The organism is Desulfosporosinus sp. (assembly GCF_014237355.1).
Lineage (GTDB): Bacteria > Bacillota > Desulfitobacteriia > Desulfitobacteriales > Desulfitobacteriaceae > Desulfosporosinus.
This window is the reverse complement of record NZ_JABZFS010000038.1, coordinates 54,834-112,504: the sequence shown is the minus strand read 5'-3', so window position 1 is coordinate 112,504 and position 57,671 is coordinate 54,834. Positions and strand designations below refer to the sequence as shown.

Here is a 57,671-nt window from a genome sequence, read left to right as displayed (position 1 = left end):
TTTAGGAGTGATCGGCATCGAAGTGATGCTTTGGTTTCGCTCCCTGCGGAAACTCACCAATGAAGCAAAGCAAACAGTGCAGGATATAAATACTCATTTACCCTATCTGTTGTCAGATGTCCGAGCGGTTACCGGCGTCGTGAGACAGACCAGTGAACAAGTAGGCGAAACGGTGAATGAAGTAGCGGTTAGTCTCGAGGAGATGAGGAAGAACCCCTTCCGCTTTATTGCTGTTTTCTTACAGAGCGTCAAACAACTCGTCGAGCTATGGCGTAACATTCGTGGACAAGAAACAGGACCAGAACCAGAACGAGGACAGGAACCAGGACGAGGACGAGAACCGGAACCAGGACAAGAACCAAAACAAGAACCAAAACCCAGACCCGGAACGGGATGAGAGCTGGGACGAGAACGCAGTGAAGAATCTCGTTATTGCAATTAGTGCAACTCAAGGCCGTGTCATCCAGAGGGTTAGCGAAGGATCTAGATCCTTCGCTAACCCTCTGGATGACAGGACAATCTTCTAAGTGCACAAAATATGGGCAACTCATCAAACTGGATGAGTTGCTCATATTTTTGTAAATTAATACTCCACATGTCTTGATTTTAGAGTGTATTCAATGTATAACTAAATGGTGACCGAACAGTCGGTTTTGGAGACATGGACTATACATAGGTAAAGTGGAGGAGATAGGCGTTGGAAAAGAAAACTGGGAAATTGAGAAAGATCCTGATCCTACTCATGGCGTTGATGGCGCTGGGATTACTGGCTGGATGCAGTGGGAGTCAGCCTACTGAAGCCGTAGAAGAAAAATACATACCGGTGGAAGTGGAAGTTGCTAGCAAGAAGACGCTCATCAATACTGCTATTTTAAGTGGCAAAATTTCATCAGAGACCGATGTTTCCGTCGTTCCTAAGATTCCCGGTAAGGTAGAATTCGTGAACGTGAAAGTCGGAGATGCCGTACATAAAGGCGAGGTGCTTTTTACCCTCGAAACCACAGATATGAATAATAACTATCAATTAGCTGAGGCTCGCTATCAAACCAGCAAAGATCAGTGGGAGGCTGCAAAAACTTCTCTGGAGCGAACTAAAGTACTCGCTGCAGAAAAAATTGCCAATGCTCAAAAGACCTTGGCTAATACAAAGGCCCTTTTTGATGCTGGTGCAGCATCGAAGGTTCAACTTGACCAAGCAGAGTTGGGCCTTAAGGAATTAGAATCTTCCTTTGCCGGTCAGATTGAACAATTGAGTGTTCAGGCGTCAGACAGCAGCCTGAAGCTTGCCGAGGTTCAACTTACTCAAGCCCGGGAGGCGTTAGATAATGCAACTGTGACCGCCCCAGTAGACGGAGTGGTCTCTCAAGTTAATGTTCAAGTCGGAAACATGGCTTCCAGTGCCCAAGCAGCCATTGGCCTGACGAATTCTAGTACTCTCTATAGCTCCCTCAGCGTAGCCGAAAACTTAGTGAACCGCCTGAAAAAAGATCAAGTTGTTAAAGTCACAGTCCCTTCGGCGTCTGAGAAAAGCTTTGTCGGAACAATCGATTATATCAGCCCTGCTTCTGATCCTCAAACTCGCCTCTATCCAGTTAAAATCACTTTGGATAATCCTGAAGGTTTGATCAAACCAGGCATGTTTGCCAAAGTTGAACTGGCCACGGATGAGAAGGCCGATGTTATGGCTGTTAAAAGCGAGGCCGTCGTTCTCAAAAACGAAAAGACCATTGTTTATGTTGTTCAAGACGACAAAGCCGTCTCTAAAGAGGTCACTACAGGCCTTGATACGGGGGTGGACATAGAAATAGTTAAAGGATTAGCCCAAGGGGATAAGGTAATCATTAAAGGACAAACCTTAGTTGATGAGGGCCATAAGGTGAAGGTTGTGGGAGGGGAAGAGTCTTGAAACTAGTCGAAGTTTCGGTTAAACGCCCAGTAACAGCCATCATGACCATGCTTATTATCATTCTTTTGGGCTTTATATCTCTGACCCGCCTTCCCATCGATCTCATGCCGAACATTGAAATTCCTGTTTCCATCGTGGTAACCCAGTATTCTGGGGTAGGTCCTCAGGAAATCGAGAAACTTATCACCAGTCCTTTAGAAGGAGCCGTTTCTACGGTAGGAAATATTAAAACGGTGACATCGACAACCTCCGAGGGGAGTTCCATTGTCATAGCGGAGTTTAAGTCAGGCACAGACATGGACTTCGCCACTCTTCAAATGAGGGAGAAGGTTGATCAGATCAAGAGTCGTTTACCCTCTGAGGCTGGGGATCCGATGGTCATGAAGCTTGACATAGGGGCAATGCCTGTTGTCATATTGACTCTGAATGGACATGACGCAGATCTTGCCAAGTTGCAAGCTATCGCGGAGGATGAGCTTAAACCTCAGCTCGAGCGGGTGTCCGGGGCTGCTTCTGTTTCAGTTATCGGTGGGTATGAAGACCAAGTGGAAATTAAAACCCATCTAGAGAAAATGAACGGTTATGGCTTGACTATCAATTCCTTAGCGCAACTCATTGGTGCAGAGAATCGCAATTCCCCGGGAGGACAGGTTCAAAAGGGAACTCAGGAACTTACGATCCGGACAACCGGTGAGTTTGAATCCATCGATGAAATTAAAGAACTTATGATTCCCCTGCCTAGTGGAGGACAGATCCGCTTAAAAGATATTGCCGAGGTAGGCATAGGACATAAGGACGTTAACGCCATTACCAAAGCCGACGGCGAAAAAAGCGTAAGTATTGCTGTTCAAAAACAATCAGGGACAAATACGGTCAAAGTGGCCGATGGGGTTAAAGCAGCAATCGACGAATTTGCTAAAGAATACCCGGACTTAGAGATTAAAACAGTAATGGACCAGTCTCTTGATATTAATAAATCCATTCAAACTGTCAAAAACGAAGCTATTTTGGGTGGAATCTTAGCCATCGTTGTGGTCTTTCTCTTCTTCCATAATATCCGAACCACCTTTATCACCGCGACAGCGATCCCGATTGCTATGATGGCGACCTTTGCGGTCCTCTATTTTGCAGGGATCACGATTAATATGATGACCCTTGGCGGGCTGACTCTGGCCATGGGACGCTTGGTGGATGATAATATCGTAGCCCTGGAAAACATTCATCGACATCGCCAGGAAGGATACTCAAAATTTGAGGCGGCTATTAAAGGGGTGTCCGAGGTTGGGATGGCAGTTTTCGCTTCGACATTGACGACAGTCGCAGTTTTTCTCCCCATCGTCTTTGTTGAAGGAATTGTAGCTACCATTTTTAGAGAATTAGCCTTGACCTTTGCTGTATCCCTTCTGGCTTCCCTTCTCGTTTCCCTAACCCTAGTTCCGACGCTTTCAGCCAAATTGATGAAAACGGAAGCTGTTCCAGAGGGTCGGACTGGACTTAAAGGGCTAGTTGACCGCTTTAGCCGCGGATTTGACCGGATCTTTGGGCGAATTGAAGCCCTCTATAAAAGGTTTTTACACTATGCCTTGCACCATCGCAAGACTGTGATGATTATTGCGACAGTGGTCTTTGTCGTTTCAAGTGCCTCCGCTTTCAGCTTAGGCGCAGAGTTCATGCCCGCTTCGGATGTCGGCCAATTAACAATTAATACGACTCTGCCGGATGGGGCAAAGCTTAAGGATACGGAAGCCACGGTTAATCAAATTGAGAAGAAACTGGAGGGAATCCCGGAGATCAAAACCGTCTTTACCCAAATTGGGACCAATGGTGGATTTTCCCTCGGAGGGGATACCGCTAATACCAGTTCCCTCAGTGTCCAACTCGTGGATTTAAAGGCTCGACAACGGAGTGTTGAAGAGGTGGGCGATGAAATTCGTTCTTTGATAAAAGACATTCCTGGTGCTGAGATTAAGGTCACAATTACGGATAATATGCAAATGGGTGGTTCCCAAACGCCGATTGATATTGCTATCAAGGGGGAAGAACTCGACGAACTCAAGAGGATTGGATCCGAGATCCAAGGGATTATCGCCTCGGTTGACGGAACCCGTGAAGTCAAAACGGGCATGACAGACGGGGTTCCCGAGGTTGTCGTCAAAGTTAATCGTCAGAATGCTTCCCAATATGGTTTATCAGCGGCCCAGATTTCTCAGGCTGTCAAGGGGACCATTTCCGGGACTACTGCAACAACTTACCGATATGAAGGGTCGGAAATTGATGTCGTACTGAGTGGGGATGAAACCTTTAAAACGAGTCTCGAGAATCTAGGACAAACGCCGATTCCTACAATGTCTGGGATCACCGTTCCTCTAAGTCAAGTAGCTGAAATTGAGATGGGACGCGGTCCGGTAAAGATCGAGCGCACGGGACAGACCCGCGTCGTTCATGTTACCAGTCAAATTATTAACCGTGATTTACGTAGTATCACCCTGGATATTGAAACTAAATTAAAAGACTATCAGCTCCCCAATGGGTATACCTATGAAGTATTGGGTGAGAATAAAGAATTGATGGAATCCTTTGCGGATTTAGGGCTCGCCCTAATACTGGCGATTCTGCTCGTTTACATGATTCTGGCATCTCAGTTCGAATCCTTGTTACACCCTTTTACGATTATTTTATCCCTCCCTATGGGATTTTCCGGCGGAATGCTGGGCCTGTTCATTACTCGAACAACCTTAAGCGTACCCTCGTTTATCGGCTTGATTCTCTTAGTAGGTATAGCCGTCAGTAATGCTATCGTCTTGGTGGATTATATTATTAAACGCCGAGAACGGGGAGAAGAACGGGAGGAAGCCATTGAAAACGCAGGCCCCATTCGTTTACGGCCGATTATGATGACCACTTTAGCGACCATCCTGGGTCTTATCCCCATGGCCTTAGGAATTGGGGAAGGATCAGAAAGTATGGCACCCATGGCAATTGTCGTAATCTTTGGACTTGCACTCTCTACACTGTCAACCCTGTTGCTTGTACCAGTTATTTATACGATTTTTGAAGATATTCGAGATTCCAGGAAACGAAAAAGGGAACGTAAGATGAAGGCTGCTCAGATTACGCATTCAGTATAATGAGAGGCACGAGGCCCGAGGCTCGACCCCGAACGTAAGGACAGGGGAATTGCCCCGTGTGATTCCAGATAGGACGATTATCCTGCGAATTTTACAATTTTGTAACAACCTCTTTAAGACTGAGGCTCAAAGAGCCTCGAACATAACGCGTTTGTTTAAAAGGAGATGGTATCTACGGCGTCGCGAGAAGAAAAACAGATAGATATCCTGAAAGCTGCAATCCGAGTTTTTTCTGAACACGGCTTCGACGGCGCTAAGATGGAGTATATCGCCAAAGAGGCGGGCATTGGTAAAGGAACTGTTTACGAATATTTTGAAAGTAAAGATCGGCTATTTGAGGAAATCCTAAAGTTCAGTGTCGATCAGTTTAGCCTTGGGCTGAAAGAGAGCATTGACAAAGGGGAAACGATTGAGGAAAAAATCCTGAATTGCTCTCGCTTTACCGCTAAATTTCTAAGCAATCATATGGACGTTATGCACCTTGCCATGCAGGTTAAAATACTCTCCAAAGAAATCCGTGTCCATCATATGGCGGTCCAAGAGGTGATTTTTGGCTATTATAAAGAGATGGTTAAAGTCGCTAAAGAAAATGGAGAGTTTCGACCAGACCTCGATGAAGAATTAGCCATGTATTGTATCACAGGAGCCCTAGAGCAGTTCTGCAAACATAGGATCTTTATGGCTTCGGGACCTTTAGAGGAAAAGGATCATCAATTAATCGTGGATGTATTGTTGAGGGGACTTAAGTAATTCGTTCAGACTAAGTGAACTAGTTCAACATACAGACAGAGAGAACTGGTTCAACTAAAGATACTAGCGTAAGAAAAAGCTCCGCCGAAGAATTCGGCGGAGCTTTCTTTAATAGTATGCAAAAGTAATATAATATATAGTAAAATTTATGTATTTTTCTTATGCATGACGAATTTTATCCGCAGAATGAATAAGCTCGAAAACACCTTAGGGGCAATTCATGAATTGCCCCTACAACGTCTGCATGGATGTTAATGTTACGATGAAAGTCCGGAACCGAGGCTAGAGTCTGCCTTGTTTCGGGAATTTTCTGGCTTAGGCTCTAACATATATCTATATAAGGCGTGGTTTTGACAATTCCTCTCTAGAGACGATAATGCCTTAGCAGACGTCATAAAGTGAGGGGTTTCATCCTTTAAGCCAAGCATTAACCGATAGCGTTTATTAAGAATTCCATATTGAGTCTCTGCGAGCAGAATTTCGAGCACAGCGATTTCAACGTATTCCGGGTCAGCGTGATCCAGGCGGTTCCAGGCATAGTCTATTTTTTGTTTTGTTGCTTCTATCTCTGCAAGAAGGAGTTCTTCCTCGCTTGGAGGGTCTTCTTCTGGAGGAGAAAACGACAGCAATAGGTTTTTAAATAAAGCCTTCATACTCGTTAGCCTCACCTCACTTACCAAGTTGACAAGCAAAAAGACAAGACTAAATTATCTTTGCTTAGTCTGTATAATAATATGTATTACTTAGTAGGATATGACAGGAGAGGCTATAGTGCTTTACAATTATTTCCTATAAAGATTTAGGCGGTTATAAAACTCACCTCAATTGGGAAAGACTAGAAATAGTCTAAATTCAAGAGGTGATTTTTATTTTATTACCACACCGGCGATGTCGGAAGTCCATGGCGACATTCCTATGCGGGATATTATGCTTGTTTCTGTGGCAAGTCAATATTTATCCTGTTCTAGGACTAGGAAACGAAACATTTAACAATGCACATAATCAGGGGCTCAATTCAATAGCCACGACGAAAATCGTGGTCCAGCGTGGAGAATCTCTATGGCAGTTGGCCCAAAAGTATCAAACCACGGTTGATCAACTCGTCAAGCTTAACCAGGTAAAAAGGCCCAATCAAATTAGAGAAGGACAACCTTTATGGGTGCCAAACTTAGAAACAAAGGGAAAAGTTGAATTGCTTCGGCCAATGGATGTGAAGGATTATTCAAGGAATGTCCTGATGATACCGTGGCAAGTAAGCCAAGAAGAGAAGTCTGTTGCTGAGGAAGCGGCTGAACAAGTAACCTTTACACCGTGGTGGGCGAATATAATACGGAGCATTCCAACCTTTGCTGCGGTCTATAAGCAAGTCTACCAAACAGCTGATTCAGGAGAAGTTCCTTTATCAGAACCTAAGGAAACGATTCAAACCTATGAAATAATCGTAAACCCAGACACAGAGTTACCTGAGGAACCTTCTATCAGTACCTTGTCGGAAAGAAAAGCAGAACTTCTGAAACAAGCGCACCAAAGAACAGCTTCCGCATCCTCTTCTCAAATCCACTCACGTGGCCTAGGACGTTTGGTCTCTGAGGAAGAGGTTGAATTACTAAGCCGTGTCATCTATGGGGAAGCTCGGGGAGAAGATTTCTTAGGACAAGTGGCCGTCGGGGCTGTCGTCCTTAATCGTGTAAATGATCCTCGCTTTCCAAATACGATAAAAGGGGTCATTTATCAGTCTGGAGCTTTTACAGCAGTTGATGACCGGCAAATTCATTTAGACCCCAATGATCAGGCTCATAAAGCTGCCGAAGCAGCCCTTTCTGGTCTGGATCCGACAAATGGGGCAATATTCTACTACAATCCAAGAACTGCCACAGATAAATGGATCAAGAGCCGTACTGTTATTAAGGAAATTGGAAACCATACGTTTAGTATTTGACTTGTATGACCCATCGTTCTGTCATACGACGCAGAGCAAACTAACCGTTCCAGCTTCCGGCTTTGGGGAGCGGGGTTCCCACCAGATGAGCCGTCCTTGGCTCACTGGTGGCAGTGTACATCCCTGTACACTGCCCCGTCTCTGGGGTCAGAAGCCGGAACGGAAGTTTGCTTTTCTGCTTACGTATAGACGTCACGCTGTCTCATACTGCGTCCCGGGCTTGAAGAACGGAAGAACGAAGAACGAAGAACGTAGAACGGATGGGGAGACGGCACATTTCATGTGCGACCGTCCGATGATAGTAAGGCAGCAAGGGGACGGTTGTTTTGCTTCCTTATTACGAACAAGAGAGGTCCCGCAACTAATGGTTGTGGGACCTTTTGTTCGTCATTACGTTTCGGAATTCCTATGCGTTACCAGTATCACGATGAACAAGAAATTAGTTTGTCATCCTGAGCGTTAGCGAAGGATCTGGATCCTTCAGTCGTTCCTCCTTCAGGATGACATAGTGCTTGGGTTCTTTCAGTTACCTCGTCCGGTGCCTTGGTGGCTCGTTTCCTTTATGTAAGGTGAAGAAGGCGATTTCTGGGGGAACATTGAGGCGTAGAGGGATCATGCTTTCTCCGATTCCGGTGTTGATGTAGAGAGGGACATTGTTGATAATATGATACCCTTCGTAAAATCCTAGGTCCCCCAGATACGTGTTTGTAATTAGGGGCTTCATGCCAGGCAGTCGAATCTGACCACCATGGGTGTGGCCTGTGAGCAAGAGTTCGGCGCCGTGTTTTGCTACATCATCCAGGCAATCTGTGGAATGGGCTAAGGCTAGGCGAAAGGGCGGGTTTGTCGGACTTGGCTGAGCAGAAACCAGGTTTTGATAAGCCAGATCCACATCGTCATGAGCGGTAGCAGGGTCGTCAATCCCGATAACCCACAGATTGAGGTTCGGATGAAATAAGGCCTCGTTAATTAAGGGAGTCCAGCCTAAGCTTTCAAACTGGCGGAGATACCGTTTTAAAAGGGTGTTAGAAAGGTGGCTGTAGTCGTTATTTCCCAGGACAACATAGTTTCCGTAAGGGGCGGTTAGTCCACTTAAATAGGGCTCTAATTTATCTAGATCCGTACGGGTTGAAATAATGTCACCGGTGATTACCAGGAGGTCTGGTTTTTGATCCATCACACCTTGGCGTATGCGTTTGGGTGAAATTCGTAGGGATTCAAGATGCAAATCGCTGAGTTGGCAGATAGTTTTTCCTTCTAATGCCATTGGCAGGGTTGGGTAATACAAATCCCAATTATGGAGCTTCAGTTTTAGGGTATCATGTTGAGCCCAGCCGACCACGCCTGTACCGGCGACGGGTAGGGAAGCAAGCAGCCAATGATTCGCTATAAAACCGCCGACTCTCCGAAAAAAACCGCGGCGGGATATTGTTTGTGAAAGAGGTGGTGTTGATTTCTTGGGCAACTGTTTTTCCTCCTTTCAGAACCCTTCCTTGTGAACTATCATATCATGATATAAAGTCACATTGAAGCAAATAAAGGAGGGAGCAAAGTGAGGTTCGTTGGGGATAAGCCTAATAATCCTTATGAGCCCATCGGACAGCAGGGGTTCCCTAGTCAATTACCCAATGGTCAATTTGGCTCGGGATATTCTCCGGGTTCGATACGCAATACACTGGGTTCAGGACTTAAAGCCAGTGGGGTCTTCCAAAAGGATGGACAAATCCAAAACTTGAGGGGGGGTTTTATCGGAGCTAAGCAGCCTCCGCCTGTAGGAAATCGGTGGCAGGGTCCAGCACCTGTACAGGGTGGTCCTCATCAGGGCCAGGGCATGGGATACATTCCAGAGCAGGGATATAATCAGAATATGCCCTATCATCAAGGGCAAGCCCGTCAACTAGTTTTACAAGCTGCCCAAGATGGGATTAACGGTAATGGGGTAGCAACTATCTCGCCTGATAATAGTTTTCTTCTGATAGCCAATCTTCCACCCCCGCAAACCTATCTGGGGTATGGTCAACAAGCAGTGTATGCCGCTTATTTGGTCGATGACAAAGGAAAGACAGGGTTTTTGGTGGGACCTTTACGTCAAGTGGGTAATGGAGTTTATCGGGCACATTTTCAAAGTCCGGTTCCCCTTCATCACTATAGCCGTGTGGTAGTTTCTGCGGAAAGTCCTACTCAACTAGGGCAAGCGCCGAATGGTCCCCTTATTTTAAAAGTTAAAGACCCAATGGGTGTAATGACCTTTTTACGCCCGGTGAAAACCACCGCGACGTCTATTTGGGGAAAGATCACGGGCTTTATCAGTAGCAGGAAAAAGCCGCCCATAAGTCCGGAAGTAGTACCAATGCAGCCCGATGCAGCCCCAATTTATTCGGAAACAGCGCCCATAAGTCCAGAACTAATGCAATCTTTAAACCAGATGGGTGTTAATTCTGAAATGTCAGCACCACCGCTTCCGCCCAGTACTCCTCCAATTGAAGTGCCAACCAACTTAAGATAAGGTCGTCTTTTCTAAATCATGGTAGATTAACCCTAGAGGCTCAACTTTTAAGAATAGTCACGTTAAGGTCTGTAACAAACCTTTTTAGGGTTGTTACAGACCTTATTTTTAGAGGATGAAGGTTTAGATTACGAATATTAAACTCAAATGATCGATTCGATTTTCTACTTAGAGAGTAAGGATACCTTTGTCTATAACAAAAACAGAATGAAAATGATCAAGGATAATATGGCGAGAGTGCTTATAGTTACGACAATGCCTAAGGTCAAAGAAGTTATATTTGCTAAAATAGGATCAGAAAGAAAGGCAATAAAGAAGAAAAAGGTAAGGGCTAAAATTCCCGTTCCAACCGCCGGAGATTCCAAAAGCGGTACCAAGCGCTTAAAGCTAAAATCACATGGAGGCTTGGGATCCAAGGGTGTTGAACAAGGGTCTAACTTAGGTGGGCAGCCGGAAGAGGAGGGGGGGCATGCCTGAGGGAAGTAAGCTGGAAAGCCGGAATTACCCGGCATAAACGACATTGACATTGGAGATCCCCCCCTTACCGTTGTTCACTGTGCTCTGTCCCTTTGAAGAGTTGTTCCCATTGGGAGTCCCGACTCCAGCCCGCTCGATATAAAACTGAGCAATAAGAATGCATGCCGCAATAATTAGGTTACCAGGTGCACCTGGGATTTCAAATAACGGGACGTTGAAGGAGGTGTCTGGACTACCATCAAAGGGCGCAAAGGGAGCGGATAGAATCAAGGAGACGCTTAGGTTGTCTGGAAAAAGCGGTTGATCTGCTCCGACAGGACCAAAGCCTTGACCGGGAACCGGTGAAACTGGTGAAGGCAACGGCACATCCCCGTTAAGGGTTGCTTGTATGAGTTGAGTTAGTTGTGGCATAGTCAGCGTCACGGGATATTGTTCTGGAGCAGGGTTAGCCGGGTTAGGAGGATGGGCCAAAGAACGTTTAAAGAGAAAGGCCATTAATACATCTAACCCAGCAACAATCATAGAAGCAAACTGAATTCTTGTTTTAGCTAAAGGAAAAACAATCGAACTAACAGGGCAAAAGAGTAAATTACGGCGGATTGGGCTTGTCACTAAGATGGAAAAGGAAAAAGGAGTAGCCGGCAAAAAGGGTACACAGTCAGGTCGGTTCAATAACGGCATCCTCCTTTCTAGTTAACCATCAGAACCAGGTACATATAGTTACCCATCCCCCTAAAATGATGACGATCAGGAACGCAATTAAGGTTATAGGGTTCGTGATATCGCTAATAAAATGCGCTCCCTCATAACCGACAGGTCTCATTTTTTCCTACTCGCCTTCTAGGATTTGAAGTCAGGCGGCAGTTTAATCCCTTTCAGCATTTCGGGGGTAATTTGCATCTTCTCCATTGGATTTCCGCCGCCGATTTTGTCAAGGATTTGTTGGGCCATACCTTTAAACTCTTCCGGAATAGGAAGGTCATTGGCGGACGGCATTCCATGCATTGCAGTCGTTAGGGTTAGATTTACCATAGCCATTAATTTTTCATAGTTTTGCTGTTGAACAAAATAAGCTTTGATAAGAGGATGTTTATTCATTAAACGAACTTTAAGATCAAGAAGCGCCAGGCTCTCTTTTTCTGGAACGACTTTACTAATCATTTGAGTTGTAACAAGCCCGCGTTCTTTTTCTTGGTACTGAGCAAAGGCTTCTTTGCTCTTAGGATCAGCCATAATAGCAGCTTCAGCAGCTTTTAATCCTTGAACCTCGGTGGTTTGGGACAAGGCTTCCCCTAATTCGCGAGCCTTGATAATGTAATTCATAAGGCTACCTCCTTTTTTCCTTATTACAAACTATGCGTTAAAGTCTGCTCTGGTGTATGATGCCTTCTATAAAGATCAATAAGAATGGATGTAGAACGAAGAAGGAAAGTGCTTAAAGGTGTAGAATATTAAAAAGGAAGGAGGAATTTTCATGCGTACATATCGGACGGAGATCCGCTTAATTCAAGTCGCAGTTGGACTTGCCCTTATCGTCTTGATCTCAGGTTTTGCAGGATTTTGGGGTCAAGGTGGAAAAGTACCGGCGCCCACGAATCCAGATTCAACAGCAGCGAACCCAGCCTTCAGCAATCCAAAGATTGTCGCGTTAGGAGATTCTTTTACGCTAGGATACCCTTTGGACCCCGAATATTCTTGGACTACCCAGGTAGCTGAGGTTCTTCAGGTCCCCGTCGTTAACAAGGGAAAATCAAGGCAGACTGCCAAGGATTTACTGGATCGCTTTGACGCAGATGTGGTTGCTGAGAAACCTGGGCGGGTTATAATATTTGCTGGAATTGGGGACGCTCTTCAGGATGTTACCCTCACGGACTATCAAACTAATATTAAAGCACTGGTAGCAAAGGCCAAGTCGAATCACATCGTTCCTATTCTTGCTTTACCCTTTGGCTATCCTGGAGTTCGGGAGAGTATTGCAGAAATGCGAGAGTGGGAGTTAGGCTATGCCCAGCAGGAAGACATCTTGACCTTGGATTTTTCGACTGCATTATTTGACGCAGAAGGGCAATACTTAAGCGGATTAACTATTGATGAGAAGTATCCCAATGCCAAAGGGTACAAAGCCATGGGGGATTACGCCGCTAAAGTATTGAAGTAGACGAGAAGTTAGGAAGAAAAAATGGTTTTAAAAACGAGAGACGCAGCGAATTATGATTCGCTACATCTCTCGTTTTTGTTTATTTCCTTAACCTGTCAGACTTTCATCCCGCTGCGTGTCACTACTGATGAATGAAAAATCCAGCGTGCTTTGTCATTGAACGAAGTGAAGAATCTTAAGCCCTAGATCCTTCGCTATCGCTCAGGATGACAGGTTATTAATCAAGATTCAAGTTGTCAGGTTGATTTTTCTTTAAGAAACTTTCATATTAAAATTAATTTATAGGTTAATTAAGCCGGAAGCAGCAGACTAATTAAGGAAAATAAGATGAACCCAACTGTTCCTCCAAGCAATGCGTAGCGAGGGTGCCGTTCACGGGAGAGGGGCATTAACTCAGCGAAGACGAGAAAGGTCATTGCGCCTGCGGCAAAGGCAAGAAAGAAGGCGAGGGAGTTTTGAACACCTTCCAAGGCAAGGAGACCGAGTAAGGCACCAAGGGGTGTGAAAAAGGCAATTCCAATATTGAGAAGCAGGATCTTCCACCAACGGATCTGAGCCATCTTTAAGGGCGCAGTCGTGGCCATTCCTTCAGGAAGATTGTGTAAGGTAATACCAAAAGCAATCAAAAAACCCAGCCCGGGAGCAGCTTCTTGGCTGACAGCGATGGCCATTCCTTCAGGGATATCATGTAAGGCAATGCCGGTAGCAACGAGGAGGCCGGTTCTCTTAAGACGTTGACGTCGTGATAGAGGAAGCGTGTTATTAGACACATTGAGACGAGCGTCAGCCAGATACATGAAAAGCAGGCCTAGAACGAAGCCCAACCCCACTTGAAGCGGCGGTCCGACCTCCCAGGCCTCTGGGAGTAAATCGACACTTACCACCGCTAGCATCACTCCCCCGGCTCCAGCTAAAAGAGAGGCTAAGACACGTTCTTTTGGCTTACCAAACATGAGGACAAGAAGGCTGCCCAGGGTTGTAGCCAGCCCCGCTATCATACTTATCCAGACGATTTGAAAGATATCGTGCATAAGTGCTCCTTTCTAACACTAGACAGACCCCAATACCGCTTTGCGGCACCACTGACGCGTGTGAAATCCAGTGCGCTTTTGTCAGCTTTTGACATTAACCTAAACTTATTTTCAGGGAAGGCCTCCATGCCGCTACGCGAAAGTATTACTATTTAGCCAAGTTTTTAAATTCCTCACGATACCCATATTTATGGCGGATAATCCTGCTTTATACAAGGAAAGGTGTTGTCCCCTAAAGAATATTATTCCTGGCAGTTGCAAGATTGTTTAAACCTTCACATTCTTGGGTAGGCTTGTATTAGAGAGATGTTTTTCAGAAGAGGGGTTAAACAGGATGAAAACTCGAGGGATTATTGGGATTATTATATGTATGATTGGAATTTTAGCATTCGGGGCTATCCGGGAGCCAATTCGGGTAGGGCACGGAAGTGAAAAAATACTAGCGCAAACACCTGATCAATTAATACGTTTTCACGTACTGGCTAATTCAGATAGCGATGAAGATCAAGCCTTGAAGCGGGCAGTTCGGGATGAAATCCTCAAAGAAGTTGCACCACAGTTGGCTGTTTCCAAGTCTTTAGAAGAATCACGGCAAATTGTTCAGCGGATCCAGCCGGACATGGATGCCATTGCTCTTAAGGAAGTTCAAGCTTGGGGTAAAAACTATACAGTACATACAGACTATGGAAAATTTTCCTTCCCGACTAAATCCTATGGGACCTTGGTGCTGCCCGCTGGGCAATACGAAGCATTACGTGTTGTGATCGGCGAGGGAGAGGGATCAAATTGGTGGTGTGTACTTTTCCCAGCCCTCTGTTTCGTGGATATCGAGCATTCCACAGCGGTTCAAGTTGATGGAAAAAGCCAAACCGAGTATGCGCTAAATAGCAAGCCAAAAGTCCGCTTTTTCTTTTGGGAGAAATTGAAAGGGATTTTCTGTTAGAGGCCCTTCTTAAAAGAAGCCGGGAGCCTCAGGATAAGGTGAAATTTATAAGGAAGAAGCTTGTAGAGACTATGAGCTTCTTCCTTTATAGTTAAGAACCTGTACTATTTTATGGGACAAAGTCATAACGTTAGAAAGAGGTTATTTATGAAGATTTTTTCCGTAAATACCTGGCGGGTCATATTCAGTAAAAGAGTTGATAAATTCGTCTGGGGAGGGGCAAAAAGAATGAAAGTACGAGCTCAAAGTTTTTTACTCATTGGGGTTGTTTTCCTCAGCCTAATACTTATGACTGGCTGTGGAACCCTGGAAACCTTAGTGAAAAAGGATGGCACTTCGACTCCATTGGCTGAATGGATAGGGGGAAGTGGGGACCAACAGGCTTCTCTTCCCGCAACAACACCCCCTGGGGAGGGCATAGCGGTTGCCCTGTATTTTCCGGATATGAGTGGCAAATATTTATTGAAGGAAGAACGGATGTTGCCTAAGACTGTAAGCATGGCTAGAGAAACAGTTAACCAATGGCTCAAAGGACCGGTAGGAACAGGAACTATGCAGAGTTCTGTTTCTACAATTACAACTCTAAGGGATATTGCAATTCGAAATAACGTGGTCATTGTTGATTTAAGTAAAGAATTCCTACAGTCCAATTCTAATGTTTCCCCTGAGGTAGCATTATATGGGTTAGTAAATACCCTGACTCAATTTTCTACAATCAAGCAAGTTCAACTTCGTGTCGAGGGAAAATCCATCACCAAGTATGGAAACGTCGATGCAACCAATCTCGTCTACAAGGCGAATTTGGTTAAGGGGACTCTCACAGGAAATCAGATGGTTCCGAAGACAGGAACCGGAAATGCGGGCCTAGGGATAGTCGTTCCAAGCAGCAACAGTAATGGAGCGCTTCCTGATTCACCGAGTTCAATTAATCTTTTTAATTATCCCCCAAGTACTACCTAAGAGTGGCTCAGTAGAATCTACGATAATGAACAACAAGAAAGGGTCCTTAGTTCCATTAAGTGAAACTAAGGACCCTTTCGTTTAATTGATTATTGCTTGTGGTCTATCTTATCCGATTTAATCTCGGCCTCGATGCATTTCTTGATGTACAAGCATTTAATCTGTGATAGTATATAATTATTGAATATTCAGGAAATGGAGGATTAGGATGGCGCCAAGCAAGGAATTAACAAATCGGTTAGAGGATACTTTAAGACGTACCAATAATGTTTTACTCAAGCAGGGTCGCTCAATTCTGGTGAACTTGGAGATTTCTGCTCTTCAGTTCAATACACTCTTAAGCATACGGGAAGTTGGATCTATGACTATGGGAGATGTCTGCAAAAACTTGTTTGTAGCTTGTAGTACAGCCACCGACTTAGCAGACAGAATGGAACGAATAGAGCTTGTCGAAAGGGTAAGGGACGACAAGGATCGTCGGGTTATCAGGCTGCGCTTATTGCCTAGGGGAAATGAAGTAATAGATGCAGTGATCGCAGAACGACAGAGGTTTATAGGTGAAGTTCTCAAGGAGTATACAGAACAGGAATACTTAGAATTGTCACGCGGATTGGAATTATTAGCAGAGCGAATGGAGTTAATATAGTCAAATACCCTCGTTTAAGAAAGCTTAAGCGAGGGTATTATTTATATACGTGTGTGAACGTGCAATGGCCCCTTACTTTCACCATCCCTAAATCTACATAAAATCTTCAAATCTTCCCTAGATACATCTCAAAGATTAACGATATACTTATTAGCAAAGAAATGGGAAAAGTGGTGGCATAGGAATGAAACTAATGTTAGTAGATGATGAACCGGAAATACTCACCCTTGTTAGAGATTACCTTACCCGGGAAGGATACACTGTTGTGACCGCAATGAATGGACTTGAAGGCATGGAGCTTATCGAACGAGAAAAACCCGACCTCGTTCTGTTGGATTGGATGCTTCCAGGAATAAGCGGACTGGAAATGTGCAAACGGTTGCGGGAGACAAGTACAATCCCGATTATCATGCTCACAGCAAAATCAGAGGAAATTGACCGTGTCCTTGGCCTAGAGTTCGGGGCGGATGATTATATTGTTAAGCCCTTCAGTCTACGAGAATTGGTGGCTAGGATTAAAACTGTACTTAGGCGTTCAGCTGGAGTGCCGCAGGAAACAACCTCTTCAGTGATTATTCGCGGGGAGTTAAGCTTGGACATCTCCAGCCACAAAGTTTTAAAAAGAGGACAAGAAATATTGCTGACCCCAACGGAATTCAACATTCTCCATTTACTGGCAGCCCGCCCTGGTACAGTATATAGTCGTCTACAACTCTTACGTCAAGCGATGGGGGAGGAGTATCTCTACTATGAACGCTCCATTGACACCCATATTTCAAATCTGCGTAAAAAGATAGAGGACAACCCCAGTGAACCTGAGTATGTAGAAACTGTTTTTGGCGTGGGATATCGGTTTGGTGAAGGCCTGTGACCTTACGGCGTAAGTTTATTCTTGGGCTGATTGGTATGGTTTTTTTTATGACGATACTCTTCACAGTCATCTCTATTACGTCGACTCATGCTTTACTTGGGCATGCTGAAAGTTATGTTCAACAGGCTTATGGGGAAAATTGGAAGAGACTTTTGAGTGTCTATTATGAGTCTCGTGGTGGTTGGGAGGGGGTTCAGGGCTACGTCTCCAAGGTTACGGAGGCGGAACGGAGATTTGGCCCCATGATGGAGGGGATGGAAGGAAAACAGGGGTACGGGCTCTTTGTTGAAGGAAAAACCTTTGTGCGAATTATACCTGGTTCGGATCAAAACTTGTATCTTAATCGACAGCATAGAGAGATCCCCCGTTTTTGGGTCTTTAATTTAGAAAATAAAGTCGTAGGAGATTCTTTGGGTAGAGATCTTGGTAAATACCTAATTCAGTTTCCCTCGAATAACAAAATCGCGAAACAATGGGAAGAGATTAAGGTTAAAGACCAAACGGTTGGTTACTACTGGCAGGAAAATCCTCTGACTGCAAATAATAATCGACTTGCCAAAACAATTGGGACCTCGATTATCCAAGCTATGCTCATCGGGTTAATTCTAACTTCCATCGTTGCCCTACTCTTGGGCATGTTATTAACCAGGCATTTCACGAAACCTCTCAACCATCTCATGGAAGCTGTTCGGAAGGTGGGAAAAGGAGATTTGTCCTCACGAGTTCAGGTAAAGGGAAACGGAGATATTGCGATCTTAGCTCAGGATTTTAATCGAATGACTGAACAACTGGCGCGCAATGAAGAAGTGAGGCGCAACATGGTGGCGGATATTGCCCATGAATTGAGAACCCCCCTTTCGGTGATCCTTGGAAAACTGGAATCGATTCAGGAAGGAGTTTTGCCTTCAACCCCGGAAACGATTCTTCCTATTCAGGATGAAACCCTAAGACTCATTCGTCTGGTGCGAGATCTCCAACACCTAAATCTTGCGGAAGCAGGGAAACTGCCGATGGCTTTACAACCAGTTAAGCTTAGACAGTTAGTGGAACGAATTATTGAGCAATTTGCTATTGAATTTGAAGAGCGGGAACTGCGAACTGAAATCCTGGGAGAAGTACCTGAAATTATTGCCGACCCGGATCGCTTGACTCAAGTTTTTGTCAACTTGATAGGGAACGCCCTTTTACATACCCCGGTGGGGGGAACTCTTCGCGTGGTCTTAGCGGAGATAGATAGGTTTGCTGAAGACGAGACAGTCACCGATGGAAATTCTCATCGCTTACGGGATGTCTTCCGACGTATAGGAGAAAGGGCAGATAAGACGGATAGAACCGATAGAACCGATAGAACCGTAAAATGGGTAGAACTAAACGAAATCAGAGAAAAGAAAGAAGCTAATCCTAGAAAAGTTTACACAGGTAAAGATCCTTTGAAATTTGCTGACTGGGTACAGGTCTCCGTTGAAGATTCTGGAGAAGGAATTCCTGAAGAAGAACTGGAGCATATATTTGATCGTTTCTATCGCATCGATAAAGCCCGAGAGCGAGAAAGCGGAGGAACCGGTTTAGGTCTCGCCATTGCGAAGGAGTTTATTCAAGCACATGGCGGCTCGATTTATGTAAAAAGTAAACTGGGTGAAGGAAGTTGTTTTACGATTCTATTGCCGGTCAAACTTAGTGTGAATAATGATTAAAGCCTTGACAAGATCTTAAGAAGTTAATCGTTGTTTGACCATATGGCTATAGTATTCTTTACTGAGAATTTCATCTAATGGTAATAGGTCTAATACTCAGATGGATTGGAAGTCCATCTGAGTAGGTTCCTTTTATCTTTAGTTGATCGAGTTAACTATAAGAAGGTTGTTACAAAATTGTAAAATACGCAGGATAATCGAAGCAAGGGCAATGTCATCCTGAAGGAGGGACGACTAAAGGATCCAGATCCTTCGCTTAGCTCAGGATGACAATTGGTCTTTTGTTTTTGTAACAGACTATTAACGTCAAAAGGAAGTATATAAAGGAGAGAGAGCATGAACAAAAAATGGGTGACCATCGGAGTACTAAGTGTTTTGGTCTTGGGAGGAGGGTATTGGGGTTATAAAACGTTCACGGCTAAACCGGTAATGTCCCCTAACATCACGGCCAAGGCAAAAATCGGAGATGTCAATAAGGTGATTACCGCGACTGGAACTGTAACGTTTCCTCACACCATTCCCTTAACTTTTCCGGATACCGGGCGGATTGTGGAGCTTAATATCCAGCCGGGTGACGAAGTGAAAGCAGGGCAAGTGCTTGCCAGGATGGATGATACAAAGCTTCAAACCATAGTCCTGCAGCAAGAGGCAAACTTGATGTCTGCCCAATCCAAACTCCAAATCCTCAAAGATGGATTTAATGCTCAAACAAAAGCCCAGGCTGAAGCGGCTCTAGCGAAGGCACAACAGAATTTAATTGTAGCGAAGCAGAATGCAGAACCGAGCTATTTAGCCAACCAAGTCTTCCTTGCCAAACAGACGGTTCAACTGGCAAGTGACGATTTAGCCAAGGCTCAGATGAGTGGAAATTTACCCTCTATTCAATCTGCTCAAAACTCCTTAAACCAGGCTCTGACGGCCTTAAGAACGGCAGAAAATGCTCAAAATGGAGGAGCAGCTCAGGCTTTGGTCTCTGCTCAGGCGGATTTAACATCCGCACAATATCAAGTCGATAAGGAAGCGGATGGACCTAAATCTGGCGATCTTCAATCGGCACAAGCCAGTATTGCTATAGCCCAGGCCCAGCTAGCCAGTGCAAAAACGGATCTGGAAAATGCAACCATTATAGCTCCTACGGACGCAATCGTCGTTAGTTCACCCCTGCAACTGTATGAGTATACCAATGCTTCTTCCATTATTACCCTCACGCCAATAGGGGGTAATCTACAAGTAGATGCGATGATTGACCAGGCGGATATTGTGCAAGTCAAAGTAGGGCAAAAAGTGGATATTACCCTGGATGCCTATCCAGATGAACATAGCAGCGGAACCGTGAGCTTCGTTGCCATCGAAGGGACGATCACTTCGAATGTTACAACCTTTAAAGTCACCGTGACGGTAGATCAAGCCAGTGATAAGCTGCTTTCAGGAATGAATGCCAATCTTGATATCATCGTCGCTGAGGCTAAGGATGTACTAACCGTACCTAGCGAGGCCATCAAAACCAGAGGGACAGAAAAAGGGGTCATGGTTCCTATGACTTCAGGGGATACTAATGTCAAAAAAGAAGATCAAGAATCCCAATCTGATACACAACCTAAGGTTGTGACAAAATCAGGGAGTGGTCAGGCTGGAGCTAATGTCAAATTTATTCCTGTAGAATTTGGCTTAGATGATGGAATGAATGTGGAAGTCAAAAGCGGTTTAATAGAAGGACAAGAGGTCATTACAGTGATTAGTGCACCCGCAACAACTCAAGGTACCACCGGAGGATTTGGTATGGGCGGCGGAAATGCAGGGAGAGCACCAGGAGGAGCTGTAAGGGTTAGATAGCGAAACGGGGGGACAGGTGCACTGTTTCACTTTATGTTCTCTAAGCGGAGCGATAAGTCAGGGAGGAATGTTATTTGATCAATCTCAAAGGGATCGAAAAGATTTATGCTACCGGTGATATTCAAGTAGCGGCTTTAGGTGGGGTGGACCTGCACGTAGGAGCAGGCGAGTTCGTAGCTATAATGGGGCCTTCCGGTTCTGGCAAGTCGACGATGATGAATATTTTAGGCTGCCTGGATACCCCCACGGAAGGAGAGTATTATCTGGACGGAACGGATGTAGCCAAGGCTAGTGGAGATGATTTATCCGTGATTCGGAATCGCAAGATTGGCTTTGTCTTTCAAGGGTTTAATCTCCTGCCCAGGACAATGGCAGTCGAAAATGTAGAGCTGCCCATGCTTTATGCGGGAGTAGGGGGAAAAGAACGGCGAGCCCGAGCTGTTGCTGCCTTGGAATCCGTGGGCCTCGGCGAACGAATTCATCATCGTCCTAAGGAATTATCCGGGGGACAGCAACAGCGGGTAGCCATCGCCCGGGCACTGGTTACAAACCCTTCAATTATCTTAGCGGATGAGCCTACTGGGAACCTTGACAGTCGTTCCAGTGAAGAAGTTATGGCTATTTTTCAACGTTTACACACTCTGGGAAATACCATTATTATTGTCACACATGAACCGGATATCGCCGAATTTACAGAGCGGATTGTGCGTTTCAGAGATGGTCATATTGAAGGGGACGAACTCGTTAAAAACCCTCGTAAGGCTCTAGGGCAAGTTGTTGAGGAGGAAGGAGTTTAAGAGTGAACTTTTTAGAAAGTATCCGGGTCTCTCTCAGAGCTCTGCGAGCAAATAAGCTGCGGTCGGCATTGACCATGCTGGGGATTATTATTGGAGTGGCTGCTGTCATTGCCATGGTTGGCATCGGGAATGGAGCAACCGCTTCCATCACTTCTCAGATTCAAGGCATGGGCTCAAACTTACTTACCATTAGCCCTGGACAATCAAATAATAGAGGGGTTAATGGGGGAGCGGGCAGCTCAGCCAGCTTAACTATGACGGATGTTTCCAAGATTAAAATTGGATCAGCGATAAAAGCTGTTGCACCACTGACCAGTACTAGTGGGCAAGTGGTTTTAGGGTCAGGAAATACCTCGGCAAGTATTAATGGGACCACAGCTGACTATCAAATAATTAAAAATGTCACAATTACAAGGGGACGATTTATCACCCAAGAGGATGTGAACAGCAGTGCAAGAGTAGCTGTCCTTGGCCCCAACGTTGTGGAAAACCTCATGGGGGATCCAAACGCCGATATCATCGGGAAAAATATTAAAATTAATAATGTGCCCTTCCAAGTCATCGGAGTGACGACAGCCACGGGGTCAACAGGATTTGAAAGCAATGATGACATGATTACTGCACCGATCTCGACGATTCAAGCCCGCTTGATCGGGAAAAAGACCGTGCGCAGCATTCTGGTTTCGGCGACATCTGAAGACCTCATGCAAACGGCACAAAATGAGATTACGGCCGCATTGCGCAAAGCCCATAAGATTCAGGACGGTAAAGAGAATGACTTTCGGGTTCAAAATCAGGCCGATATGTTAGAGACTATGCAAAGTGTCACCCAAACCATGACCATGCTTTTGGGCGGAATCGCGGGAATTTCCTTGCTGGTTGGAGGAATCGGAATCATGAACATCATGTTGGTTTCGGTCACAGAACGAACTCGAGAGATCGGAATTCGTAAAGCCATCGGGGCGAAGGGCCGGGATATTTTACTGCAGTTCCTTATTGAGGCAGTGGTACTCAGCGTCTTAGGAGGAGGCATAGGCATCGCCCTCGGCTATGGGGGAGCCAGCTTAGTTGGGAAGGCTTTTGCCCTGGACACCAGTATTTCTCTGACCTCCGTAATAATGGCTTTTGGGTTCTCCGCCGCCATCGGGATAATCTTCGGAGTTTTTCCGGCGCGGAAAGCAGCAGCTATGGATCCTATTGATGCTTTGCGATTTGAGTAAGGGGACGGTGAAAGTAAGGGGTCATTGCACGTTCACACACGTTCCCGTTCACTAGCTCGTTGGATGATGAAGGAATTGCGCCAACCTCTGGGTTGTTCTGCATGTGAACCTGGGTGCAATAGTCCCTTCAGTATCGGCACTCGCTTTATCGTGAACTCCCACTAAAGTGTTCACTTAGCAATGTCCCCTTAATTTCTGGTCGTTTGGGCTGGGAACGGGGATGGTGAAAGTAAGGGGACATTGCACGTTCACACATCAAAAAGAATTAGCAAGAAAGGAAGAACTTTATGATAAAAAAGAAACGGATCCAAAAGGTGTTAAGTCTTCTGTTGATGGTCTTTTTGCTGATTGGTATGCTCCCCGGGGTGTTGATTGCTGCTGAGGAAGAGGGGGAGTACATTACCTTAAGAGGGCTTGAGTTTGTATCAGAAGAAGATTCTACTCTAATTCTTGGGGAACCAACCACCGTTAATCTAAAGTTGAATAGAATTCCAACAAGCAAACTTTTTACAGGAGGGGTCAATGCGACCTTGACTGATCCCGATGGTAAGGTGACACACTATTCCGTATCTGGGGGAAGCGGTTATTACAATATTAATAACGTTATTTTATATACACCTGGAGATTACACTCTCAAGGTTAGTGCTGTTGCTCCGAACAAAGGCTCGGCGACTGGAATCATAAAGGTGCTCGATGCAGTAACTACGGTAACAAATCCTCTAGTAGTTAATAAAGAAAACTCCATTATTGTCAAGCTAACAGATTCCAATGGGAATATTTTGCCCCAACGATCCGTCACCGTTGATGGATCGGATGTTGATGCCAGTCCAGCAAATCAAAGCTATACGACCTTAAATGATGGAACCTTTGTCCTGAAAATGACTCCTACAAAAGCCGGCAATGTAAATATTATCTTTAGCGGCAAGGTTATAGGTACAATACCTGTCAATTCAGCCTTCGAAGTAGGTGATCGCATTGGTTCTCTAGCCATGGATAACGTTGCATTATCGGTTGAAGTTGCCAAGCAAGGCTGGTCCAGCGCCGCGAACGTGATTTTAGCCAGGGATGATCAGTTTTCGGATTCTCTCGCCGCAGCTCCACTTTCTAAGAAACTTGATGCCCCTATCCTGATGACGGGTTCTTCCACTTTAGATTCTCGGACATTAGCAGGCATTCGTGAGCTGGGTGCTCGGAACATATACATCGTTGGCGGTACAGTTGCAATCTCACAGAGTATTGAGGATACCTTGAGCAAGGATTTTACGGTCACTCGAATTGCGGGACAACAAGGCTATGATACAGCAGCCCTGATTTCCGCCCAGGTAGGGATCGATCCTAGCCAAACTGTCTATCTCGCCAATGGGCATGCTATTCCTGATGCCATCGCCATCAGCGCGTTTGCCGGAGCACAAGGAAACCCAATTCTACTTACCAATAGAGACGTGTTACCGGCTTCGACCCTTCAAGCTTTGGTGAATCTGGGGGCAAGTAACGTGGTCTTGCTAGGAGGAACAGCTGTTATCAGTAGTTCAGTGGAAAATCAATTGAATTCTAATTACTTGGTAAAACGTTGGGGTGGCTACGAACGTTATGACACCCAAAGCATTATCTTCCAGAATCTCCTGGACAAGCAAGCTCCTCAATCCCCACTTTACTTTACATCGGGACTAGTTCGCCAGGATGATGTCAGTTGGGGTAAGCCCTATGCCGATGCCTTACTAACCGCTGCCTTAGCGGCTAAAAACGGGGGATTTGTGGCAATGACCCAACCAAACACCATTCCATCCGGTCTAAATTACTATTTGCTCTTCAATAAAGGGTATATCTCAAAGTCAGTTGTAGTAGGCAACAACAGGGGTGTATCCTATAACCTAGAGCAACAACTCCAACAATTGCTGAAGCATTAATAGAGAATGAAGTCGTCCAACTAAGTTGACATCGAGACTTCAGTGACGAAAACATAACAAACCAGTAGCTCAGAGCTACTGGTTTGTTATGTCAAAGACTGTGTCATATCCCTCTACATCATTAAGAAACCAATCATTCTCCAGAAAGGAATGAGAACAGTGAAAATGAAGACAACAGTTAAGATAGTTTTTGCTGCTTGGAACTTAATAAAATCGGATAGCTTAACAATTCCAAAAGAAAAGAAAATCAAGTATAAGACGTATTCATAGGGCAAAATAATTGCGTCGATGGCTATTTGGATGAACATATACCAGGCAGCAGGGTTAATCCCAAAGCTCATAGCAATTTCGGTCAGAGGTAAAGTGAAGGCCGACATAATTGCCAGGGGAGTCATTAAGAAGTTCAGACTAAAGATCATTGTATAGACCGTGCCAAAAATAAACATGATTCCTTTGCCTGCGAGTATGGGCATGATGATTGCGGCGGCAACTTTTCCTAAGCCTAAGGCTCCAGCCGTTGTCCCAATCCCCATACAAGCGGCAGTAAAGATTGCCATTCCATAATTGACGTTTTTGAGATCCTCATTGGTTGCTACATTAAATCCAGGGAAGTAGAGTAACATCGGGAAAATTACAAAGCCCCAGCCAGCCTCTATTTTATGGTATTGAGTCGTTAAGAGGAAGGCAAATAGCATAATACTCATAAGGAGAATCTTTTTTTCATCCAAGGACATTTTTCCTAATTTCTCTAACTGCTCTTTAAAATAATCTTTAGCATTGATAGGGACTGTGGGTTTAAACATTTTGGTGATGATCCAAAACATAAAGGCATAGAAAAGAATGTTTACACTGCTATACATGAAGTACTGAATCCAGGTTAAATTGACTTCACCAGCTACACCTTTGCCCAATCCTGTCAGTAAACCGTAGTTGGCGTTGAAGATGAACCATCCCGGAAGCAGTGAGGAAATGGCTGCGGCCATAGTTATTCCCGCTGTTTCTTTACCTACATTAAGATTCAAGGCTTTGCAAAGACCATAGGCTAAAGCTGCCAAAGGAAAAACCGTATTCCCGGGAATTAAGAGAAAGAGTAGGACTCCCGCCAAAGCTAATCCCCAAATGACTCCGTTATAACTAGCTCCGGTCAGCAGGATGGAGTTATAAGCAATTCGCTTAAGCAAGTTGGTTCGCTCCATAACATTGGCTAGAAATAAACCGCCAATGACAAACCATGGAATATAGGTTGACCAGGGAGCAAAAACGGCTGCAGCAGGTGCTTGAGCAATAACTACATAAGTGATCGGTAATAAAATTGCTACGGCGGTCTGATTTATGTTGCCAAAAATAAAGGTTAGAATTGCGAATAGAGTTATTGTTAAATACAGTCTAATCTGAGGGGTAAAAAGTTCGTTCGTTGGGATTAGCAGAATTGCTAGTGGCAGAGCAAACGTCATGATCATGATCATTAAACTCTTCAGACTCATGGGTTGTTTTTCTGTTTGAACTGACATATGTTAATCCTCCTCTTATATTGTTTTAAAATCCTATCACTGCTATGCCTTGATTTCCTTTCTGTCACCCTTTCTGTATAAGTTATTATCGATTTTGTACCGGGAGTTAAATTAGTTGTGAAGGTTATTTCAAGCACAGTCTAGAGGGTTTTGTGCCGTTTGACCAACAATGTTTTATTGAGACAATACCAACTATTTATTGTAATAATAGTTCTCATTGAAAAAACTAATACTTTTTATCGACCTTACCTTCCTAGCTTGTCTTGAACTTCGAGACTTGTTTGGTTCCCTTGGGGTCCTAAAAACTGCCGAATAGTGCCTTATTGACAAGGTTTGTGAGGGGCACAAAAGCGTAGGGGATTTAGCTAAATAGCCAAATCCCCTACGCTTTTTTATACTAATCAGAAAGTATATAACGTTTGGTTGAATACTGAAAGAATGCTAATACGTGCGAAGACAGTGTCTTCGTCTGCAGCATCAGTGCAACTAAGGCTGACGCCATCGCCTGAAGGCTTGGCGCCAGCCGAGTTTTCTTTATACAGGTGGTAAGATTTCGGGTGTCTTAACAAAGATTTATTGTGACGCATACAGGAAATCCTTGTTTGTGATAAATGTTGCAAATCAACTATACTCAGGGCATAGCAGACCCTCACTAGGCTTTGGTCAGATAAAAACTTAATTGACTTTGATGCGATCAAGATTTAAAAGGGCGATTTACTTGTCATATAGTTTTTATAGATCTCCAGAAGATCTTGACCTGCAGATGAAAGAGGTTGGTATGTGGAAACCAGCCAGCCAAAATCAATACTAGGGCTGTCTTTAATCGGTATTGGGACAATTGATTTTTCGCGATAGAGGTTAAAATCTGTGAGGGTTATAATTCCGATGGCTTTACTGTGGACCATGGATTTTAGGAAAATTTCTCTACTATTTGTTTTTACAATAATATTTAGTTGATTCAAATCCCCAAACATGTGACTTAAGATGTCCAAATAGGGTTTAAGGTTATAGGCCACAATCGGATGACTCTTTATCTCGGATTTTTTTAACATTATCTTCCTACCTAAGGGAGATGACTTAGCAACACAAGCCAAAAACTCATGACTGCTGATTTTTTCAAAGTGAATATTACTAGTTTCAAGACGTTGATAGTCATAATGATCCGGCAGATTAACCAGTCCTATATCCAAAGACCCTTCACTTAGCTTCGTTGCAATCTCATCAGATGTTTGTTCTTCAATGTGAATACTTACTTCGGGATGGTTTTTCCGAAATAAATCCAAGATAGGAGGTAAGTAATTACTCATAAAATTAGTTGCGCCAATGCTAATTTTCTTACTCGAATTTGAACTGTCTATACTGGAATAGGGCTCCATACTCTCGAGTAATCCTTCGTATTTAAGAATAACCTCTTTTGCTTTTTCTACAGCCATGTTACCTGCCTCTGTTAGAGATACTCCTTGGCGACTACGCCGAAGTAAAGGAACATTCAAGTCTGCTTCGAGTTTCTGAATAGCTTGGCTTAAGCCTTGTTGAGAAATGAAGAGATGCTCTGCAGAAAGTGTTATGGATTTTGTTTTTGCTATCTCAACTAAATAATAGAGATGCTCTATACGCATGATTAAACACCTTCCTAGTTGCATTTTTTCAACGGATCAGAAAGTAATCTTTAGGGTCCTCTTTCAATACGTCATCCTGGGCGCAGCGAAGGATCTAGATCCTTCAGTCATCCTTCCTTCAAGATGACACATCACTCGAATTGTTTTCATAGCAAAGACATGTATAGTAAAAAGACGCGTAGCGTTTTTATTAAATTCGCCATAGCTAAGGGACATTTATGTTTATTATACACATTATAGATCCCATTACAAAGTTCTCACCGCGGGCCCCACTTCCATTTGAAAAAGTGGAAGTCTTAGATAAAAAACTAAAAACGATTAAAAATTAAAAGGAGAGAGAAAAGCATGAAACACTATTTAGAAACTCAAAAACACTTAATTACCTTACAGTATGAATCTGAAGAGAAGTTTTTATCTGAGTTTAAATCCGGTAACTACACGTTTGAAAATCCGTACGTTGTTAAGAATCCATATTTGATAAACCCACTGGCTGCGGTGATTTGCTTTAATACCGAAGAAGAAGTTGCTGTAAAAGTAACTGTCAAAGGTAAAGCCGTTGAAGGGGATTTTGAACATACGTTTGGTGCAGCCAAGGAACACGTGCTGCCTATTTATGGATTATATGATGCTTATGAAAATACCGTCGTCTTAACACTGGAAAATGGTAGTTCATCTGAGGTTAAAATTGAAGTAGAAGAATTAAAGGTTAACAGAGCTTTTTCTTGTGAGACCACCTATGAGTATTTTGGTAAAGACCTTATGTTTATATCAACAACTACTCCTCTAGTTGATTCCGCCAGAACGTGTGGTTTTGATTATGCTGGTGATTTAAGATGGGTGATGACGGAAAAAGCAAGCTGGGATATTAAACAACTAGCGAATGGGAGACTTTTAGTAACCTCTTACCGCTCAATGCAAAAGCCCTACTATACTGTAGGACTTATGGAGATGGGCTTTTGCGGTAAGATTTACACCGAATACAGGCTGCCGGGGGGGTACCACCATGATGCCGTAGAATTAGAAAACGGTAACTTATTAGCTGCTTCGGATAATGATTTTAATGAATCTGTTGAAGACTTTGTTGTGGAAATCGATAGAGAAACTGGTGCAATCGTTAAGTCTTGGGATTTGCTTGAAATTTTGCCCAGGGAAAAAGGCAAAGCAGGAGACTGGAATCATCATGACTGGTTTCACAATAACTCCGTTTGGTATGACAAACCCACCAATTCCATCACTATGTCGGGTCGGCACCAGGATGCTGTCATTAACTTCAATTATGATACCGGCAAATTAAACTGGATAATTGGTGATTCTGAAGGCTGGGGAGAAGAATGGCAAAAATACTTCTTTAAAAATGTCACGAAAGGTGACTTTGACTGGCAGTATGAGCAACATGCGGCGAGGATTTTGCCCAACGGAGACGTCTTCATGTTTGATAACGGAACCTATAGATCCAAAACCACGGAAAACAGGGTGCCGCCTGAGGACAATTTCTCCAGAGGGGTTATTTATCGAATCAATACGGACAAAATGGAAATAGAACAAGTCTGGCAGTACGGTAAAGAAAGAGGCTCAGAATTCTATTCTCCCTATATCAGTAACGTGGATTCCTATGGTGAAGGACACTACATGGTGCACTCAGGCGGTATCTCAACTTTTAGGGGAAAGCATACCGACGATTTGGGGGCCATGCAGTTAAATAAACATAAAGACGAACACATCCACTTGACCTTGGAATCTATTACTGTAGAATTGTTCAATGATGAAGTTAAGTATGAATTAAAGGTTAAAGGCGGAAACTACTACAGAGCCAGAAGACTTACGTTATATAATGAAAAAACGAACCACGGACTGGGTAAAGGTAAATTCTTAGGTGGTTTTGGAGTTAACCCTGAATTTGGTCTGAAAGTTAAGTTTAAAGAAGCCAGCGAGGAACTACCGAAAAAATATGCTGTCTCCTTGGTGCTTGAAGAAGATCGCTTAGCACTGCGTGGTACGTTTGTGGAAGGTTCCCAGGTGCTGCTAGAACTAAAAGGTGCAGATAGTTCCAAGTTCTATTTAGTACCCACTGATGCACATGACATCACAGCGGCCTGTGTATCCTTTGAAGAACAGAAGGAAAATGATATTCAGTATTATGTGAGCAGAGAAGGACTATCTGGCGAATTTGATCTGTATTTAAATATTGATAACCTCAAATACGATGTTAAATCATCCGTAAAACTATAACTGGGTTAAAAGGGACACCTTAAGGAAAAGGAGTGGATTTTGTGAAAGAAGTAGTATCCATATTAAATGACCAGTCGGCTATTGGCTATTTAGCTACCATTGATGAGGGTAAGCCTAGAGTCAGACCTTGGGGATTCATGTTCGAAGAAAACGGCAGGCTCTATTTTTGTACGGCAAGTACTAAAGATGTTTATAAGCAGCTTACAACTGTACCGTATATAGAATACTCAAAAACCACACAAGACATGGTTTGGGTAAGAGTCAGCGGGGAGATCAAATTTGATGATGATCTAAAGATGAAGGAGAAAGTGTTTGAACATGCGCCTTCAGTCAAAATGATATATCAGTCACCAGAGAACCCGATCTTTAAGGTCTTTTATTTAGAGCATGGGAAAGCAAGTATTAATGACTTCTCACCAAATCCTCCGAAGTCATTTGAGTTTTAGACAGAGTTTCAACTTAGCAGAGTAGAAGATTTGCCATAGCCAAATCCTCTACTCTGTTTCTATGTGCAGGCATTTATCTAGTTGTCCTCTAATAGTCGTCCCTAAAATATTTTTCATAAGACTAATATAAAGAAGGAATAGCTAAGGGGATGGAGAAATAATATTTAATTGGACTAGTCCACCAGGCCAAAAATGACTAAACCAAACATATGATAGATGGGGCTAGTAGGTTGTTAGTTTAGAAAGGTGATTTTGATGGAGCTAGATCGGAAAAGCGGTGTGCCCTATTACATCCAGCTTAAGGAGCAGATTCGGCGGCGAATTACCCAGGGAATTTGGCCGGCAGGAACTAAGCTGCCCACGGAACGTGAGTTAGCTAAAAGTTTAGCTGTCAGCCGAAATACCGTCAGTCAAGCTTATAAGGAGCTGGAGAGTGAAGGAATCTTATGCTCAGTTCGAGGAAAAGGGACCTTCGTTGAGGATACTTCATTGATAATGCAGCAGGAGAGTCGTAAAGAAAAGGTCTTACGTATTGTCGATTTGGCTATGGAAGAGGCAGTAGGGCTTGGCTTCTCGATTGATGACTTTGTGTCCTTTGTACATGTGCGTGGAATGGAGAAGAAAGATCTGCTTTCTCGCATGAAAGTGGCATTTCTAGTAAGCAACCCTGAACAACTCGCCGATGTTAATTGGAATCTCGGTCCAGGAGTCAGCCTCCTACCCATATTACTTTCGGAGCTTCAAGAATCTCCCCGAGCACTGGAGTGCTTAGCAGGAATGGATATGGCGATTACTGGAACAGCTCATCTTGCCGAAGTAAAAATTCTTTTGGGCAAGCTTCACATTCCTATCCTGGGGATTTCCCTCCAACCGAAACTTGATACAATTGTACGTATTGCCAAATTAGCCATGGGTCGTGACTTGGCTTTGGTATGTGAAAGCAACCAGTATGCAGAAAAAATAAAACTTGCCCTTAGACAAGCTGGATTATACCCATCGTTTAAAACCCTAATTCAACCAAATGAGGCAATTCTTCGAGAGGTTTTACCGGAATGCGGCGCTGTAATTATAGCTCCCAGGCTGCGATTTGGCGTGGAAAAAGTGCTTCCGGGCAACATGGAATGTATTGAGTTTCGCTTTGAACCTGATGCTGGGAGTCTTAATCTACTCAGAGGAGCTTTGCTGGAATTAAAGGGGGAAAAGTTTTGAAGAAACAACGCGTTATCGGTATGTTTGATTCAGGCGTCGGTGGACTTACCGTGATGAAAGAGATATTAGAGCGACTCCTCGATGTTCGCATCGTTTATTTTGGAGATACAGCTCGGGTTCCCTATGGAAACCGTTCTCGTGAGGAACTCGTCCGGTTTGGAGAGGAGATCGTCACATTTCTGATTGGGCAAGGGGCTGAGGTGATTGTCGTAGCCTGTAATACCAGTTCTGCCACCGCGCTTCCACTGCTAAGGGATCGGTTTGATGTCCCCATGATTGGCATGGTTGAACCGGGGGCCCGTTTAGCAGTTGAAAAAACCATTGCGGGAAGAATTGGACTAATTGCCACGGAAACCACCGTGCGCAGTAAAGCCTATGCCTCTGCAGTGAGTCGTGCCCTGGCTAAGGGTTGTTTACCTGAAGACTCAACACTCCGGGAAGCTTGGCAGCATGGGGAACAGCCAATCACTCTAAGCAAAGCACAAGGTTGCCCTCTTTTTGTACCCTTGATCGAAGCAGGACTGGCTAATTCCGTGGAAGCAAGAGGAATTGCCCGAACCTACCTTGCACCCCTCCATGCCGCCGGTGTAGATACCCTTATTTTAGGGTGCACTCATTACCCCTTCCTCGAACCGGTGATTAGAGAAATCTTAGGAGAGGATGTATTAATCGTCGACCCGGCTTTAGCCGTAGTAAAAGAACTCGAGATATTATTACAGCATTTGGATGAGTGGGAACGAGTGGGACTAATTGGTTCAGAGGCTACGGCTCCAGTTAAAAGACAATGGCGAGCGCGCTACTACGTTAGTGGAGATCCAGAGCTCTTTAAGCAAGTCGGAAACACTCTTCTCCAAGAACCCATTGATCACGTAGAACAAATAATAATGGGCGAATAAAAGCATGACAGGGGGAATTAGTGTGGAACAAAAGACGGTGGTACTAGGGGTTATCGGATCCGATGTTCATGCCGTTGGGAATCGGATCTTGGATTATGCCTTTACCCAAGCAGGTTTTAAAGTGATCAACATCGGGGTGCTGGCGACACAAGAGGAATTTATTCATTCGGCCATTGAAACCAATGCAGACGCCTTATTGGTCTCCTCCTTATATGGTCACGGAGAAATGGATTGCCGGGGTCTGCGTGAAAAGTGTCAGGAGACAGGGATTGGCAAGATTTTAATCTATGTGGGCGGCAATTTGGTAGTCGGTAAACAGGACTTTGAATCTGTGCGAGAACGATTTTTGGCCATGGGCTTTGACCGTGTTTACCCACCAGGGACTTTGCCTGAAGGTCCAATTGAGGATTTACGCAGAGACTTAGGTCTGACGATAGATTAAAGGGGGAATGGACATTGCAAGCAGTCCTTCTCATTGATTTTGGTAGTACATACACCAAAGTTACAATAGTAGACCTCGATAGGGAAGAAATCGTAGGAACGGCTCGAGCGGGTACAACTATCGAAACGAACATAATGGATGGTTTGAAAGCAGCCTTGGCGCAGATTCCTGAGCCAGATGGAGGATGGAAGTTTGTCCGGAAGCTCGCTTGCAGCAGCGCCGCAGGTGGTCTAAAAATGATTGCCAGCGGTTTAGTCAAAGAGTTAACAGCAGAAGCAGCAAGACGTGCAGCCTTAGGAGCGGGTGCACGGGTCCTGGAGGTCTTCAGCTATGAGTTAACCGAGCAGGACCTTGAAAGAATTGCCCATTTGAAGCCGGATATTCTTCTGCTGGCAGGAGGGACTGATGGTGGAAACAGGGAAGTGATTTTAAAAAATGCCGAAATGTTAAGTAAGCTGCCCATTGGTCTCCCGGTTGTGATTGCAGGCAACAAAGTGGTGGCCCTTCAAGCGGCAGACATCCTAAAAAAACGGCATGGGACCGTTGTTGTGGCAGATAATGTAATGCCTGAGTTGGGTGCATTATCCGTAGAGTCTGCTCGTTTAGCCATTCGAGAAGTGTTTTTAACCCATATTATCCAAGCCAAAGGATTGGACAAGGCGGAGGAATATTTAGAGAGAATCTTGATGCCCACCCCGTCAGCGGTGCTTTCGGCAGCAGAACTTCTGGCAGAGGGACACCAGTCTGAACCGGGAATGGGAGAACTAATGATTGTAGATGTTGGTGGTGCCACGACGGATGTACACTCGATTGCTAAGGGTGACCCGAGTAAACCCGGTGTTATGCTAAAGGGCTTACCAGAACCTTATGCCAAACGGACGGTGGAGGGAGATCTGGGGATGCGCTATAGTTCAGAGGCCTTAGTTGAAACAGCTGGAAAACCCTTGAGGGACTATCTGGGTTGGACCGAGGACCAAGTGACTAGTCAACTAAACCTCTATAAAAAAGATCCCTTGCGGATTCCTCAAAGGTCGGAAGAGGAGAAGTTTGATGTGGCTCTGGGTCGAATGGCTGTAGGCTTGTCGGTGGATCGTCATGTGGGAACCATTGAAGTAGTTTATACCCCCTTCGGAGCAAGCTATATCCAAAATGGAAAGGATTTGACACCTTTAGCAGTGGTGATAGGAACAGGAGGAGTCCTGCTTCATCATCCAGACCCCTTGGAAATCCTGCAGGGAGCAAGCTTTAATCCTATTGAACCAACAATTCTTAAACCACAAAATCCCGTGTTCTACTTGGATAGCCAGTATATTTTAGCAGCAATGGGACTACTTCGAGAAGTGTCGCCACTAGTTGCACTTCGGATGATGAAAAAATACATTGTAAAACTTTAGGAGGGTTTAGGAGATGGAATTAACAGTGCGACAAATGGATGCCGAAGAATTTCAGCGTCAACGGCAGGAAGTCTTGGGACAATGGCAAACAGGTAAAGATGTCTTTTTTGAAGAAGCAGTCGAGTATCATAAATCCCTGCCCAAGAGCAAAATATTTGCGGAAAAACTCGCCGAAGGAAAAGCAAAAGGGATCACCTTTGCTCAACCTCGCGCTGGTGTAGCCCTCCTGAGTGAACATATCGAGTTGCTGCGTTTCCTTCAAGATGATGGTGGAGCAGACTTCCTACCATCGACCATTGATTCTTATACCAGACAAAATCGTTATACGGAAGCTCAGGCAGGGATTGAAGAAAGTGCTATGATTGGCCGCTCAATGCTCAACGGATTTCCAGCTGTAAACCATGGGGTTGCGGCTTGCCGTCAAGTAGTGGAAAGTGTCCAAGTGCCAGTTCAAGTTCGCCATGGGACTCCAGATGCTCGTCTACTTGCAGAGATCACCATTGCCGGTGGTTTTACGGATTACGAAGGAGGCGGCATCTCTTATAACATTCCTTACTCAAAAGATGTTTCTATTGAACGTACGATTAAATACTGGCAGTATGTGGACCGCCTTATCGGACTGTACGAAGAACAAGGGGTAAAAATCAATCGTGAGCCCTTTGGACCATTGACTGGAACTCTTGTACCACCTGCTATTTCTCATGCTGTTGCTGTAATAGAAGGAATTCTTGCAGTCGCTCAAGGTGTTCGCAGTCTGACCCTCGGGTATGGACAATGTGGTAATCTCATTCAGGATGTTGCCGCCCTGCATACCTTACCGGTTCTGGCAGAAGAGTACTTAGCAAAACTAGGTTTGCCAAAGGTAATGATCACCACTGTCTTTCACCAATGGATGGGTGGTTTCCCTCAGGATGAGGCCAAAGCTTTTGGGGTCATATCCTGGGGAGCGGTGACGGCAGCTTTAGGTAAGGCTACAAAAGTTATCGTGAAATCCCCCCATGAAGCCTTGGGGATTCCCACTAAAGAAGCCAATGCTTCAGGAATCCGTGCTACGAAACAGATTTTGACCATGTTGAAAGATCAAACCTTGCCCATGACGCCGGAGCTTGCCCTAGAAGAGGAAATGATCCTAGCAGAAACCAGAACCATCCTTGATCGAGTCCTTGAATTAGGGGAAGGAGATATTGCAGTCGGTACGGTCCGCTCCTTTCAAGCGGGGGTCATAGATGTTCCCTTTGCTCCCAGTCGGTATAATGCCGGCAAGATCCTACCGGCTCGTGACTCCGCAGGAGCAGTGAGATTATTAGATTTTGGAAATATTCCCTTCGATGGAAGAATCAAGGAATTTCATCAAGAACGCATCGCACAGCGTGGTCGAGACGAAGATCGAGATCCTTCCTTCCAAATGGTCATTGATGATATATATGCCATTGGGAAGGGGATGCTCGTTGGGCGGCCAAGGGGTTAGTGAAACAGGGGGACAGGTCAACTGTTTCAGGTGTCCGAGGGCTGGGGGCGACGTTGCTTGAGACCCGTTCGCGACGGGCGCTCGCAGGCCAAACTAACACTCAAGCTTCGGCTACGGACGGGGCGGAACACATGTGTTCCGGCCAAAGCGACATCCGTGTCGCATGGCCGGCGGAACACGTCCGTGTGTTCAGCCCCGTCCTCCGCCTGCGCTTTCGTGAAGTTTGGCTGGCTGCTCGCTTTAGTCGCTCTCTTCGTCTCAAGCAACGTCTACTTTATGTAGACGGGACGGTTAGGGTGAAACAGGGGGACAGGTTAACTGTTTCGCGCAGCGGGGACAAGCGGATAAGTCCCCGTCCCCTTTCTACCCTTGTCTAACATCTAAGAAGGAGGGTATATTTAATGAAAATAATCGACGTGATTGCTTCACCAGGGCTTACGGGTTTTTATTTCGATGACCAACTGGCGATTAAATCGGGGGTAACTCACGATGGTTTTACATATCTGGGGGAACCTAAAACGCCGGGGTTTAAGGCGGTTCGTCAACGGGGCGAATCAATTTCTGTTTTGCTTATTTTAGAAGATGGGCAAGTGGCTTCGGGGGATTGTACTGCTGTTCAATACTCTGGGGCAGGCGGTCGGGATCCCCTGTTTTTGGCTGAAGATTTTATTCCCATCATTCTAGAGGAAATTGCACCTAAACTGATTGGACAGGAGCTGGAGTCTTTCCGCAAGTTGGCAGGTCTTGTTGAAAGCTCAAAGCGGCAAAATGGAGAACGTTACCATACTGCAATCCGCTATGGGGTGAGCCAAGCAATTCTTGACGGAGTGGCTAAGGCACAAAGGAAAACCATGACGGAAGTAATTCTTGAGGAATATGAGCTGCCGATGGTTCTCGAACCTGTCCCGATTTTTACTCAAACTGGAGATGATCGCTATGAAAATGCTGATAAAGCGATAATAAAACGTGCTGGGGTCTTACCTCATGCCCTGATTAATAATGTGGAGACAAAGTTGGGCAAAAATGGAGAACTGCTCCTAGACTACGTAGAGTGGCTCCGAAACAGGATTCTAAAGTTAGGCGGTGAGGATTATCGCCCTGTTTTACATATTGATGTATACGGGACGATTGGATTAGCCTTTGAGGATAATGTAGAGCGCATGGTCGAATACTTTGAAAAACTAGAAAAAGCTGCGGCTCCCCTGCACTTACGAATTGAGGGTCCAATGGATGCCGGAAGTCTAGAAGGCCAAATTGAACAGCTTAAGGCCTTGCGTGTTGCCTTGAAGGCCCGAGGAATTAAGGTGGAAATCGTAGCTGATGAGTGGTGCAATACTTACGAGGATATTGTAAAGTTCGTGGATGCCCAAGCGGCAGATATGGTTCAAATAAAAACTCCTGATCTGGGTGGGATTCAAAACACCATTGAAGCGGTGATCTATGCCAAGAAATACGGAGTGGGCGCTTATGTCGGTGGATCCTGCAATGAAACGGATTCAGGAGGACGGACCGCGGTTCATGTCTCTCTTGCTGCTCGTCCGGATCAAATGCTTGCCAAACCGGGCATGGGAGTGGATGAAGGGTACATGATTGTACATAATGAAATGAATAGGACGCTTGCTGTATTAAAAAGGGTCGCGAGATAAACTCGCGACCAAGTATTCCCAGGGGACGTATTTAAGTGCTAAGGGACAGAACTAACAGGGACGTTTATACTTGATTAAACACTGCTCCTAAATCTATCACTAAGTCGGAAAACAAAGATACGGTTATACTATCTTCTTCTGTGTACATTTCAGGACGACTGAATCCCTATCTATTTTAATCGATGACGGAGATATTATCTCAATAATCATATCCGGGGCCCCATTACAGCCCTTACATGCACTCTACGCGACTTGCTTAACATTTTACCCTAGATCCTATAAAATAAGACATATTCATTGTTCAATAAAGGAGCAGACAACTACATGAGTAAAATCGGTTTAACTACCACGGTGCCTGTTGAAGTGATTTATGCAGCGGGAGATACACCAGTTGATTTGAACAATATTTTTATTACTAGTTCCGAAGCAATGCGTCGCTTGGAGGAAGCAGAGTTGGCGGGTTTTCCACGCAATGTGTGCGGTTGGATTAAAGGGTTGTATTCCACTGCTTTGCAAAATCCAGAGATTCAGAAAATAGTTGCCGTAACACAAGGGGATTGTAGTAATACCCATGCTTTAATGGAGACTTGGGAAGTAGAGGGGATCGAGATTATTCCCTTTGCCTTCCCCTATGACCGAGATCCGGACATGCTTCGTCTGCAAATGGACAAGCTAATTAATGTCTTGGGAACAACCTGGGAGGATGTGAATCTGCAAAAGAAACGTCTTGATCAGGTCCGTTCCTTAGCCTGGGAAATAGATCGATTGACCTGGGAAGAAAATAAGGTAGGGGGTTTTGAAAATCACCTCTACCTAGTTTCTTGTTCGGATTTTAACGGAGACCCTGAGGGTTTTGCTCATGAGATGGAGGAGTTTATACAGAAAGCCAGCAAGAGGGAACCTTTATCAGAGCGTTCTCACCCTGGATTACGTAAGAAAAAGCGGGAAATCCGCCTCGGTTTTATTGGCGTCCCACCAATTTTTCCGGAGTTATACGATTTTCTAGAAGAACATGGAGCTAGGGTTGTATTTAATGAGGTACAGAGGCAGTTTGCAATGCCCTTTAAGACGGATGACATTGTCGAACAGTATCGCCTCTACACCTATCCCTATAAAGTTTTTCTCCGCTTAGAGGATATCGCTCGAGAAGCAGAGCTTCGCCAACTCGATGGAATCATCCACTATACCCAAAGTTTTTGTTATCGACAAATAGAAGATCAAATTATCAGAAAAAGATTAGATTATCCCATCTTAACCTTAGAAGGAGAAAATCCAACTGGACTAGATGCGCGAAATAAAATGAGGTTAGAGTCTTTTTTGAGTATGCTCGAAGAGTAGTGAAAGGAGACATCATGTCGACACAACAAACCCTATGTGGGGTTGATCTGGGAAGTCGGAGTGTGAAAATTGCTCTCATGATGCATAGGGCTGAAGGGGAGGGCTTAGAGATCCTTCGGCTCGAAAGCTTGGATACGATCCGCTTCTACCGGGAATATGGTCGTAAACAGGGGGATAAACTAGCCGTGGACTTCGAAGCTCTAGGATTACCTAGAGTTGACAGCTTGGTATCGACTGGATATGGTCGTAACACCTTGGAATTAGCTGGTGGTGAGGCGATTCCCGAGCTTAAGGCCCACGTCATGGGTGCGATTTATCAGACGGGTCTCAAGGATTTTACCTTGGTGGATTTAGGTGGACAAGATAGTAAAATCATTCAGGTTCGAAAGGGCAGAATGATGGACTTCTTAACCAATGATAAGTGTGCAGCTTCTTCTGGGCGGTATTTGGAAAATATGGCGACGATACTTGATGTGTCTCTCGAGGAACTGGGGCAATATATCCATGCTCCCGTAGAGTTGAATTCTACCTGTGCGGTGTTCGGCGAAAGTGAACTAATTGGTAAAATTGTCGAGGGATATCCGCTGGCTGAGCTAGCCGCTGGAGTGAACGCGACCATCGTTAAACGTATAATACCTCTTTTGCGTTCCTTCCCCGGAGAGGTCATCGTCTTTACCGGAGGTGTTGCACACAACCAAGCTGTCGGCAAACTTATGAGAACGGGATCAGGTCGTCATATTGTGATACCTCAAGAGCCTCAGTTTAATGGAGCAATCGGGTGCTGCGCCTATGCAGCTCAGTAAATGAAGTGAAAAGTAAGAACCGATCTACCCTCACTGACAGTAGTGGGGGCCTTTTAATCACCAAGGTAATAAAATATACTATTCCAAGAATAAACATAGAAAATATTAATATGAATCATATTATTATGGTATGGAATGATTATGATTTAAAGATGAATTCGATAGAATCACTGGCTTTCAAGGGATAGTGATTAATAGATAAACTAAATTGCTATAATAAATAATCATAATAAAAACACGGAATATGGCTCCCATTTTCAGTAAAGAAGCTTTATAATTAAGATAGTGCAATATATAACAAATTAACTTACCCTAAGCACTAGTGTATGGGCCAATGAGCCGAAGAAATTTTTTGGAGGTCGACTTATGCAAAAATTGCTAGATGGGCTAATTAAGTTTAGACAAAAGGACTTCGAAGAACATAAGAATCTATTTAGTAAATTAAAACGTCGTCAAGAACCACATACTTTGTTCATCGCCTGCTCCGATTCGCGAGTCATGCCAGAAATGATCACAAAATCATTACCAGGTGAATTGTTCGTCGTGCGAAATGTCGCCAACGTTGTTCCACCTTATAAGGAAACACATCAGGAATATGTTGCAACTACCTCGGCAATTGAATATGCTGTTAAGGCCTTAAAAGTAGAAAATATCGTTGTATGTGGTCACTCTAATTGTGGGGGTTGTGCTGCAATTTATTACCCCGATGACGTACTAGATAATTTGCCGGATACAAAGAAATGGCTGGAATTAGCAGCGAATGTTAAGAAGAGGGTTATGACCCAGCTAAAAGACGATGACGATGACTATACGAAGGAATGGCTAACAGAGCAAATTAATATTCTCGAGCAAATTAAACATCTGTTAACATACCCCTATATTAAAGAAAAGTATCAAAATAAAGAACTGAATATTTATGGCTTCTATTACATGATTGAAACCGGTGAGGTTTTTATCTTCAACTATGAAAATGGAACGTTTGAGCTATCCAACTAAATGTGGAATCAGGTTCCCTTAAGCGTTCCCAGAGTATTCCGAACCCCTGTCATTTGATATAATGACGACAAGGGTTCGGAATATTTAATTTTAGGGTATATTAAGGGTTGAGCACAGACTTGTGGAGAAGTTGAGGTGAGTAAAAACTGTGAGAATCACGAAAGTAGCTAAAGCTGGGACCTTAGAGTCTAATGACATTTTAATAATGGTTAGTCCAAATGAAGGTGAAACTATTGAGCTCGAACTTGAAAGCATTGTTATGAAGCAATTCGGAGAGGCCATTGAGCAAGTGATTTTACATAAGGTACAAGAAATAGGAGTTAAGGGTATAACTATTAAGGCTCAGGACAAAGGAGCCTTAGATTATACTATTGCGGCAAGGGTCGAGACGGCTATCAAGCGATCCCTCTAAACACTACATAATTACTGCAAGTTTCATAATTTTTGTTTAATAAAAGCATAAATTTATTCAAAGAATCAAAGTAAAAAGTTAGGATGGGTTAACGTGGAAAAGTTGAGAAGAACGATGCTTTTTATGCCAGGTAATAACCCGGGAATGCTTCAAGATGCTGCAATCCTTGGGGCAGATTCGATTATTCTAGATTTAGAGGATGCGGTAAGTCTAACAGAAAAAGATAGTGCCAGGATTTTAGTTAGAGAAGCGATTAAAACCATCGATTACTCTCAGGTAGAGGTGGTGGTTCGAGTTAACCCCTTGGATACAGAGTTCGGACCGCAAGATATAGATGTGATTGCCAGAGTTAAACCTGATACCTTGTTAATTCCTAAGGCAAACGAAGAAGGTATTAAGCTTGTGGATAAACTCCTCGATAAGCTGGAAAGAGACGAAGAATTTACCCCCGGAAGCATAAAAATCATGGCACTCATCGAAACAGCCCTTGGGCTGGAAAATGTCTATAACGTCATTCGGGCTTCCAAGAGAACCGTTGGGGTATTGCTGGGAGGAGAAGATTTAACCGCCGATCTAGGCATAGAACGAACCCGAGAGGGAGAGGAAATCTTCTATGCCCGCAATAAAATAGCAACCGTCTGTAGGGCTTTAAAAGTGGATGCTATCGATACCCCCTTCACCGATATCAATGATTATGAGGGGCTGAAAAAGGATACAGCTAAGGCGAAAAGTTTGGGACTGACGGGAAAAGCAGTCATTAATCCCAGACAAATAGAAACGATTCATTCCGTCTTCGCACCGACGATCAAAGAACTGGAACAGGCCTTCAGAATTTTGGAGGCTATGAAGGAAGCAGAAGAAGAGGGGAAAGGATGTTGTTCCTTAGATGGTAAAATGATCGATGCTCCTGTCATTAATCGAGCAACTTGCACCATCGATCAAGGCCTAAGGCTTGGACTTATTAGTGAAGGTGGAGCAGAATGAAACATATATTAAGCAGAGAAATCCCGGATTATATTGAGGGTTATGGAAGTGTTAAGCCTTTTCAAGGTACTTTTAGTGATATTGGAGCAAAAACAAGAACTGCTGTAAAGCTAACCAGTGTCATGCCAAATCAGCAAAAGGTAATACTGAACTTAGAGGAAGCCTTAGATAAGCTTAACATTATGGATGGAATGACGGTCTCCTTTCACCATCATTTAAGAAATGGAGATTTTGTACTAAATAAGGTCCTAGAAACGTTGGCCGCAAGAGGAGTTAGGGATCTAACGGTTGCGGCGAGTTCGATTTTCCCGATTCATGCACCCCTCGTTAAGCATATAGAAAACGGAGTCGTAACGGGTCTGGTTTCTAATTACATATCGGGCCCCGTGGCTGAAGCGGTATCGAAGGGGAAATTAAAGAAACCTGCTATCATGCAAACTCATGGCGGACGGGCTAGGGCTATCGAAAGCGGAGATCTGCATATTGATGTGGCCTTTTTGGCAGCCCCCACAGCAGATACCTATGGGAATATTAATGGAGTGTACGGCAAGGCTGCCTGTGGGTCCTTAGGTTATGCCGTTGCAGATGCTGAGTATGCGGACAAAACCGTTGCAGTAACCGATCATTTAGTGCCCTATCCCGCCTCTCCTATTGAAATCAGCCAAGCCTTCATAGATTATGTGGTTGAGATTGACTCTATTGGAGATCCTAAGGGTATTGTTTCGGGGACAACGAGAATTACCAAGAATCCGGTGGCACTTATTATTGCTAAAAGGGCTGCCGAGGTGATTAAAGCTTCCGGTTTAGTTCAGGACGGCATGTCCTTTCAAACTGGAGCCGGCGGAACCTCCCTCGCTGTTGCTGCGGAGCTGAAGAAGATAATGCAGCAGGAAGGCGTGGTTGGAAGTTTTGCTTCCGGCGGAATTACTGGATATCTGGTGGAAATGCTGGAAGAAGGACTTTTTAGAACCCTTTTTGATGTCCAATGCTTTGACTTAAAGGCCATAGAGTCTTATAGAGACAATCCAACCCACCAATTTATGTCCGCCTCCATGTACGGTAATCCCCATACAAAAGGAGCGGTGGTAAACAATCTAGATATTATGATTCTGGGAGCAACGGAAATTGACACAAATTTTAATGTGAATGTCACAACGGGCTCAGATGGAGTTATTATGGGTGGTTCCGGTGGACATAGTGATACAGCGGCAGGGGCTAAATTAGCGATTGTGGTTACCAATCTTATGAAGGCAAGATTACCCATTATTAAAGATAAAGTGATGACGATCACGACTCCTGGTGAAAGCATCGATGTCGTCGTCACTGAACGAGGAATCGCTGTTAACCCCAGAAGAGTAGATTTGCTAGAAAAGCTGAAGACCACCAGGCTTCCCTTGATGACCATCAACGAATTAAAACGATTGGCTGAAACCATGACCGGAGTCCCAAAGACCATCGAAACCTCGGAAGAAATTGTGGCCGTTGTGGAGTATCGGGATGGAAGTATTATTGATGTCGTGAGGAAGGTTAAGTAGAGGGAGAGTGGGAGACGAAGGAAGCAGAGGTGATTGAATGGTCTACGGCGCTCACATCGAAAGAGTCAATCTTAAGAATAAGGTAGAACGAGATGAGGTCGAAACTTTTCTAAAAGGCTTTGACCTAGTCTTAGATCAGGATGTGGATTTTACCTTCATTATAAGAGATGGAGTATGGAATCCAGCGTGTAAGGGTAATTCCCTTGTTGCAACCTGCTCCAAAGCAAAAAATGTTCTGAAATGCTTTGCAGTACAGGACGAACTCCAGGGTGAGGGAATAGCCTCGGCCCTGATTTCTGCTTTAATCGATAAACTTTTTAGTCAAGGAGTCTACCATTATTTTGTGTTTACAAAGCCCTGCCAAGCTCCCGTCTTTTCGGCCTTGCATTTCAAATTAATCCATAGCAATCCCGAGGTTGCACTCTTAGAAAATGGAATTTACGATATCCACCAAAAGTTAGAGGAAATGAAAAGGAACTATCAGGTTGGAGATGCAGAAAAGGCGTCTTTGGTGATGAATTGTAATCCCTTCACCTTAGGACACCAATTCTTGATTGAAAAAGCATCTCAAGATAATTCAGAGGTCCTCGTGTTTCTTGTTGAGGAGGATCGATCACTATTTCCTTTTGAAACGAGATTTGATTTGGTTTCAAAGGGAGTAGCGCATTTGAAAAACGTCAAGGTCATACCCAGTGGTGAATATATTATCTCCTCGGCTACATTTCCTGCTTACTTTTTAAGGGAAGAGGGGGTCAGACTCAAGGCTTACGCAGATTTAGATTCCTCCATTTTTGGGAAGTATTTCAGCATGCACCTTAATATCAAGAAGAGATATGTGGGAGAGGAACCCTATTGTCCGGTTACAAAAACCTATAATGAGACATTGAAGTTAGTGCTTCCTAATTACGGGGTTCAGCTGCATGAAGTTAGAAGAAAGGCCTTTGGAGACAAGGCGATCAGTGCTTCCATGGTTAGAAGCCTACTCAAGAAGGGGGATACTCTAAATCTGATCAGTCTTTTGCCCGAAGTCACCTTAAAGTTTCTAAATACAAGTCAGGGAAGGGAGATCGTGGAGAAGATAAAATCCAGTAATTCTCCACACTAAAGGAATGAAGGAATACACGGCAGAGGATCTCCTTGAAGCAAGGGAGAGAAGGGCTGAGTTCATTAACGCCCTTCTAAAACGTTATCAAACACCCTTGCTAGTGATGAGAGTAAATTATCCTGGACTTAAGAAAACAAATGATCTAACCTTGGCTATTATTTATGATATAAGTGCCTTGATTTGCAAAATGTTAGGGGCAAGGATATCTTACAAATCCATGCAAATAAGCGCGGAGGGCCCTATTTTTTTGGCGGTAGTAAAAGAAGAGGCTATAGCTTTAAAGACGACGGTGGTTGATCTGGAAGAAAGACATACCCTTGGACGTTGTTTAGATCTCGATGTCTATGATAGCTCGGGACGAAGTATAAGCAGGCAGGAACTCGGTTATCCCAGAAGAAAATGTTATCTTTGTGAGGATTATGCCCAGCATTGCGTAAGGGCAAGACGACATCGAGAGCATGAGGTTATAGAATATATTCAGGAGAGGTTCAGAAATTATACGGAATATGGAGATAATGATAATGCAAAACAAACAGCTGAGATGGAGAGAACATGAAATCAGAAGTACATAGTAGGAGGGGACAGCGGCATAGATATAGATGAACAGGCTATTAATATAGCGAGCCTCGCAGTACAGGCAATCCTCTATGAGGCTTCCTGTTATCCGTCGCCTGGGTTGGTTTCTAAAGATTCCAGGGGAGCGCATAGTGATATGGATTACTTTACCTTTTTGGATAGTGCCACGGTTTTGATCAATCCTCTGATTCATTGCGCAGAGGCAGGACAATCTGCTGATAGCCCTAAAGAAATTTTTAGCAAGATCAGACAGATTGGACAAATGGGTGAAGGGAAAATGTTTCATAAAACTCGGGGCGTCAATACACATAAAGGAACACTTTTTCTAATGGGAATCTGCTGTGCTGCTGGAGGAAAGGCCTTATACTCAGGTGCTGGTTTCTCATCAATCCAGAAAATCATTCGGGATATGACTGAAGGTTTGGTGGAACGAGAATTAAGTTCAAGAGTCATTGAGTTAGAAAATACCCATCCATCAAGACTGACCCATGGCGAAAGGCTCTTTTTATCCCATAAAGTTGAAGGCATCCGAGGAGAAGTTCAAAGAGGATTGCCCACAGTCTTTGACGTGGGTCTGGAGGTTTATAAGGGGAATCAAGAGCTAGGTCAAAACGATAGGTTAGTACAGACACTATTAGCTATAATGCAGTTTAGTGAGGACACCAATATTTTACATAGACATTCTTTTGAAACTTTAAAAGAAGTTCAGAGAAGGGCTAAGCAGATCCTTGACCTAGGGGGTATGAGAACGGCAGCAGGGATCAAGGCCATCGAAGAGCTGGATGAGGATTTTTGCAGACGCAAAATAAGCCCCGGAGGGAGCGCTGATTTATTAGGAGTAACCGTTTTTCTATATTTTTTAGAGGGCTTTATGAATCGCAGATAACGAAATAACAATGCAGCAAAAAGGCTAGATTTATGCTAGCCTTTTTTGACGAATCAGAAAGTATAACTTTAGGGTCCTCTTTCACTCATGTCATCCTGAGCGCAGCGAAGGATCTAGATCCTTCAGTCGTACCTCCTTCAGGATGACACTGCCCTTGAGTTGCTTTCATAGCAAAGACATGTATAGTAAAAAGACGCGTAGCGTTGTTTACGCTTTTCTTATCAAGAAAATCCCCATCCTAATTTGTTTTTCGTATGCTCTCACACCGCCAACTTTACTTGAACGAGTTCGCTAGAAAGTTAACTTAGTGCCTCAAGTATATCTTTCTCATTTAGTAAATGTTCCTTCGGCAGGGAGGATTTTGAAAAAATAACAAGAATAAAATAGTAAGCCAATGCATTTAGTGTTTTCACGTCGTCATGTATTGCTCCACGATTTGAAATGTAGTCTTATAAGTATCGCAAAGGAGTTGAACGTAGAAAGAAAATAGCATTTTGAAATTAGAAAGAGAAATATTGAGAAATAGTCCTTGAAATTTGGAGGTAAATCATGAAAAAATCACGTCTAAAATTGATAACCCTGGTACTTTGCTTATTGTTTTCAGTGTTAACATTTCCTAAAGATACTTTTGCGGAAAGTACTCCATCTGCTCCCACAGACTTTACAGCTATGGCCGAAAGCTCCAGTGAAATATATCTGAAGTGGGATTCTGTCAGCAATGCTACATACTATTATGTTTATAGCTCAACATCCTCTTCAGGTACTTATGTAAGAATTTCTACTACGTCAGCCACACATTTTAGAGATGCTGGTTTGTCGGCAGATACCACCTATTATTATAAAGTTAAGGCAGTCAATAGTGCTGGAACAAGCGCATTTTCCTCCAGAGAAAATGCTACTACTTTGGAGTCAGATGAGTCTAATACACTGACAGCACCGGAAGATCTTACAGCAAGGGTCGAAAGCTCCAGTGAAATATACCTGGACTGGGATTCTGTCAGCGGCGCAACATCGTATTATGTCTATAGGTCGACCTCATCTTCAGGGACTTACTCCAAAATTGATACAACGACTTCCTCAAGATACACAGATGAGGACTTGGAAGCGGACACCAAATACTATTATAAAGTTAAGGCAGTCAACAGTTCCGGTACAAGCCCATATTCTTCTAGAGAATATGCAACTACCTTGGAATCCGATGAGTCCAATGAATTAGACGAGTCCGATACACTGACAGCGCCGGAAGATCTTACAGCAAGGGTCGAAAGCTCCAGTGAAATATACCTGGACTGGGATTCTGTAAGCGACGCAACGTCGTATTATGTCTATAGGTCGACCTCATCTTCAGGGACTTACTCCAAAATTGATACAACCACCTCCTCAAGATATACAGACGAGGACTTGGACGCAGATACCAAATATTATTACAAAGTTAAAGCAGTCAACAGCTCTGGCACAAGCCCATATTCCTCCAGAGAATATGCAACAACCCTGGAGTCCGATGAGTCAGATAAGTCCGATACTCTAACAGCACCGACAAATCTTAGCGCCAAGGTCGAAAGCTCAACTAAAATTTATCTAGACTGGGATTCTGTCAGTGACGCTACATCCTATGATATTTATAGTGCAACTTCGTCTTCAGGTAGTTACTACAAAATAGGTACAACGACTTCTTCGAGTTACAGAGATACTAATCTGGAAGCAGATACGACTTATTATTATAAAATTAAGGCAGTCAACAATTCTGACTCAAGCTCCTATTCAAATAAGACTCAGGCAACGACGAGTGATTCAGACAGTACGGCTCCTTCAGATCCTTCACCACAAATCCAGTACGAACGATTAGCAGGGGAAGATATGTATGATACCTCAGCAGAAGTTGCCAAAAAATGGACTACCTCATACTATGCCATTATAGTAAATGGGGATAATTTTGCGGATGCATTATGTAGTGCCCCCCTTGCCCAAAAATATAATGCTCCATTACTACTTACGAAAAGTAATGTCTTGAGTGCCCAAACACTGACTCAACTTGAACGTTTAAAGGTCAAAAAAGCTATAATTATCGGCGGAACAGGGATTATTTCTTCTGAAGTGGAAAAAAGTATAAAATTTATGGGAATTGAAGTATCAAGGATTTCAGGAACTGATCGTTACGATACATCGATTAAAATCGCCCAAGCCTTGGGGGAATTCAACCAAGCCGTTATTGCTAGTGGTGAAACTTTTCCGGATGCCTTGTCGATAGCTCCTATTGCTGCAATGAAAGGAATTCCAGTCTTTCTTACAACTAAGGATAATTTGCCGGAAAACGTAAAAGCATATTTATTAAAAAATGTACAGAGTACCTACGTAGTCGGTGGAACAGGAGTAATAAGTGATAATGTTCTTATGCAGCTTCCATCTCCCAAACGGCTTAGTGGAATAACTAGATATGACACAAACATCAGTATTATAAAAGAATTTGCGAACGAACTTGATTTTGGCATTTGTTATGTATCAACTGGTGAAAATTATGCAGACGCTCTGGCTGGTTCAGCCTTAGCTTCATTAACGAATTCACCAGTTATCCTAGTGAGAGATCCTGTCCAACCCTCTACATTAGCCTTCTTTAGAGGCAAGAATAGTAGTATCAAGCAGAAAGTTGTTTTTGGAGGAACGGTTGTTGTACCTGAAAGTATTTTAACCAGTATTAATGATATCGAAGGGTCTGATACACCATCGGCACCGACAGGGCTAAAAGCAACCACAGTAAGCTCTAGTCAAATAAATCTTATTTGGGATTCTGTCAGTGGCGCCACATCCTACTATGTATACGGGTCAACCTCGGCTTCTGGAACCTATACTCATATTGCAACTGTAACCACCACAATTTTTGTAAATACTGGCCTATGGGCAGATACTACCTATTATTATAAAGTTAAGGCTGTAAACGACGCTGGTTCAAGCTCGTATTCACCTATGGATTATGCAAGAACAACGTTAACTGACTATTAGGGATTTTGTCATTTGCTATGAAAGCAACTCGAGTGATGTGTCATCCTGAAGGACGACTGAAGGATCTAGATCCTTAGCTAACGTTCAGGGTGACATTAACCTAAAATAGCTTGCCTCGGTATTGCCCTTGATTTTAATTAACTTAGGAGTAGAATAATAGACAAGGGTAAAGAAAATTCAGAATACGAACAGAAAGGAAGGATTTTAGAAAAGGAAAAGATAGGAGGGTATTATTTTTAATGAAAGAATTAGCCGTTGAAGAAATCATATCAGCCGTTGAAACGCTTTGTATCGAAGCCAATTATGATCTAGGTTCGGACATCATGGCAGGGTTTCAACAAGCTTTAAAAATTGAACCTTCTCCCTTAGGTCAAGAGGTGTTAGAACGTCTCATTGAAAATGCAGAAATCGCGCAAAAAGAACGAGTGCCTATGTGTCAGGACACCGGAATGGCGGTACTTTTTGTGAGTATTGGGCAGGACCTGCATGTGGTCGGCGGCAGCCTCACCGAGGCCATTAATGAGGGAGTTCGTCGTGGCTATGATAAAGGATATTTGCGCAAATCTGTTGTAAAAGATCCCTTTGAACGAGTCAACACTGGGGATAATACCCCAGCAGTCATTCATTATGATATTGTCCCTGGGGATGCCTTGCACTTGGTTGTAGCGCCTAAAGGCTTCGGCAGTGAAAACATGGGAGGCCTTAAAATGTGCAAACCCTCAGAGGGACTGGAAGGTGCTATGCAATTTGTCGTGGACACCGTCGATCGAGCGGGCGGAAATCCCTGTCCTCCTATTATTGTAGGGGTAGGAGTAGGTGGAACCATGGAGAAAGCGACATTTTTGGCAAAGAAGGCTTTATTACGCGAGGTCGGAAGCCATAATCCCGAGGAGCGCCTGGCCAAAATAGAAGTAGAGTTATTAGATCGCATCAACCGCTTAGGAATTGGTCCTCAAGGTTTTGGCGGACTGACAACTGCGCTTGCTGTTAACTTAGAAGTATATCCCACCCATATTGCCGGAATGCCCGTTGCTGTGAACATTAATTGTCATGCAACTCGTCATAAGGAAATCACCCTGCAAGGGAGGGAAGGCTAATGAGTGACGCTATCTGCATAGAAACACCCCTTACCCAAGAGAAGCTTAAAGGCCTGAAAGTCGGGGACAATGTTTTGATTAATGGCGTGATATATACTGGGCGGGATGCTGCTCATAAAAAGATGATTGAGGCTTTAGAGCGGGGGGAAGACCTTCCCTTTGAAGTGAACGAGCAAATCATCTATTTTGTAGGGCCGACACCAGCGAAAGAAGGACAAGTAATCGGTTCCGCTGGTCCAACCACAAGCGGACGAATGGATGCTTATTCACCAAAGCTTATCTCTAAAGGATTAACTGGTATGATTGGCAAAGGACTTCGTGCTCCAGAGGTGATTGATGCAATGAAGACACACGGTGCCGTGTACTTCGGAGCCATCGGTGGGGCTGGAGCCCTCATTGCTAAACGAATTGTTTCAGCAGAGGTCATTGCCTATCCTGAATTAGGGCCAGAAGCGGTCCGTCGTTTGGTCGTCAAAGATTTTCCCGTCATGGTAATTATCGATCACGAGGGAAATAATCTATATGACATTGGAAAAGCCCAATACAGAAGGGCTTAGCTTTAAAAAGCTAATCATTGATTCTGCTGTAGACCCCTTGTCATTTCTCCCAATACCATGTTTTATTGTCATCTTGAGCGAAGTGAAGGATCTTAAGCGCTAGATCCTTCGCTGTCGCTCGGGATGACACAATGATTCAGTATGCACCCTACTTATTGAAGTGACTGGATATTTAAATATCGTTTCTAACACTTTCTTCAGCTGAATCCTCATTTAAAAACCAAAACCATTGCTCTAAAAAAATGGGCTGCAACAACTAATTTTAGTTTGTTGCAGCCCATTTTATCTCAGACTTTTACTTAGTCCATTTACTTCCTCTCCAGTCGAAGTTCTAAACGATCTCTTGTAATTCCTCAAGTATTCCGACAACCTCTTGAGAAGCTTGAGACATCTGAGCTAAATAATCGCTGGCCTGATTCGTGTTGCCTTGATTGTAAGCCAGGGCAGCTTGGCGTGCCAGGTCATGTACACGTGCATGGGGTGAGGCAAGCTTTGAAAAGATAGGATTATGACGCAATCCTTCATTTTCGGGAGATTCTGCCCATTTCCCTAAGCGGCAGTCGTGGTGATTACCGACGGTTGAAGGATCAACATGCTCATAGCCTAAAAGCATATTATAGATCCTCCAAGTCCAGAGGAGATGGTCTGTTTTGGATAGCTCTAAAGCATGGTGATTATCCATAGCAGGGACGCTCGAAATTTGTCTGGCCCTAAGTTCTCCGAGTTGTTGGCTGATGGCATAAATCCCCTCACCCGTTTGATTGGCAACCTGTTCTGTCGTAATCGCCGATTCGCTTAAGTGGCCAATGATTTGGGCGAACTCTTCAACAACGGCACTCTGCTCTTGGCTCCCGGCTGCAATTTGCTGGATGTCACTTGAAATTGTTTCAACATGTTGAAGAATTTGCTCTACTTCTTGACCAGCCCCCTGCATAACTGATTTGCCCTCGTTCATCACTTGAGAGAGGGAGAGAATGCTATCTGCGGTGCGTTTAGAATTATGGCTGAGATCCTCGATTTTCTTCCGAATGTCTGTAACAGAAGTCTTGGTGTGCTCGGCTAACTTGCGTACTTCATCGGCAACGACCGAAAACCCTCGCCCCTGTTCCCCAGCTCGAGCGGCTTCTATGGCAGCGTTTAAAGCTAATAGGTTCGTTTGGTCAGCAACTCCAGCAATAACAGCGACAATTTGTTCGATTTCGCTCATTGAATCAAGAACACCCTGAACTTGTTTGCTTACTTGCTCAAATTCAGTGAAGGAATGTTCAACAAAACCCACAGCTTTTTGGATTTTATCTACTCCAGAAGTCGCCATACTTAAGGATTGTTCAACAAAGGATGCAGCATTTGATGCTGAGGAGGCAGTTTCGCTTGCTGCAGCCCCCATCTCCTCCGCCTGGGCGGACATATTAGCAATTTGGGGTGTTTGCTCTTGAATGCGTTGAAGCATTTCACGGATGGAGGTCATACCTGTCATTTGTCCAACTACCCCGTTAATGTCAAGCATTGTGTGAGCGGCAGCGTTCTGACGGACCTCGATGAGTTGGTTTATGACCTTGACGACATCATACAGTGGGCTGGAAGGAGAAAGCTCTAGTTCAAGTGGTTTGCTGAGATCGCATCGTTTTAGACATTCCGTTAATTGGTTTAGTCCATCCATATCAATGGAAGCCTGATTATGATCTGTCCCATTATCTCTGCTAAATTTAAACACTAATTTGCCACCTCTCATAATAATCAAACACTAATTTAATGTAAATTCTGGAGACTCCGACAAAATCCTTCATGTAATACCATTATTCTTTTAAATTGATCAAAATTTAGTCAATTACTTATCGAAACAATTCTTGTACTACTGTAGGAGAAACAAAGCTTCCCCTGAGATTTCTGTGAAAAAAATATGATATAAATAGACACAAAAGCTTCACAATTTCTTAAAGCAAAATAATTGGGTTATGCTGTATAATAAGGATATTCTTAAAATACCCTTGATGAGGAGTGCTGCAAATGAACTGCCCGCTATGTGAAGCGCGAGATATTGGTCGAATCGGCCGTGAACGTTATTATTGTCGAGAGTGTTGCCATGAATGGACAAAGGGAGATGGCGTAGTAAAGATTTATGAGGTAATGTCGGATGGATCGGTAGCACGATTAGAAACAAACTCTGACCCGTTTCCTCTGCCAATTCATCAAGTTACGCATCAAGTCACCCATCGCCGTGCTGGATAGAGGTGTATTATTTAAACCCAAACAATCAACGTTACTGCTAAAGAACATTAGCCACATATTATAAGCAAAAAAAAGAGCTGAACAGCTCTTTTTTTTGTACTAACAAAACTTTGGAAGATAGTGTAGACGCTTGCTCATTTACGCCCTCTTACCACCCGGCATCTAGCTATCCTTGGCGATGCTCTAACTTCGAACATCCCTGTTTGGCTTGTGGCTTATGCCTGGACTTTTCGATAAGTTAACTCTTAAAGACATAAAGAAATGCGTTATTATAATTTTTAGAACGGTTACAGCAGGATTTCCTCTTACATACATAGAATTGTAAATATAAGAATTACTTTAAATAAGAGAGGAGAGCTTTTATGACGGAACTTCAACGAGACCATAGTTATCAATGGACGGGTGAAGCAGTAGAATGTTCCAGTGGAATCCACTGGGCTATTGCGGAACAGGCCAATGGACTTGTAGCTATCATCGTGAATTCCCCCGGCGGAATCTTGACCGGCAAGCAAGTGCGTGTTATAGCTGAGATCGTTGGAGAGGATGGGGTCATAAAGAACACACGCCGAATGGCTTCGCTTCTCCTTATACCCAAAGAAAGAGTTTCAAGTGCATTGGAACAACTCCAAGCAGTCGGCCTTCGTGTGGCAAATTTGCATAAAAGCGTTCGGAATATAGCAGCTTGTCCGGGTAAGGGGTTTTCCCCTAACTCTCGTGGAGATACATTAGACCTTGCGAAGAGGTTGGATGAGGAGTTTTACGGAACGATTCTTCCTTGGGATTTCAAGATTGGAATATCGGGATGTCCCCGCAATTGCACAGGAGTACAGTGCCAGGATCTGGGTCTAATGGCAGAACCGCGTGGAAAGTATTCCCTTTGGATTGGTGGCACAGAATCAGGGATGAGCCCAAAACATGGAACCTTAGTACGTAAAGGAATTCCTAAGGAACAAGTTTTTCCTGTTGTGAAACGGATCTTGGAAACCTATACCTCGGGAGCAGAAGAGTTTGGGGAGGAACTTGGTGAGAGAGCTCGTCTTTATCGTGTCATAGAGAAGACTGGGCTTGAACGCTTTAAGAAAGTAGTCGAAGAAATCCTTAACAATACGAACGTAAAGTGAGTTCAGGGTTACTAGTTGAATGTGAGAGGGGTTAAATTATGGCGACTCAAGGGTTCAGTAAGCTTAGTGCTTATAAGGCCTTTTCAAAGATGGATAAATCTTGCGCCCAAGGGTGTAAATGTTCGGCTCTGTGTCAATTATTTATGGCAAAGGAATTCCTTAGTTTATCAGCTCAGACGGGGGAAAAGTTCTCCGATAAAATCCCAGAAGATATCCTCGATATGTTCCGGAGTGTCCCCATAATTCAAGAACGTTATAAAAATTTTGAACTTCAAGAAGCCTTTGTTGAGGTTCAAAGTATCTGCGATAATTGTGCAACAGATGAGCACGATTCCTTTTGCACGGTGAACGTAGTTCTAACCGCCCTGGGAATTCTACTGGAAGGTAAAGACTACGTTACAGATAAGGATAAGGAATTGATCTAATCGACTGATCGAGAATTCGTTAGTTGTAACAGAGACTGGTGTAACTAAAGAGATAAAGGGATTAAGAGAGGATGAATGTTGTTGATTCAACTGCATCAGTTTAGCTTAGATGAGTCAGTTCAATTGCTGAGAATGGACGCGGGACAGTTGGCCCTTCTTAAAGAGGTTCGACTAGTCATTGAGCGGGATTCGGAGGAAATTATCCGTAATTTCTACGCCCATGTAACCACATTTCCGGATCTTAAAGCAATTATTGATCGCTTTTCCTCTGTTGAGAAGCTTAAAGTTACCATGAAAAAATACTTGTTTTCTCTCTTCCCGGATAAGATTGATGAAGAGTTTATGCAGTGGCGGGTAACAATCGGAGAAATCCATAAACGGATTGATTTACCTCCATTTTACTATTTGAGCGCCAACCAGTTCTTTTGTGACGAAATCATACCCCGGATTTTCAAACATTATCGCAAAAATACTGACCAGGCTATTCGTGCCAGTTTGGCAGTTCAACGAATCTTAAGTTTTGACCAACAAGTTGTTATGGCTAGTTACATTCAGTCCTATATGACGGAAATCGATAAGAAAGCTGAATTAGAGAAAGCCTTAACCGAGATTGATAACCTGCAACGCAGCGTTAGCGAAGCCAGCCAAGCATTAGCTGCAACATCCGAGGAAACAGCCGCTTCTGCGGCAGAAATGAATGAAGCAACTTCCCAAATTTCGAGTAATGCTTCTGAGGCAGCTGAATTCTCTCGTCAGGTGGATGCTTTGGCACAAGAGGGTGCTCGAAAGATTCAAATGATCTCAGAAACGATTTTAAACTTAGCGACTATGACCTCGGAGATGCAAGGGAAGATGGCGGAACTTGATAAAAGTTCCGCTCGCATTGCCTCGGTCACAGATGTGATCAAAGAAATCGCTTCTCAGACGAATCTCTTGGCCTTAAATGCGGCCATTGAAGCGGCACGCGCAGGAGACAGCGGCAGAGGCTTCGGAGTGGTTGCAGAAGAAGTTAAGAAACTTGCCAATCATTCCGAACAGTCAGTTAAAGAGATCAGCGCCTTGATTATGCTTACCAAACAAAACACGGTTGCGGTGAACCACTCGATTGCCCAAACAACAGAGGCTATGCAAGGTGCAGCCGCAGAGGCCAAGGAAGTCGTAAATCGCTTTGGAGAAATTATGTCCGCAATTAATGCGAGTATCCAACAAGTTCGAGCAATTGCTCAGCAGATCGATGCCTTATCCATGACCGCTGGCCAAATAGGATCAGCATCTGAAGATGTAGCCAACTCTGCCACCTCTCTGGCCCAAATGGGTATGAGAGATTAGGGGACTTGTGTAACACAGCGCTCGGTGCTTACGACGCAGAGCAAACTAACCGTTTAAGCTCTCGGCTTTGGGGAGCGGGGTTCATCCTTCGGCGATGATAGTATTGTTTTGAAGAACCCGCCTACGGCGATAATCTCCACTGGAGACTATCGTGCCAAAAGCGCCATCCCTGGCGCATTGGCGGCAGCGCACGTCCTTGTGCGCTGCCCCGTATCTGGGGTCGCTTAAACGGAAGGGTTGCTTAGCTGCTTACGTAAAGACGTCGCGCTTGTGTGACACTGCGTCCTGGGCTTTGGACGGGGTGACGTTGCTAGGGAGAAGGCACATTTGTTGTGCACCTTCCTTGGGGGTTAAGGTGTAGGGAGTAAGTCTAATTGGAGGAATAAGATTTGTATGAAGATGCCTTCTACATCAGGAAGATGTGGAGTTTTTCCCGAGCACTTGATTTGGGATTAGTTGATGAAGAAGTTGAACGAGGGTTACAGGTTTCGTTAGGGGAACGGCACGGAGAACGTGTGGCGTATATTGCCATGCGTCTAGGACGCAATCTAGGACTCAGCAAGAAAGAGCTAGCCCAGCTGACGGTTTCTGGATTGTTGCACGACATAGGTGCTTTGGGTAATTTTACAGAGTATAATGGGACCCCTCGTATTCTTAAAAATCATTGTCTTACGGGGGCCTCGATTGTTGCGCGTTTTCCAGCTGGAGGAATTCTTGCGCCAGCCATTAAATATCACCATGAAACGCCTGACCCCTTATATGCTGCCTTGGGAGCTCCGACCGAAGAAGTTCCCTTGATGGCTCGTATTCTATCTTTAGCGGATCAAATCGATCTGCGCTTGAAGCGAAGACTATCCAAGCGACGGGAGAGAGACGAGATCCTAGAGTGGGTAACCGCAGAAACTGGAACCTTGTTTTATCCGGAAGTCGCAGCTGCCTTTAAACAGGTGGCCCAGAAAGAGGCTTTTTGGCTGGATATTGAACAAAGGGATCTACTGCAAATTGCTTTAGGGCTTTTATGTGGAGAATGGCAGCTCCCAGCGACTCGGGAGCTAAAAAATGGATTTAAAGACGATTTAGCAGCAACCTTCGCTGACCTGATTGACCAGAAAAGTAAGTTTACAGCTCGTCACTCACGGTCTGTTGCAGAGACCGTAGAACGTTTGGCTCGGGGGCTTGGTTGGAAGGATGATCAACTACGAGAAATCTATGTGGCGGGTTTACTTCATGACTTGGGTAAGCTCTCAATACCAAGGAAGATTCTCGATAAACCAGGACCCCTTGACCCTTCTGAGGTTGAGATTATTCGTACGCATACGTATTATACCCATCGGTTATTGACAGAGGCTGGCTTTCCTACCCGTATAGTAGAATGGGCTGCTCATCATCATGAACGTTTGGATGGCAAAGGATATCCCTTCGCCTTGGCAGAGAGAGAGCTTGATATCGGAGCGCGCCTTATGGCAATCGCTGATATTTTTGCAGCCCTAACCGAAGATCGCCCTTATCGTCGAGCCATGAGCACAGATGAAGCTCTGGCCTTGATTCAGCGCGGGGCAGGAACAATGCTAGATCCTGTATTAATAGACCTAGCCAAAAAAGTGCTTGTATAAACGGGCTGCTTTTGCCTTAGGAGATAAAGAGCTCAATGAGGG

Annotated in this window: 51 protein-coding genes (1 of these 51 only partly in view); 43 read left to right on the top strand and 8 right to left on the bottom strand. The window is 44.1% G+C overall.

Going from position 1 to position 57,671, the window contains the following annotated elements; all coding sequences use genetic code 11:
* The 4 genes from HGJ98_RS07685 to HGJ98_RS07670 all read left to right on the top strand — a co-directional run.
* Positions 1-397, top strand: partial view of a procyclic acidic repetitive family protein gene (locus HGJ98_RS07685; RefSeq protein WP_291350467.1) — the 3' portion only. The gene continues 38 nt to the left of window position 1, outside the view; the window shows 397 of its 435 coding nt (coding positions 39-435); its start codon lies off the left edge, out of view; it ends in the stop codon at positions 395-397.
* 345 nt (positions 398-742) lie between these two features.
* The gene (locus HGJ98_RS07680) at positions 743-1,906 is read left to right on the top strand and encodes an efflux RND transporter periplasmic adaptor subunit (RefSeq protein ID WP_291350593.1); all 1,164 of its coding nucleotides are present in this window, start codon (positions 743-745) and stop codon (positions 1,904-1,906) included.
* Positions 1,903-5,034 (top strand): efflux RND transporter permease subunit, encoded by a 3,132-nt coding sequence (locus HGJ98_RS07675; RefSeq protein WP_291350466.1) that lies wholly within the window; start codon positions 1,903-1,905, stop codon positions 5,032-5,034. Before HGJ98_RS07680 ends, HGJ98_RS07675 begins: the two co-directional genes overlap by 4 nt.
* 165 nt (positions 5,035-5,199) lie before the next feature.
* Positions 5,200-5,784: a TetR/AcrR family transcriptional regulator gene (locus HGJ98_RS07670; protein ID WP_291350465.1), complete on the top strand. Its 585-nt coding sequence runs from the start codon at positions 5,200-5,202 to the stop codon at positions 5,782-5,784.
* A gap of 257 nt (positions 5,785-6,041) precedes the next feature.
* On the opposite strand, the gene HGJ98_RS07665 is transcribed toward HGJ98_RS07670, so the two are convergent.
* Positions 6,042-6,437 carry a hypothetical protein gene (locus tag HGJ98_RS07665; RefSeq protein WP_291350464.1) on the bottom strand — a complete coding sequence of 132 codons (396 nt, stop codon included), beginning with the start codon at positions 6,435-6,437 and terminating at the stop codon, positions 6,042-6,044.
* 248 nt (positions 6,438-6,685) lie between these two features.
* Here HGJ98_RS07665 and HGJ98_RS07660 point away from each other — a divergent pair, with 248 nt between their 5' ends.
* A complete protein-coding gene (locus tag HGJ98_RS07660; protein ID WP_291350592.1) occupies positions 6,686-7,723 on the top strand; it encodes a cell wall hydrolase in 1,038 nt (345 codons plus the stop codon).
* A complete protein-coding gene (locus HGJ98_RS07655; RefSeq protein ID WP_291350463.1) occupies positions 7,698-8,186 on the top strand; it encodes a hypothetical protein in 489 nt (162 codons plus the stop codon). Before HGJ98_RS07660 ends, HGJ98_RS07655 begins: the two co-directional genes overlap by 26 nt.
* A gap of 63 nt (positions 8,187-8,249) precedes the next feature.
* Here the strand turns inward: HGJ98_RS07655 and HGJ98_RS07650 are convergent, their stop codons facing one another.
* Positions 8,250-9,188, bottom strand: a complete 939-nt coding sequence (locus HGJ98_RS07650; protein WP_291350462.1) for a metallophosphoesterase — start codon at positions 9,186-9,188, stop codon at positions 8,250-8,252.
* Between the two features lie 87 nt (positions 9,189-9,275).
* On the opposite strand from HGJ98_RS07650, the gene HGJ98_RS07645 reads away from it, so the two are divergent.
* Complete coding sequence (locus HGJ98_RS07645; RefSeq protein WP_291350461.1) at positions 9,276-10,229, top strand: hypothetical protein; 954 nt, start codon at positions 9,276-9,278, stop codon at positions 10,227-10,229.
* A gap of 147 nt (positions 10,230-10,376) precedes the next feature.
* Positions 10,377-10,706, top strand: coding sequence for a hypothetical protein (locus tag HGJ98_RS07640; protein ID WP_291350460.1), 330 nt, complete (start codon positions 10,377-10,379; stop codon positions 10,704-10,706).
* 24 nt (positions 10,707-10,730) lie between these two features.
* Here the strand turns inward: HGJ98_RS07640 and HGJ98_RS07635 are convergent, their stop codons facing one another.
* Together HGJ98_RS07635 and HGJ98_RS07630 are read right to left on the bottom strand one after the other, a co-directional pair.
* Positions 10,731-11,387, bottom strand: a complete 657-nt coding sequence (locus HGJ98_RS07635; protein ID WP_291350459.1) for a hypothetical protein — start codon at positions 11,385-11,387, stop codon at positions 10,731-10,733.
* A 159-nt stretch (positions 11,388-11,546) separates the two neighbouring features.
* On the bottom strand, positions 11,547-12,029 hold the full coding sequence (locus HGJ98_RS07630; protein ID WP_291350458.1) for a YlbF family regulator: 483 nt from the start codon (positions 12,027-12,029) through the stop codon (positions 11,547-11,549).
* 151 nt (positions 12,030-12,180) lie between these two features.
* Here HGJ98_RS07630 and HGJ98_RS07625 point away from each other — a divergent pair, with 151 nt between their 5' ends.
* Entirely contained in the window at positions 12,181-12,864 is a 684-nt protein-coding gene (locus HGJ98_RS07625; RefSeq protein ID WP_291350457.1) for a GDSL-type esterase/lipase family protein, read from the top strand.
* A 290-nt stretch (positions 12,865-13,154) separates the two neighbouring features.
* Here the strand turns inward: HGJ98_RS07625 and HGJ98_RS07620 are convergent, their stop codons facing one another.
* Positions 13,155-13,895, bottom strand: a complete 741-nt coding sequence (locus HGJ98_RS07620; RefSeq protein WP_291350456.1) for a ZIP family metal transporter — start codon at positions 13,893-13,895, stop codon at positions 13,155-13,157.
* A gap of 334 nt (positions 13,896-14,229) precedes the next feature.
* On the opposite strand from HGJ98_RS07620, the gene spoIIR reads away from it, so the two are divergent.
* The 9 genes from spoIIR (at position 14,230) to HGJ98_RS07575 (ending at position 24,766) form a co-directional block, all read left to right on the top strand.
* Positions 14,230-14,838 carry a stage II sporulation protein R gene (gene spoIIR / locus HGJ98_RS07615; RefSeq protein ID WP_291350455.1) on the top strand — a complete coding sequence of 203 codons (609 nt, stop codon included), beginning with the start codon at positions 14,230-14,232 and terminating at the stop codon, positions 14,836-14,838.
* A 228-nt stretch (positions 14,839-15,066) separates the two neighbouring features.
* On the top strand, positions 15,067-15,798 hold the full coding sequence (locus tag HGJ98_RS07610; protein ID WP_291350454.1) for a GerMN domain-containing protein: 732 nt from the start codon (positions 15,067-15,069) through the stop codon (positions 15,796-15,798).
* Between the two features lie 208 nt (positions 15,799-16,006).
* Positions 16,007-16,444 (top strand): MarR family transcriptional regulator, encoded by a 438-nt coding sequence (locus HGJ98_RS07605; protein WP_291350453.1) that lies wholly within the window; start codon positions 16,007-16,009, stop codon positions 16,442-16,444.
* A gap of 184 nt (positions 16,445-16,628) precedes the next feature.
* Positions 16,629-17,315, top strand: coding sequence for a response regulator transcription factor (locus HGJ98_RS07600; RefSeq protein ID WP_291350452.1), 687 nt, complete (start codon positions 16,629-16,631; stop codon positions 17,313-17,315).
* Positions 17,312-19,009, top strand: coding sequence for an ATP-binding protein (locus HGJ98_RS07595; RefSeq protein WP_291350451.1), 1,698 nt, complete (start codon positions 17,312-17,314; stop codon positions 19,007-19,009). Before HGJ98_RS07600 ends, HGJ98_RS07595 begins: the two co-directional genes overlap by 4 nt.
* Positions 19,010-19,345: 336 nt before the next feature.
* A complete protein-coding gene (locus HGJ98_RS07590) occupies positions 19,346-20,842 on the top strand; it encodes an HlyD family efflux transporter periplasmic adaptor subunit (RefSeq protein WP_291350450.1) in 1,497 nt (498 codons plus the stop codon).
* Positions 20,843-20,916: 74 nt separating this feature from the next.
* On the top strand, positions 20,917-21,639 hold the full coding sequence (locus HGJ98_RS07585; protein WP_291350449.1) for an ABC transporter ATP-binding protein: 723 nt from the start codon (positions 20,917-20,919) through the stop codon (positions 21,637-21,639).
* 2 nt (positions 21,640-21,641) lie between these two features.
* Positions 21,642-22,859 (top strand): ABC transporter permease, encoded by a 1,218-nt coding sequence (locus HGJ98_RS07580; RefSeq protein WP_291350448.1) that lies wholly within the window; start codon positions 21,642-21,644, stop codon positions 22,857-22,859.
* A gap of 287 nt (positions 22,860-23,146) precedes the next feature.
* The gene (locus tag HGJ98_RS07575; protein ID WP_291350447.1) at positions 23,147-24,766 is read left to right on the top strand and encodes a cell wall-binding repeat-containing protein; all 1,620 of its coding nucleotides are present in this window, start codon (positions 23,147-23,149) and stop codon (positions 24,764-24,766) included.
* Between the two features lie 113 nt (positions 24,767-24,879).
* Here the strand turns inward: HGJ98_RS07575 and HGJ98_RS07570 are convergent, their stop codons facing one another.
* Both HGJ98_RS07570 and HGJ98_RS07565 read right to left on the bottom strand, forming a co-directional pair.
* A complete protein-coding gene (locus HGJ98_RS07570; protein ID WP_291350446.1) occupies positions 24,880-26,277 on the bottom strand; it encodes an anion permease in 1,398 nt (465 codons plus the stop codon).
* A 701-nt stretch (positions 26,278-26,978) separates the two neighbouring features.
* The gene (locus tag HGJ98_RS07565) at positions 26,979-27,896 is read right to left on the bottom strand and encodes a LysR family transcriptional regulator (RefSeq protein ID WP_291350445.1); all 918 of its coding nucleotides are present in this window, start codon (positions 27,894-27,896) and stop codon (positions 26,979-26,981) included.
* Between the two features lie 345 nt (positions 27,897-28,241).
* On the opposite strand from HGJ98_RS07565, the gene HGJ98_RS07560 reads away from it, so the two are divergent.
* The 20 genes from HGJ98_RS07560 to HGJ98_RS07465 all read left to right on the top strand — a co-directional run bounded on the left by HGJ98_RS07560 (position 28,242) and on the right by HGJ98_RS07465 (position 50,912).
* A complete protein-coding gene (locus tag HGJ98_RS07560; RefSeq protein ID WP_291350444.1) occupies positions 28,242-30,125 on the top strand; it encodes an aryl-sulfate sulfotransferase in 1,884 nt (627 codons plus the stop codon).
* Between the two features lie 41 nt (positions 30,126-30,166).
* Positions 30,167-30,571, top strand: coding sequence for a pyridoxamine 5'-phosphate oxidase family protein (locus HGJ98_RS07555; protein ID WP_291350443.1), 405 nt, complete (start codon positions 30,167-30,169; stop codon positions 30,569-30,571).
* 255 nt (positions 30,572-30,826) lie between these two features.
* Positions 30,827-31,780, top strand: coding sequence for a GntR family transcriptional regulator (locus HGJ98_RS07550; RefSeq protein ID WP_291350442.1), 954 nt, complete (start codon positions 30,827-30,829; stop codon positions 31,778-31,780).
* On the top strand, positions 31,777-32,676 hold the full coding sequence (gene murI, locus HGJ98_RS07545) for a glutamate racemase (RefSeq protein WP_291350441.1): 900 nt from the start codon (positions 31,777-31,779) through the stop codon (positions 32,674-32,676). Before HGJ98_RS07550 ends, murI begins: the two co-directional genes overlap by 4 nt.
* 22 nt (positions 32,677-32,698) lie before the next feature.
* Complete coding sequence (gene glmS / locus HGJ98_RS07540; protein ID WP_291350440.1) at positions 32,699-33,118, top strand: methylaspartate mutase subunit S; 420 nt, start codon at positions 32,699-32,701, stop codon at positions 33,116-33,118.
* Positions 33,119-33,132: 14 nt separating this feature from the next.
* Complete coding sequence (glmL, locus tag HGJ98_RS07535) at positions 33,133-34,512, top strand: methylaspartate mutase accessory protein GlmL (RefSeq protein ID WP_291350439.1); 1,380 nt, start codon at positions 33,133-33,135, stop codon at positions 34,510-34,512.
* Positions 34,513-34,525: 13 nt separating this feature from the next.
* The gene (locus HGJ98_RS07530) at positions 34,526-35,980 is read left to right on the top strand and encodes a methylaspartate mutase subunit E (protein ID WP_291350438.1); all 1,455 of its coding nucleotides are present in this window, start codon (positions 34,526-34,528) and stop codon (positions 35,978-35,980) included.
* Positions 35,981-36,381: 401 nt separating this feature from the next.
* The gene (locus HGJ98_RS07525) at positions 36,382-37,626 is read left to right on the top strand and encodes a methylaspartate ammonia-lyase (protein ID WP_291350437.1); all 1,245 of its coding nucleotides are present in this window, start codon (positions 36,382-36,384) and stop codon (positions 37,624-37,626) included.
* A gap of 324 nt (positions 37,627-37,950) precedes the next feature.
* Positions 37,951-38,964, top strand: coding sequence for a 2-hydroxyacyl-CoA dehydratase family protein (locus tag HGJ98_RS07520; protein WP_291350436.1), 1,014 nt, complete (start codon positions 37,951-37,953; stop codon positions 38,962-38,964).
* Positions 38,965-38,978: 14 nt separating this feature from the next.
* The gene (locus HGJ98_RS07515) at positions 38,979-39,767 is read left to right on the top strand and encodes an acyl-CoA dehydratase activase (RefSeq protein WP_291350435.1); all 789 of its coding nucleotides are present in this window, start codon (positions 38,979-38,981) and stop codon (positions 39,765-39,767) included.
* A gap of 366 nt (positions 39,768-40,133) precedes the next feature.
* Entirely contained in the window at positions 40,134-40,763 is a 630-nt protein-coding gene (locus HGJ98_RS07510) for a carbonic anhydrase (RefSeq protein ID WP_291350434.1), read from the top strand.
* A gap of 148 nt (positions 40,764-40,911) precedes the next feature.
* Positions 40,912-41,175 (top strand): citrate lyase acyl carrier protein, encoded by a 264-nt coding sequence (gene citD / locus HGJ98_RS07505; protein ID WP_291350433.1) that lies wholly within the window; start codon positions 40,912-40,914, stop codon positions 41,173-41,175.
* Between the two features lie 93 nt (positions 41,176-41,268).
* A complete protein-coding gene (locus tag HGJ98_RS07500) occupies positions 41,269-42,159 on the top strand; it encodes an aldolase/citrate lyase family protein (RefSeq protein ID WP_291350432.1) in 891 nt (296 codons plus the stop codon).
* The gene (gene citF, locus HGJ98_RS07495; RefSeq protein ID WP_291350431.1) at positions 42,156-43,694 is read left to right on the top strand and encodes a citrate lyase subunit alpha; all 1,539 of its coding nucleotides are present in this window, start codon (positions 42,156-42,158) and stop codon (positions 43,692-43,694) included. The genes HGJ98_RS07500 and citF overlap by 4 nt, the downstream gene beginning before the upstream one ends.
* Positions 43,695-43,731: 37 nt before the next feature.
* Positions 43,732-44,799, top strand: a complete 1,068-nt coding sequence (gene citC / locus HGJ98_RS07490) for a [citrate (pro-3S)-lyase] ligase (RefSeq protein WP_291350430.1) — start codon at positions 43,732-43,734, stop codon at positions 44,797-44,799.
* Positions 44,800-44,803: 4 nt separating this feature from the next.
* Positions 44,804-45,355 carry a citrate lyase holo-[acyl-carrier protein] synthase gene (gene citX / locus HGJ98_RS07485; RefSeq protein WP_291350429.1) on the top strand — a complete coding sequence of 184 codons (552 nt, stop codon included), beginning with the start codon at positions 44,804-44,806 and terminating at the stop codon, positions 45,353-45,355.
* A 12-nt stretch (positions 45,356-45,367) separates the two neighbouring features.
* Positions 45,368-46,261 (top strand): triphosphoribosyl-dephospho-CoA synthase CitG, encoded by an 894-nt coding sequence (citG, locus tag HGJ98_RS07480; RefSeq protein ID WP_291350591.1) that lies wholly within the window; start codon positions 45,368-45,370, stop codon positions 46,259-46,261.
* 549 nt (positions 46,262-46,810) lie between these two features.
* Complete coding sequence (locus tag HGJ98_RS07475) at positions 46,811-49,258, top strand: cell wall-binding repeat-containing protein (protein ID WP_291350428.1); 2,448 nt, start codon at positions 46,811-46,813, stop codon at positions 49,256-49,258.
* Positions 49,259-49,497: 239 nt separating this feature from the next.
* Complete coding sequence (locus tag HGJ98_RS07470; RefSeq protein WP_291350427.1) at positions 49,498-50,355, top strand: fumarate hydratase; 858 nt, start codon at positions 49,498-49,500, stop codon at positions 50,353-50,355.
* Positions 50,355-50,912, top strand: coding sequence for a Fe-S-containing hydro-lyase (locus tag HGJ98_RS07465; RefSeq protein ID WP_291350426.1), 558 nt, complete (start codon positions 50,355-50,357; stop codon positions 50,910-50,912). Before HGJ98_RS07470 ends, HGJ98_RS07465 begins: the two co-directional genes overlap by 1 nt.
* Before the next feature lie 331 nt (positions 50,913-51,243).
* Here HGJ98_RS07465 and HGJ98_RS07460 read toward each other — a convergent pair whose 3' ends face one another.
* Positions 51,244-52,626: a methyl-accepting chemotaxis protein gene (locus HGJ98_RS07460; RefSeq protein ID WP_291350425.1), complete on the bottom strand. Its 1,383-nt coding sequence runs from the start codon at positions 52,624-52,626 to the stop codon at positions 51,244-51,246.
* A gap of 293 nt (positions 52,627-52,919) precedes the next feature.
* Here HGJ98_RS07460 and HGJ98_RS07455 point away from each other — a divergent pair, with 293 nt between their 5' ends.
* From HGJ98_RS07455 to HGJ98_RS07435, 5 genes are all read left to right on the top strand, one after another.
* Positions 52,920-53,141 carry a hypothetical protein gene (locus HGJ98_RS07455; protein ID WP_291350424.1) on the top strand — a complete coding sequence of 74 codons (222 nt, stop codon included), beginning with the start codon at positions 52,920-52,922 and terminating at the stop codon, positions 53,139-53,141.
* A 362-nt stretch (positions 53,142-53,503) separates the two neighbouring features.
* On the top strand, positions 53,504-54,262 hold the full coding sequence (locus HGJ98_RS07450; protein WP_291350423.1) for a nitrite reductase: 759 nt from the start codon (positions 53,504-53,506) through the stop codon (positions 54,260-54,262).
* Between the two features lie 143 nt (positions 54,263-54,405).
* Entirely contained in the window at positions 54,406-54,687 is a 282-nt protein-coding gene (locus HGJ98_RS07445) for a nitrite reductase (RefSeq protein ID WP_291350422.1), read from the top strand.
* 81 nt (positions 54,688-54,768) lie between these two features.
* Positions 54,769-56,016: a globin-coupled sensor protein gene (locus tag HGJ98_RS07440; protein ID WP_291350421.1), complete on the top strand. Its 1,248-nt coding sequence runs from the start codon at positions 54,769-54,771 to the stop codon at positions 56,014-56,016.
* Between the two features lie 389 nt (positions 56,017-56,405).
* Positions 56,406-57,629 (top strand): HD domain-containing phosphohydrolase, encoded by a 1,224-nt coding sequence (locus HGJ98_RS07435; protein WP_291350420.1) that lies wholly within the window; start codon positions 56,406-56,408, stop codon positions 57,627-57,629.
* The last annotated feature ends 42 nt before the right edge of the window (positions 57,630-57,671 follow it).

What these genes read in the sequence shown, in the direction of transcription:
- HGJ98_RS07680 (WP_291350593.1), top strand. Translation starts at nt 743, where the DNA reads ATGGCGTTGATGGCGCTGGGATTACTGGCTGGATGCAGTGGGAGTCAG.
- HGJ98_RS07670 (WP_291350465.1), top strand. Translation starts at nt 5,200, where the DNA reads ATGGTATCTACGGCGTCGCGAGAAGAAAAACAGATAGATATCCTGAAA.
- HGJ98_RS07665 (WP_291350464.1), bottom strand. Translation starts at nt 6,437, where the DNA reads ATGAAGGCTTTATTTAAAAACCTATTGCTGTCGTTTTCTCCTCCAGAA.
- HGJ98_RS07660 (WP_291350592.1), top strand. Translation starts at nt 6,686, where the DNA reads ATGGCGACATTCCTATGCGGGATATTATGCTTGTTTCTGTGGCAAGTC.
- HGJ98_RS07640 (WP_291350460.1), top strand. Translation starts at nt 10,377, where the DNA reads ATGATCGATTCGATTTTCTACTTAGAGAGTAAGGATACCTTTGTCTAT.
- HGJ98_RS07635 (WP_291350459.1), bottom strand. Translation starts at nt 11,387, where the DNA reads ATGCCGTTATTGAACCGACCTGACTGTGTACCCTTTTTGCCGGCTACT.
- HGJ98_RS07630 (WP_291350458.1), bottom strand. Translation starts at nt 12,029, where the DNA reads ATGAATTACATTATCAAGGCTCGCGAATTAGGGGAAGCCTTGTCCCAA.
- HGJ98_RS07625 (WP_291350457.1), top strand. Translation starts at nt 12,181, where the DNA reads ATGCGTACATATCGGACGGAGATCCGCTTAATTCAAGTCGCAGTTGGA.
- HGJ98_RS07620 (WP_291350456.1), bottom strand. Translation starts at nt 13,895, where the DNA reads ATGCACGATATCTTTCAAATCGTCTGGATAAGTATGATAGCGGGGCTG.
- spoIIR (WP_291350455.1), top strand. Translation starts at nt 14,230, where the DNA reads ATGAAAACTCGAGGGATTATTGGGATTATTATATGTATGATTGGAATT.
- HGJ98_RS07610 (WP_291350454.1), top strand. Translation starts at nt 15,067, where the DNA reads ATGAAAGTACGAGCTCAAAGTTTTTTACTCATTGGGGTTGTTTTCCTC.
- HGJ98_RS07605 (WP_291350453.1), top strand. Translation starts at nt 16,007, where the DNA reads ATGGCGCCAAGCAAGGAATTAACAAATCGGTTAGAGGATACTTTAAGA.
- HGJ98_RS07600 (WP_291350452.1), top strand. Translation starts at nt 16,629, where the DNA reads ATGAAACTAATGTTAGTAGATGATGAACCGGAAATACTCACCCTTGTT.
- HGJ98_RS07590 (WP_291350450.1), top strand. Translation starts at nt 19,346, where the DNA reads ATGAACAAAAAATGGGTGACCATCGGAGTACTAAGTGTTTTGGTCTTG.
- HGJ98_RS07575 (WP_291350447.1), top strand. Translation starts at nt 23,147, where the DNA reads ATGATAAAAAAGAAACGGATCCAAAAGGTGTTAAGTCTTCTGTTGATG.
- HGJ98_RS07570 (WP_291350446.1), bottom strand. Translation starts at nt 26,277, where the DNA reads ATGTCAGTTCAAACAGAAAAACAACCCATGAGTCTGAAGAGTTTAATG.
- HGJ98_RS07565 (WP_291350445.1), bottom strand. Translation starts at nt 27,896, where the DNA reads ATGCGTATAGAGCATCTCTATTATTTAGTTGAGATAGCAAAAACAAAA.
- HGJ98_RS07560 (WP_291350444.1), top strand. Translation starts at nt 28,242, where the DNA reads ATGAAACACTATTTAGAAACTCAAAAACACTTAATTACCTTACAGTAT.
- HGJ98_RS07550 (WP_291350442.1), top strand. Translation starts at nt 30,827, where the DNA reads ATGGAGCTAGATCGGAAAAGCGGTGTGCCCTATTACATCCAGCTTAAG.
- HGJ98_RS07530 (WP_291350438.1), top strand. Translation starts at nt 34,526, where the DNA reads ATGGAATTAACAGTGCGACAAATGGATGCCGAAGAATTTCAGCGTCAA.
- HGJ98_RS07525 (WP_291350437.1), top strand. Translation starts at nt 36,382, where the DNA reads ATGAAAATAATCGACGTGATTGCTTCACCAGGGCTTACGGGTTTTTAT.
- HGJ98_RS07520 (WP_291350436.1), top strand. Translation starts at nt 37,951, where the DNA reads ATGAGTAAAATCGGTTTAACTACCACGGTGCCTGTTGAAGTGATTTAT.
- HGJ98_RS07515 (WP_291350435.1), top strand. Translation starts at nt 38,979, where the DNA reads ATGTCGACACAACAAACCCTATGTGGGGTTGATCTGGGAAGTCGGAGT.
- HGJ98_RS07510 (WP_291350434.1), top strand. Translation starts at nt 40,134, where the DNA reads ATGCAAAAATTGCTAGATGGGCTAATTAAGTTTAGACAAAAGGACTTC.
- citF (WP_291350431.1), top strand. Translation starts at nt 42,156, where the DNA reads ATGAAACATATATTAAGCAGAGAAATCCCGGATTATATTGAGGGTTAT.
- citC (WP_291350430.1), top strand. Translation starts at nt 43,732, where the DNA reads ATGGTCTACGGCGCTCACATCGAAAGAGTCAATCTTAAGAATAAGGTA.
- citX (WP_291350429.1), top strand. Translation starts at nt 44,804, where the DNA reads ATGAAGGAATACACGGCAGAGGATCTCCTTGAAGCAAGGGAGAGAAGG.
- HGJ98_RS07475 (WP_291350428.1), top strand. Translation starts at nt 46,811, where the DNA reads ATGAAAAAATCACGTCTAAAATTGATAACCCTGGTACTTTGCTTATTG.
- HGJ98_RS07470 (WP_291350427.1), top strand. Translation starts at nt 49,498, where the DNA reads ATGAAAGAATTAGCCGTTGAAGAAATCATATCAGCCGTTGAAACGCTT.
- HGJ98_RS07465 (WP_291350426.1), top strand. Translation starts at nt 50,355, where the DNA reads ATGAGTGACGCTATCTGCATAGAAACACCCCTTACCCAAGAGAAGCTT.
- HGJ98_RS07455 (WP_291350424.1), top strand. Translation starts at nt 52,920, where the DNA reads ATGAACTGCCCGCTATGTGAAGCGCGAGATATTGGTCGAATCGGCCGT.
- HGJ98_RS07450 (WP_291350423.1), top strand. Translation starts at nt 53,504, where the DNA reads ATGACGGAACTTCAACGAGACCATAGTTATCAATGGACGGGTGAAGCA.
- HGJ98_RS07445 (WP_291350422.1), top strand. Translation starts at nt 54,406, where the DNA reads ATGGCAAAGGAATTCCTTAGTTTATCAGCTCAGACGGGGGAAAAGTTC.